Annotated in this window: 45 protein-coding genes, 1 tRNA gene and 1 pseudogene (1 of these 47 running past the window's edge); 23 read left to right on the top strand and 24 right to left on the bottom strand. The window is 50.1% G+C overall.

What is annotated here, in order from left to right:
* Positions 1 to 685: the 5' portion of an aminotransferase class I/II-fold pyridoxal phosphate-dependent enzyme gene (locus NTV65_05060; GenBank protein MCX6114572.1), read on the bottom strand. It extends 545 nt beyond the left edge of the window; the window shows 685 of its 1,230 coding nt (coding positions 1-685); it begins with the start codon at positions 683 to 685; its stop codon lies beyond the left edge, outside the window.
* A 229-nt stretch (positions 686 to 914) separates the two neighbouring features.
* On the opposite strand from NTV65_05060, the gene NTV65_05055 reads away from it, so the two are divergent.
* Together NTV65_05055 and NTV65_05050 are read left to right on the top strand one after the other, a co-directional pair.
* Positions 915 to 2,084 carry a hypothetical protein gene (locus NTV65_05055; GenBank protein ID MCX6114571.1) on the top strand — a complete coding sequence of 390 codons (1,170 nt, stop codon included), beginning with the start codon at positions 915 to 917 and terminating at the stop codon, positions 2,082 to 2,084.
* 133 nt (positions 2,085 to 2,217) lie between these two features.
* Entirely contained in the window at positions 2,218 to 2,595 is a 378-nt protein-coding gene (locus NTV65_05050; protein ID MCX6114570.1) for a type II secretion system protein, read from the top strand.
* A gap of 4 nt (positions 2,596 to 2,599) precedes the next feature.
* Here NTV65_05050 and NTV65_05045 read toward each other — a convergent pair whose 3' ends face one another.
* From NTV65_05045 to NTV65_05030, 4 genes are all read right to left on the bottom strand, one after another.
* Entirely contained in the window at positions 2,600 to 3,607 is a 1,008-nt protein-coding gene (locus tag NTV65_05045; protein ID MCX6114569.1) for an NAD-dependent epimerase/dehydratase family protein, read from the bottom strand.
* Between the two features lie 7 nt (positions 3,608 to 3,614).
* Positions 3,615 to 6,224 carry a fatty acid CoA ligase family protein gene (locus tag NTV65_05040; protein MCX6114568.1) on the bottom strand — a complete coding sequence of 870 codons (2,610 nt, stop codon included), beginning with the start codon at positions 6,222 to 6,224 and terminating at the stop codon, positions 3,615 to 3,617.
* A 17-nt stretch (positions 6,225 to 6,241) separates the two neighbouring features.
* Positions 6,242 to 7,303: a 3-oxoacyl-ACP synthase III gene (locus NTV65_05035; GenBank protein MCX6114567.1), complete on the bottom strand. Its 1,062-nt coding sequence runs from the start codon at positions 7,301 to 7,303 to the stop codon at positions 6,242 to 6,244.
* 213 nt (positions 7,304 to 7,516) lie between these two features.
* A complete protein-coding gene (locus NTV65_05030) occupies positions 7,517 to 7,966 on the bottom strand; it encodes a hypothetical protein (protein ID MCX6114566.1) in 450 nt (149 codons plus the stop codon).
* Between the two features lie 347 nt (positions 7,967 to 8,313).
* Between NTV65_05030 and NTV65_05025 the strand changes: the two genes are divergently transcribed.
* From NTV65_05025 to NTV65_05015, 3 genes are all read left to right on the top strand, one after another.
* The gene (locus tag NTV65_05025) at positions 8,314 to 13,059 is read left to right on the top strand and encodes an NAD-glutamate dehydrogenase (GenBank protein ID MCX6114565.1); all 4,746 of its coding nucleotides are present in this window, start codon (positions 8,314 to 8,316) and stop codon (positions 13,057 to 13,059) included.
* A gap of 396 nt (positions 13,060 to 13,455) precedes the next feature.
* Complete coding sequence (locus NTV65_05020) at positions 13,456 to 15,078, top strand: deoxyribodipyrimidine photo-lyase (GenBank protein MCX6114564.1); 1,623 nt, start codon at positions 13,456 to 13,458, stop codon at positions 15,076 to 15,078.
* Positions 15,075 to 15,224: a DUF2256 domain-containing protein gene (locus tag NTV65_05015; protein MCX6114563.1), complete on the top strand. Its 150-nt coding sequence runs from the start codon at positions 15,075 to 15,077 to the stop codon at positions 15,222 to 15,224. Before NTV65_05020 ends, NTV65_05015 begins: the two co-directional genes overlap by 4 nt.
* Before the next feature lie 244 nt (positions 15,225 to 15,468).
* Here the strand turns inward: NTV65_05015 and NTV65_05010 are convergent, their stop codons facing one another.
* The 5 genes and pseudogenes from NTV65_05010 to NTV65_04990 all read right to left on the bottom strand — a co-directional run bounded on the left by NTV65_05010 (position 15,469) and on the right by NTV65_04990 (position 24,249).
* Positions 15,469 to 16,239, bottom strand: coding sequence for a tetratricopeptide repeat protein (locus NTV65_05010; GenBank protein MCX6114562.1), 771 nt, complete (start codon positions 16,237 to 16,239; stop codon positions 15,469 to 15,471).
* A gap of 141 nt (positions 16,240 to 16,380) precedes the next feature.
* Positions 16,381 to 19,164: pseudogene (locus NTV65_05005) on the bottom strand (glycosyltransferase).
* A gap of 746 nt (positions 19,165 to 19,910) precedes the next feature.
* Positions 19,911 to 20,519, bottom strand: a complete 609-nt coding sequence (locus tag NTV65_05000) for a hypothetical protein (protein ID MCX6114561.1) — start codon at positions 20,517 to 20,519, stop codon at positions 19,911 to 19,913.
* 38 nt (positions 20,520 to 20,557) lie between these two features.
* Positions 20,558 to 22,201 carry a glycosyltransferase family 9 protein gene (locus tag NTV65_04995; protein ID MCX6114560.1) on the bottom strand — a complete coding sequence of 548 codons (1,644 nt, stop codon included), beginning with the start codon at positions 22,199 to 22,201 and terminating at the stop codon, positions 20,558 to 20,560.
* Positions 22,201 to 24,249 (bottom strand): glycosyltransferase, encoded by a 2,049-nt coding sequence (locus NTV65_04990; GenBank protein MCX6114559.1) that lies wholly within the window; start codon positions 24,247 to 24,249, stop codon positions 22,201 to 22,203. The genes NTV65_04995 and NTV65_04990 overlap by 1 nt, the downstream gene beginning before the upstream one ends.
* A 183-nt stretch (positions 24,250 to 24,432) precedes the next feature.
* Here NTV65_04990 and NTV65_04985 point away from each other — a divergent pair, with 183 nt between their 5' ends.
* Positions 24,433 to 25,158 carry an SGNH/GDSL hydrolase family protein gene (locus NTV65_04985; GenBank protein MCX6114558.1) on the top strand — a complete coding sequence of 242 codons (726 nt, stop codon included), beginning with the start codon at positions 24,433 to 24,435 and terminating at the stop codon, positions 25,156 to 25,158.
* Positions 25,159 to 25,179: 21 nt separating this feature from the next.
* On the opposite strand, the gene fliS is transcribed toward NTV65_04985, so the two are convergent.
* The 3 genes from fliS to NTV65_04970 all read right to left on the bottom strand — a co-directional run bounded on the left by fliS (position 25,180) and on the right by NTV65_04970 (position 27,235).
* Positions 25,180 to 25,632 carry a flagellar export chaperone FliS gene (fliS, locus tag NTV65_04980; GenBank protein ID MCX6114557.1) on the bottom strand — a complete coding sequence of 151 codons (453 nt, stop codon included), beginning with the start codon at positions 25,630 to 25,632 and terminating at the stop codon, positions 25,180 to 25,182.
* A gap of 503 nt (positions 25,633 to 26,135) precedes the next feature.
* The gene (proC, locus tag NTV65_04975; protein ID MCX6114556.1) at positions 26,136 to 26,954 is read right to left on the bottom strand and encodes a pyrroline-5-carboxylate reductase; all 819 of its coding nucleotides are present in this window, start codon (positions 26,952 to 26,954) and stop codon (positions 26,136 to 26,138) included.
* A complete protein-coding gene (locus NTV65_04970; GenBank protein MCX6114555.1) occupies positions 26,951 to 27,235 on the bottom strand; it encodes an oxidative damage protection protein in 285 nt (94 codons plus the stop codon). Before NTV65_04970 ends, proC begins: the two co-directional genes overlap by 4 nt.
* Positions 27,236 to 27,315: 80 nt before the next feature.
* On the opposite strand from NTV65_04970, the gene NTV65_04965 reads away from it, so the two are divergent.
* From NTV65_04965 to NTV65_04955, 3 genes are all read left to right on the top strand, one after another.
* On the top strand, positions 27,316 to 28,044 hold the full coding sequence (locus tag NTV65_04965) for a rhomboid family intramembrane serine protease (GenBank protein MCX6114554.1): 729 nt from the start codon (positions 27,316 to 27,318) through the stop codon (positions 28,042 to 28,044).
* A 192-nt stretch (positions 28,045 to 28,236) separates the two neighbouring features.
* A complete protein-coding gene (locus NTV65_04960) occupies positions 28,237 to 28,857 on the top strand; it encodes a sigma-70 family RNA polymerase sigma factor (protein ID MCX6114553.1) in 621 nt (206 codons plus the stop codon).
* Between the two features lie 71 nt (positions 28,858 to 28,928).
* Entirely contained in the window at positions 28,929 to 29,507 is a 579-nt protein-coding gene (locus tag NTV65_04955; GenBank protein MCX6114552.1) for a YaeQ family protein, read from the top strand.
* A 75-nt stretch (positions 29,508 to 29,582) separates the two neighbouring features.
* Here the strand turns inward: NTV65_04955 and NTV65_04950 are convergent, their stop codons facing one another.
* Positions 29,583 to 31,709, bottom strand: a complete 2,127-nt coding sequence (locus tag NTV65_04950; protein ID MCX6114551.1) for a phenylalanine--tRNA ligase subunit beta — start codon at positions 31,707 to 31,709, stop codon at positions 29,583 to 29,585.
* Positions 31,706 to 32,803, bottom strand: coding sequence for a phenylalanine--tRNA ligase subunit alpha (pheS, locus tag NTV65_04945; GenBank protein MCX6114550.1), 1,098 nt, complete (start codon positions 32,801 to 32,803; stop codon positions 31,706 to 31,708). The genes NTV65_04950 and pheS overlap by 4 nt, the downstream gene beginning before the upstream one ends.
* A 184-nt stretch (positions 32,804 to 32,987) precedes the next feature.
* Here pheS and NTV65_04940 point away from each other — a divergent pair, with 184 nt between their 5' ends.
* Positions 32,988 to 34,178, top strand: a complete 1,191-nt coding sequence (locus NTV65_04940; GenBank protein ID MCX6114549.1) for an MFS transporter — start codon at positions 32,988 to 32,990, stop codon at positions 34,176 to 34,178.
* 347 nt (positions 34,179 to 34,525) lie between these two features.
* Here the strand turns inward: NTV65_04940 and NTV65_04935 are convergent, their stop codons facing one another.
* Positions 34,526 to 36,124, bottom strand: coding sequence for a DEAD/DEAH box helicase (locus tag NTV65_04935; GenBank protein ID MCX6114548.1), 1,599 nt, complete (start codon positions 36,122 to 36,124; stop codon positions 34,526 to 34,528).
* Positions 36,125 to 36,493: 369 nt separating this feature from the next.
* On the opposite strand from NTV65_04935, the gene NTV65_04930 reads away from it, so the two are divergent.
* The 6 genes from NTV65_04930 to NTV65_04905 all read left to right on the top strand — a co-directional run bounded on the left by NTV65_04930 (position 36,494) and on the right by NTV65_04905 (position 42,579).
* Complete coding sequence (locus NTV65_04930) at positions 36,494 to 37,714, top strand: WD40 repeat domain-containing protein (protein ID MCX6114547.1); 1,221 nt, start codon at positions 36,494 to 36,496, stop codon at positions 37,712 to 37,714.
* Between the two features lie 16 nt (positions 37,715 to 37,730).
* Complete coding sequence (locus NTV65_04925) at positions 37,731 to 39,596, top strand: hypothetical protein (protein MCX6114546.1); 1,866 nt, start codon at positions 37,731 to 37,733, stop codon at positions 39,594 to 39,596.
* Between the two features lie 52 nt (positions 39,597 to 39,648).
* Positions 39,649 to 40,182 carry a signal peptidase II gene (lspA, locus tag NTV65_04920; protein ID MCX6114545.1) on the top strand — a complete coding sequence of 178 codons (534 nt, stop codon included), beginning with the start codon at positions 39,649 to 39,651 and terminating at the stop codon, positions 40,180 to 40,182.
* A gap of 162 nt (positions 40,183 to 40,344) precedes the next feature.
* Positions 40,345 to 40,764: a glycine zipper domain-containing protein gene (locus NTV65_04915; protein MCX6114544.1), complete on the top strand. Its 420-nt coding sequence runs from the start codon at positions 40,345 to 40,347 to the stop codon at positions 40,762 to 40,764.
* Between the two features lie 50 nt (positions 40,765 to 40,814).
* Positions 40,815 to 41,861, top strand: coding sequence for a glycine zipper domain-containing protein (locus tag NTV65_04910; protein ID MCX6114543.1), 1,047 nt, complete (start codon positions 40,815 to 40,817; stop codon positions 41,859 to 41,861).
* Between the two features lie 31 nt (positions 41,862 to 41,892).
* On the top strand, positions 41,893 to 42,579 hold the full coding sequence (locus NTV65_04905) for an OmpA family protein (GenBank protein ID MCX6114542.1): 687 nt from the start codon (positions 41,893 to 41,895) through the stop codon (positions 42,577 to 42,579).
* A 30-nt stretch (positions 42,580 to 42,609) separates the two neighbouring features.
* Here NTV65_04905 and clpX (NTV65_04900) read toward each other — a convergent pair whose 3' ends face one another.
* Positions 42,610 to 43,863, bottom strand: coding sequence for an ATP-dependent Clp protease ATP-binding subunit ClpX (gene clpX / locus NTV65_04900; protein ID MCX6114541.1), 1,254 nt, complete (start codon positions 43,861 to 43,863; stop codon positions 42,610 to 42,612).
* A 391-nt stretch (positions 43,864 to 44,254) separates the two neighbouring features.
* Here clpX (NTV65_04900) and NTV65_04895 point away from each other — a divergent pair, with 391 nt between their 5' ends.
* A complete protein-coding gene (locus NTV65_04895; protein MCX6114540.1) occupies positions 44,255 to 44,524 on the top strand; it encodes a hypothetical protein in 270 nt (89 codons plus the stop codon).
* Positions 44,525 to 44,739: 215 nt separating this feature from the next.
* Here the strand turns inward: NTV65_04895 and plsY are convergent, their stop codons facing one another.
* Both plsY and rpe read right to left on the bottom strand, forming a co-directional pair.
* Complete coding sequence (plsY, locus tag NTV65_04890) at positions 44,740 to 45,339, bottom strand: glycerol-3-phosphate 1-O-acyltransferase PlsY (protein MCX6114539.1); 600 nt, start codon at positions 45,337 to 45,339, stop codon at positions 44,740 to 44,742.
* Positions 45,336 to 45,998, bottom strand: coding sequence for a ribulose-phosphate 3-epimerase (rpe, locus tag NTV65_04885; GenBank protein ID MCX6114538.1), 663 nt, complete (start codon positions 45,996 to 45,998; stop codon positions 45,336 to 45,338). The genes plsY and rpe overlap by 4 nt, the downstream gene beginning before the upstream one ends.
* Before the next feature lie 184 nt (positions 45,999 to 46,182).
* Between rpe and NTV65_04880 the strand changes: the two genes are divergently transcribed.
* The 6 genes from NTV65_04880 (at position 46,183) to NTV65_04855 (ending at position 51,501) form a co-directional block, all read left to right on the top strand.
* The gene (locus NTV65_04880; GenBank protein ID MCX6114537.1) at positions 46,183 to 47,142 is read left to right on the top strand and encodes a hypothetical protein; all 960 of its coding nucleotides are present in this window, start codon (positions 46,183 to 46,185) and stop codon (positions 47,140 to 47,142) included.
* Between the two features lie 102 nt (positions 47,143 to 47,244).
* A complete protein-coding gene (locus tag NTV65_04875) occupies positions 47,245 to 48,105 on the top strand; it encodes a MotA/TolQ/ExbB proton channel family protein (GenBank protein ID MCX6114536.1) in 861 nt (286 codons plus the stop codon).
* Between the two features lie 21 nt (positions 48,106 to 48,126).
* Positions 48,127 to 49,377 (top strand): OmpA family protein, encoded by a 1,251-nt coding sequence (locus tag NTV65_04870; GenBank protein ID MCX6114535.1) that lies wholly within the window; start codon positions 48,127 to 48,129, stop codon positions 49,375 to 49,377.
* A 91-nt stretch (positions 49,378 to 49,468) separates the two neighbouring features.
* Positions 49,469 to 49,852 (top strand): DUF423 domain-containing protein, encoded by a 384-nt coding sequence (locus tag NTV65_04865; GenBank protein MCX6114534.1) that lies wholly within the window; start codon positions 49,469 to 49,471, stop codon positions 49,850 to 49,852.
* An 82-nt stretch (positions 49,853 to 49,934) separates the two neighbouring features.
* Entirely contained in the window at positions 49,935 to 50,540 is a 606-nt protein-coding gene (locus NTV65_04860) for a hypothetical protein (protein ID MCX6114533.1), read from the top strand.
* A gap of 85 nt (positions 50,541 to 50,625) precedes the next feature.
* Complete coding sequence (locus NTV65_04855) at positions 50,626 to 51,501, top strand: DNA adenine methylase (GenBank protein MCX6114532.1); 876 nt, start codon at positions 50,626 to 50,628, stop codon at positions 51,499 to 51,501.
* 38 nt (positions 51,502 to 51,539) lie between these two features.
* Here the strand turns inward: NTV65_04855 and NTV65_04850 are convergent.
* The 5 genes from NTV65_04850 to tig form a co-directional block, all read right to left on the bottom strand.
* Positions 51,540 to 51,615: transfer RNA gene (locus NTV65_04850), tRNA-Val, on the bottom strand.
* A 229-nt stretch (positions 51,616 to 51,844) separates the two neighbouring features.
* On the bottom strand, positions 51,845 to 54,307 hold the full coding sequence (gene lon, locus NTV65_04845) for an endopeptidase La (protein ID MCX6114531.1): 2,463 nt from the start codon (positions 54,305 to 54,307) through the stop codon (positions 51,845 to 51,847).
* A gap of 334 nt (positions 54,308 to 54,641) precedes the next feature.
* Positions 54,642 to 55,910, bottom strand: coding sequence for an ATP-dependent Clp protease ATP-binding subunit ClpX (gene clpX / locus NTV65_04840; protein ID MCX6114530.1), 1,269 nt, complete (start codon positions 55,908 to 55,910; stop codon positions 54,642 to 54,644).
* Between the two features lie 17 nt (positions 55,911 to 55,927).
* Entirely contained in the window at positions 55,928 to 56,530 is a 603-nt protein-coding gene (gene clpP / locus NTV65_04835; GenBank protein ID MCX6114529.1) for an ATP-dependent Clp endopeptidase proteolytic subunit ClpP, read from the bottom strand.
* 154 nt (positions 56,531 to 56,684) lie between these two features.
* The coding region (tig, locus tag NTV65_04830) for a trigger factor (GenBank protein ID MCX6114528.1) at positions 56,685 to 57,671 on the bottom strand (987 nt) is incomplete at its 5' end.

The raw sequence follows: 57,671 nt of genomic DNA, 5'->3' as shown, positions 1-57,671 counted from the left end.
CGAACTCTGCGTTAAAAACATAGTCGGCGTAGGCCGCATCCTGAACGATCAGAAATGAGTATTCGTGCGCTAGATTAACTACCCGCTTGAAAAACTCCTTGGTCGCCACAGCGCCGGTCGGATTGTTTGGATAGTTGAGCAACACTAGCTTTGGGCGCTCCCGTTTAATGGTCTCTTCAAACTGTTTAAGCTCCGGCAAGAAGTTGTTCCTAGCCTCTAATGGTACGGGGAGTAGCCTAGCGCCCAACCACTCACTCACCTTCGGTAACACCGGATACCCAGGCACGGTTGTAATAACGGCATCCCCTGGATTTATAAACGCAAGTGGAATCTGTGCAAGCGCAGTTTTCGTGCCGACGCAGTGCATCACCTCACTCTTAGGATCAACGGAGATTTGGAATTCACGTTGCAGATAGCGCGCGGCGGCCTCGGCAAACTCTAGTATTCCGTTACATGGATAGATGCGATTACCTTTAACCTGTGCGGCTGTAAATAACTGCTCGATTATCGATTGAGTCGGCAGCTCCTCGGGCTCCCCAACACCCATGTCGATAACCTTAGTGTCTGGATTCCTCGCCATGAACTCGAGCTTGGCGTTGTTGATCAGGGTAAACTTAAATGTTTGCTGCACCTGGCCGAACTGTGCTCCACCTATTCGTTCAGCAAATAACTTCTGTACATCCATTTTAAAAATCACCTCTTAAGTTGGCGGCCATCCATAACTGCTTTACGTGGGCACACTCTAGCAGTATCCTAGGCTTGGCTACCAGTTTGCGGCCATTTACATTACTGGGGTGAATAGTTAATTATATATAACTATATAGAGGAGTTAGACAAAACATGCGGGGCCACGCTGTTTTTTCACCATAACAAGGTTGCTCTCCACTATACGGTCACTTGATAGAGGTTTGCTCATGTTTCCTCCCCGCTGTGTTACGAGACACGCTAAGATATCAATTACTGCGATAGCGCTCTATGCTCTTATAATTTTAGCTCCCCTGCCGGTCGCTATTGGCCAGGACCCCAGCACCCCTGCAACCCCCTCTATCCCACGCAGAAATCCATCCGCACATACTCAACAGGGCCCCGATATGAGCGCAACGCTTGGCGTGCTAGAACTCAAGATTCAGATGGCGGAGGGCAGTTTAAAACTCAATCCATCGGAACGGAACCTTACCTCCCTGATATCTTCGCTTGAGGAGTCTCTGAATACCTCCTGTCTTAAGAGTTTGCCCGTTACATTAAAGTATGAGGGCCCTCCTACCAACCCCAATTGCATCGCTCGTATGGAGAGGTTACTTGAAATTAATCCCGATAACCCAGCAGCCATCTGCCTTCGGGATGGCATTGCAGCTCCAACCTGTCTCGCAGCTTACAGGGATCAGAAGCTGGTAGAATTTTACGATAGCAGCTCCCTACTTGAAGATCTGCCAGACCCTTCACTCAAGGTCGGACTATCTGCGGTTGAGACGCAGCGCCTCACGGTACTGAGTGAGATGTTGGAGAATATCAATAGACAGTTTCAAAACGCGGAGAGTAGTGAAGATAAAAATAAAAGCATGGATGATGCCGTGGGTGTCTACGATCAACTCCTATCTCTCTCTTGTCGGATCGTAGCTCTCAGATTACGCCCACTTACTGAAAATGATACGGCTATCTACGAGCCATCCCGTATAGTTGAAGCTAGGAAACAACTGCTTCAGATCCCTAAAAACATGCGCGGCGATTATCAAACACAGATGCTACGTAAAGTAGAGGAGGAGCTCTCTCTCTACACAGGAAACGCTAAGGGTAAGCAGGAGCTGCTTGATTTAATGGCTGTAATTAATCAACCTGATAACTCCAAACCACTTACAGCTATACGCCTTGAGCGCTCGCGCATTGTCCTATCGAGCTGCTACAGATTTATCGAACAGGCTACTAAGTTCATACCGCTCTTTCCAGCGCCTAAGTGCCACGCTGAGGGGTGGTACTCTCCTCAATGCATCAATGCGCTGAAGCAGTGGAGGAACGCCAAGAGACAGCGGCTTGAGAGTGAGCGCCCTGCCAAGGCACCAGTAAAGGGGATTATCTCTAAGTTCTAACTCCTATTGGAGGAGGCCTGAGTCCTGGGAGAGCCCGTATACAACTGGCCATGAAAAAGATAGCAATACATCAACAACTTTTCATTGCTCGCTCCGAACATACAGCTCCTACGTCAATACTATCGGGGCAGCCATGGGACAAAAAAACCGCAATCACTACTCGGGCTTTACTCTAATTGAGTTACTTGTGGTGATGAGTATAGTTAGCGCCCTTGTTGCGGTAGCGCTGCCGCGCTATGCCGCCTATCGAGCAAGCGCCTTTGATGCCCGCGCAGAGATCGATCTGCGCTCCGTTGCCATGGCAGAAGAGGCGTATTTTCTTCAGCAGGAAAAATACCTCAGCTGCTCTGGAATGACCTGCGTACAACTTCCAGGTATCCAGCGTCTTTCGACAGGAGTTGAGCTTGCTATCGTGGCTTCAGCCAACGATTTTAAGGGTAGCGCAAGCCACCCGCGCGGATCTGGCAGAGTCTTTGCCTGGGATTCTAGTGCTGGGGGTCTGGTTGAGTAGTAATCTATACAGACTGAGTAAAGGTGCGCTTAAAGGCCTGCTCCATGGTAAAGGCCGGAGTAAAGCCGAGATCTATCCGCGCCCGTTCAATTGAAAAATAGTGATTCGTCGACATCTCAGATACTAAGAAGCGCGTCAGGAGCGGTTTGGTCTCTATACCTAACAATCCCAAGGCGCCCGCATAGCCCTCCATCAGATAGGCCAAAACCGTAGCAGCCCTCTTTGAGAGCGACTTTAGAACTGGGGCAAGTCCATGCGCCTTAAGGATCTGATCAATCCAGCTCCATAGCTTAGTTGGCTCGCCCTGACTAATAAAGTAGGCCTTTCCACCAGCCAGATCTGGTTTTGTCTCAAGGGTTCGCATAGCGCACAGGTGCGCCGTTACACAGTCATCTATAAAGGTAAGGTCAACCAGGTTGCTTCCATCTCCGATCCGAGTAAGTCGGCCGAGCTTGGCGCGCTCTAGGATGGTTGGAATAAGATTAGTGTCGTTCGGTCCCCAGATTAGGTGCGGACGAAGTGCAACGGTGCGTAATCCATTCTTACAATCCGATGCCAGAACCTCCTGCTCCGCCTGTGCCTTAGTTTGTGGATAGAACGCTGGAAAGTGCTTAGGATAGGGATAGCTCTCATCAACTCCGTTAAGTTGCGCGCCGTCATGAATAACGCTTGGAGAGCTGGTAAAAACCAGACTAGTCACGCTAGCTCTACGGCAAGCCTCTATAACGTTCCTTGTTCCGATCACGTTTGTCTTAAAGAATCCCTCATAGCTGCCCCACATATCTACCTTGGCCGCTGTATGAAAAACTCCATCAACGCCGGTAAATAGCTCGCACCATGTCGAGGGATCTGAGCTGATATCGATCTGCGCTGATGTTATTCCTAACTCCTGCAGTTCAGGATAGCTAGCTCGTGAGATACTAAGGACCTGATGACCGGCGGCCCGCAAAGCCTTCGCGAGCGCCTTTCCTACGAAGCCTCCCCCACCTGTTACGATGTAGCGACGTGTCATAAGGAGCCTATGCCGCCCTCTGAGTAGAGAGCATCTTATCTGCCCAATCACTCAACTGATCGCGAAAGATCTTAGCGTTATGCCGTGCATCAACAGGAAATGAACGATTGAAAAAGAAGCGCCGAATACCGCTGGTAAGCTCATTCTGCTGTGCAAGTTCATTAAGCTCAGATATAAACGCCTGCTGCTGTTCAGTGCTCTCTGGCCAATATTGTGGAAAGGGCTCAATAACGATAGCTGGCTCCTGTCCGCCGCGCAGCCCTACCAAGGCCGAGCGGCGCACCTTAGGAAGGGTGTTAAAGATCTCCTCTAACGGCACGCTGTGAAAGGCCCTGCCTTCAACGTAGACCGAATGACCCTTACGCCCGCAGTAATATAGATAGCCACCCTCATCTATGTATCCTAAATCACCCAAGCGGTGCCAGAAGCTAGCTCCATCGATAATCTTTCCTATCTTATTTGCATCGGGCCTATGAAGATATTCGGGACTGACCGTAGGTCCACGTACTATTACCTCTCCGATCTCTTTAATGGCTAGCGGCTCGCACTCAGCCATCGTTCTCAGGATCTCATTACTGCTCCTGATAATCTTTATCTCCTGCCCCGGCACCCCCCTTCCCACCGGAGTGCCCTGCTCGCCAGATAAGGCGCGTTGCCATAAGCAGCTCTGTAATTCCGTTCCTGTCACGTAGGTAACTGGAAGAGCTTCGGTCGCGCCGTACGGAGTTGCGATCTCTCCGTTTGGAATTATGCCCTTTACAAGCTTGATAGTAGCAACAGGCACCGCTGCACCCGCCATAAATATGCGCTTAATAGTAGGCAGCGTTGCGCCGGTTCTGAGGGTGTACTCAGCTATCTTATGCCAGAGGGTCGGAGAACCGAAGGATGACTCTATCGCAAGGTCACCTACGAGCTTTACAACCTGCGCGGCATCGAGCGCCAGCGGCTTACCAACAGGCATCGAAGGAAATACGCTAGTGATTCCAAGTGCTACGTTATAGAGAGAAAATATCGGCAGTAATGTTAAATCGCGTGTGCCAGGAACCTGCCCTAATACATCTCGTATAACTCTAATCTGCTCGGCCATCATGGCGTTGGTAATAATAACCCCCTTGGGAGTTCCGGTTGCCCCAGATGTAAAGGCTATCAGCGCCGCATCCTGTGCCATTAACGAGCCATCATTTCTTAACACCGGCAGAGCTATCGGCGCGATCGGCGCATTGGCAAAGCGCTTAAAAAATCCGAGCGAATAGCCGCGCGAGAATGCCCACTCCGATGCAGTCACATGAAACTTTATGCGGTGAAACAATGAGCGCTTTAGGAACCTGAGCAGGTGCGCACGTGGTGAGCCTATAAATGCGGCTGGGTCAGCATCCTGAATACACTTTGCAAGTCGATCTAGCCCGATACCGGGATCAACGAAGACCGGCGTACCCCCCCTACCCGCTACAGCGAGACTTAACGCGAGAAAATCCGCGCCTGGCGATACAAGCATCAGAACACGATCGCCCGGTGCCAGTCCTAGCTCTGCGAACCCGCGCTGATATTGGTTAATTAGCTTTGCAAGCTCCCCGTACGTTGTATGTGAATAGTGCAGCGCGCTACCGTTTATCGGATCGCGCACCCATCGGGGCGTAATAACAGCCGAGGTTGTGGGCGATCCATCAGCGATGCGCATGACCTGATCATATAAGACGTGAATGTGCCCATCTTCTCGGCCAAGCACCTGACTAGCACTGGCCGGTGCTGAATTAATAGCCCCAAGAGGTCGAGTAAAGAACTCACGAATCGCCGGTATCGCAATCTGTGGAGCGTCATCAAGCACGAGATGTGACGCATCTGGAATTTCAAGGATCTCAGCCTTTGGAAAATGGGCCGCTACCTTGCTAAGCATCTCACGATGAAAACAGGGATCCCTTAGTCCCCATATAATCTTAACCGGCTTTTGTGCAATTTTAGGCAATCCGGTCGCAATCTCAAGCATCTGCGTATAGGTCGGATGATCGGAATCAAATGGAATGTCCGCCACAAAATCCCAGATCGCATCGCGTCGCTGCCGGGTCATATAGGGCATCCTGTATCCCGCCACAACATCAGGGGTCAGCTTTTTATGTGCGCCCATGGTGGTTGTGAGTCGAACAAAGGTTGCCGTATGCCTGGTCAGAATCTTTCCGATAACTGGGGTCGCCGCTAATTTAATAATAGGGGGAAGGCTCTCCGTCTCTGTTAGGGTCGTATTGAGATAGATAATCCGATCAACACATTCGAGCTTACGCAGTAGGAATCCGGTACCGAGCGGACCACCCCAATCGTGCATAACGATAGAGAACTTATTGAGCCCCAGAGCATCAGCGAACTCCTCAAGCTGATTGATGCGATCGATGGCGCGAAACCTGGTGCCGGGAGTTCGATCTGAGAGGCCACACCCAAGAAAATCTGGCGCTATAAGACGAAAGCTATCCTTTAATTCCCGGATAACGTTACGATAAAAAAATGACCAGGTCGGATTCCCGTGCAATAAAAGGATAACCGGCCCACTCCCCTCATCGAAGTAGTGCATCTTGTGTCCAGCAACGGACACAAAGCGGGATTGAAATGGAAGTATCGGATCAGACACCGCGCACCCCTATGACTTTACCACTCAATTCCAAGGAAGAGTGAGTTAAGGCCGGAACCAAATCCGGTCAACATTATCTTCTCGCCCTTCTTGATCCCCTTCTTTTCAACTCCAACTGCTAACGCGGTTGGTAGCGCCGCCGATACCAGGTTCCCGCGGGTCTGATAGATCGTAAAATCCTTAGCATAGTCGAGACCCATTGTGTTGTAGAACCCCTCATTAACCTGTCTCCCAACCTGGTGGCAGAATACATGGTCAATATCATCCTTGCTCCAACCGATCGCCTCTGAAGCGTCCCCCCAGGTGCGAGCGCCGAGCAGAGCCGCTGCCGCAATTAACTTGGAGGACTCCGTTTCCATAACCGGACCAAGGGGTGGGCTATCAACAAGGTGGTAGTCAACATTACCGACACAGAGATCGCAGTGCTGCGTCGCGGAGCGCGTTGCTCCACCTAGCACCCGATGCTTGGTCTTTGACAAACTCTCGTGACATAGGACATAGGCCACAGCACCGGAGCCGATCGTAAAGGTCGGAAGCAGGCGCAAAAGTTTATCACGGGAGAGATCCCTGCCATCAATAATACTTGTAAAGGTGTTGTCGATCATACAGCGGGTATGCTCGGCAGAGACAACAACCCCCGCCTTGACCATACCGGACTCTATGAGATTTGAAAGAAATAGGATCCCGTCCATAAAACCAAGGCAGGCATTGCTAACATCGAGCGCAATAGCATCCTCAGGTAGCTCAAGGTTTCTGTGAATCAAACACCCCGTTGCTGGCTCAAAATAGTCCCGCGTTACTGAGCAACTAAGCACCGCCCTGATATCGCTTGGCGCAATACCGGATCGTTCAATCGCCTCACGCGCAACGGTCGTCCCAAGCAGACTTGGCCGTTCAGAGATATCCCATAGATTACGAGAGCCGATCCCGGTCAGGCGCTCTAGGGTCCCCATTGGGATTCCAAGCTTCTGATAGACATCAAGAAGACGATCCTCAATCTCTGCTGAGGTCAGGGTCTGCGGTGGAATTGTGATTGCGTAGGACTCTAAGCAGACGTTCTTATATCGAAATGCGACCATAGCTCTTTTCCAATCGCCTTAATTCTGGCCCTGTAGGGAGTGTGTGATTAGCTGCGGCTACGCAACCATCTAAGTTCAAGATGATCAGATACCATATCGCGCGGATCTGTACAAATGCTCGCTAGATACTTTGTTTGTACGTATCAACCCACAACAAACTAGGTAAGTTGCTGTAAGTTATGCACTATGTTTGGCAGCTAAAAACCGCCTGGGTTAATCCAGCAGCCTCTGAATTGCGTGAGTTCCGAGTCGCGCAGCATGTGCCTCCTTGGCCCGTATACGGTCCCGCACGATCTGCTCGTGCAGCTCCTCTGCCAGTTTAACAGCCGCATCGACCTCCTGAACTGAGAGCGCAGATGCTCCTATATTTGAAGAGTGCACATCTCCAGCGCCTTCCCAGATGCGAGTCATTGTGTCGGATGATTCATTAGTATTAATCACAGCCGCCTCCAGACCTGAAAGTACTAGCGACTGCTGAATCAGGTCGAGATGCGACTCTAACTGTGTTGGAATCTCGCGAAATATACCGACCCTACTATCGGTCCAGGATATTCGGGGAGCAGCGGCTATCTCTGCACCTGCGCTTATCCGTCCAGCGATAAGTCGCCTGTATGCAGACCTTTTAGGTCCTTTTTGTGAAGAATTAAAGGAGAATTCCCTCATGGTTTAAACCTCATTATTGAGTCCGGCCACTGCTGTATTGGCCCCTAAATAGTTTAGACAGCTTAATTCATCCATCCCACTAGTAAGAGTATCGGTGCTTCAAATGAGCGCTGAACGCTTGAGCGCTAAATCATTCACATAAAATTACGGCTGCTCGATTCAAGCTACTAAAAGCTCTTAAGTGCTCGCGATATTAATACTTAACATATTGATTAAACACTATATTTTAGTATTTTACATAGCTACATTACAACCTTCTTTATCTCGGTGCCGCCAGCTTATTAAAGAGCTATACTTAATATCTCAGGGGTCGACCTCTCTTCCCCCTCTAGCAGGAACACTTGCGCATGACCGATCTAACAGAACAGGCATTTTCGAGCGCTTTTGTAGCAGATGTTCTCAAGCTACTTAGCAACGACTCCCTAGCCGTCCTTAATGGGCTGCCTGCAGCTGGAGCAACAACACAACATGCTATCCTGACGCATTTTCTCAACCACCTCTTCGCACGAGCGACAATTGAGGCGCTACGCAATCAAAGTGCGGCGCGCGTTGCGCACATAACCAACTCCTGCTTTCAAACGATTGTAGCCATGCCCTCGGCTGATGATCGTATCTCAACCGCGCTTGAATATAAGGATGATGTAGCCTCCCTCTTTATCGCGCTAGATGACAGGCCATTCATTATTAGCTCAGTCGCAGAGAGGCTCTCTGAGGCTGGCGTACGTGTCATATCGTTTCTACATCCGATCCTTAGCTACAGGGACGTAGCGATTGCGCTCTCATACGTTGAGTTCTCAGATACGACAGAGGTAGATACGACGCGACTGCTAGCGAAGGTTAGAGAAACCCTGCGCACACTTAAACAGGTTGTGCATGACTTTCCGGCGATGATTACGAGCGTTATGAACTCAATTGCGCCCCTCTCCAGCGATTCGCTGCGCGTTGATTTCGGTGAGATCAGTTGCGCTGAGGTGCGCGCCTTTATCTCATGGCTTACCAACGAAAGCTTCTTTTTTATCGGGACGGCGCTGTGGAACCAAGAATCACAACTTGTGCCCTACGAGAGTTGGGGGGCCTGGCGAGTTAAGGATGAGTTTACCGACCAGCTCCGTAGCGAGTCAGCCGAGGATCTACGGGCGCTTAAAGAGAGGGGGCTAGATCTCTCCATCAGAAAATTGGAGCTAACCTCCTCCGTACATCGACCAGCGCCCCTACTAAATATCACACTGCGACTACCGGACAATGCAGGAGAGTCTCTTTCTCTAGTTGGTTATCTGACCTCAAAAGCCTGGACCAACGAGGCTCTTGATATACCGATCCTTCGTCATAAGGTCGCGCGCTTTCTAGCTCTAGAGGGCGCTCTTCCGAATTCCCACGATTACAAATATATGGTTGAGGTCGTTGATAACATGCCTACCGACGAGGCGTTAGCAAGCTCCGTCGAGCAACTGCGCACGATCGCCCGTCTGGCACTTGGGGTTTTTAGCCATGAAGCTACCCGGACGATTACCTTTATCGATGAACTGCGCCGCAGAGCTCTCACCGTGATAGCACTTCCTCCAGAGCGCTTGAGTGCCGGGGTGCAACAAGATATTCAGGATAGTATTGAGGTCGCCCTGCAGGCCGCTACAGGTTCAACCGAAATTCACCTGGACTCCAGCAAACGTCGGCAGTATCGCCTCTATTTAAGTACCCCCCTGCCCTTAAACCACTCCGGCGTAATACCTCAGGAGCTACTCTCAAAGGAGATCCATAACAGCACCCTTACCTGGGAGGAGCATCTCAGTGAAAGACTTGCTATGAGGGAGGGACCGGAGGAACTAGAGTGGCGGGACGACATATTTCCAGCCGCCTACCAGGCCGGCACAGACGTTCATGAAGCAGCGTTCGATGTGCGCACCATAACTAGCCTATCGCACGAAAAACCTAGCGCGGTAGTGCTCTACGTGGACGACAAGCAGCATGCTCTGCCAGTTGTATCGATCTTCTCGCGTGGAGCAGAGACCTCCATCAGTAACGCCATCGCTGTTCTTGAAAATATCGGCATTGAGGTGCTGCGCGCCCATTCATATGGCTGCAATCCTCCGAGTGGTCACGTAAATATCCTAAAATTAATCGCACGGACCTACGATAATGAGCCTCTTGATCCTGAACACTTTAACAGGGCGATCAGTCCAGAGCTTGCTGAGATCTTACGTGGGAGCGCTATTAATGACCCGCTCAACCTGCTGCTACGAAAGATCCCAATCGATATTCCAAAGATCTCCTTATTGCGTGGCTACTGCGCCCTGCTGTGGCAGGTTAACAAGCTCTCCACCAAGCGTACGATGTGGAAAGCCCTCGCCCAGGCTCCTAGTGTTGCGTTGCAACTATGTCGAATATTTGAGTTGAAGTTTGATCCGGTGCTTGGACTTTCACTCGACGAGCGTAACCTTCGTATTGCCCAGGAGGAGTTGATCCTTTCAGAGGCGCTTAGGTTTGTGCCAGATATTACCCATGATCGAATATTACGTGCGCTCCTTTCACTGCTACACAACACCGTAAGAACAAATTTCTATTCTGGTTACAAAACACTAGCTCTTAAGCTGACCCCTCGTCATATTGAGATCATGCCACATCCCCGTCCGCTCTTTGAGGTCTTCGTATTTTCATCGAGGATTGAGGGCACGCATCTACGCAGCGCTAAGGTCTCTCGGGGTGGTATTCGTTGGAGTGAGCGGCTCGAAGATTTTCGTTCAGAGATCCTTGGCCTAATGAAAACGCAGCGGATAAAGAACGTCATCATCGTTCCAAGTGGGGCCAAGGGTGGCTTTATCCTTAAGCACCCACTGAAGCATAACGAGAACCTACCGCAGGCGATTGAAGCGGGCTATCGGGAGTATATCGCCACCCTCCTTTCAATAGCCGATAGCAAGCGAAACGGCGTAGTAGTACACCCTGAGAATACCCTCGTTTACGACGAACCGGATCCATACTTTGTAGTTGCGGCTGATAAAGGAACCGCTACCTTTAGCGACATAGCGAACTCAATCGCCCAGAAAGACTTTGACTACTGGCTCGGTGATGCCTTCGCCTCAGGGGGCTCAGCAGGCTATGACCATAAAAAGCATGGAATTACCGCCAAAGGTGCCTGGGAGTGCGTGCAACGACACTTCCATGATCTTGGGATAAATTGCACAAGCCAATCCTTCACGGTCGTCGGTATCGGTGATATGTCGGGTGATGTTTTTGGAAATGCTCTTATACTGAGTCGCTTTATGCGACTTATAGCCGCATTTAATCACAAACATATCTTTCTTGACCCCTCGCCCGATCTTGATAAGGGACTAGCAGAGCGGCTCCGTTTATTTAACACCCCACGTTCCCAGTGGTCCGACTATGCGTCGGGCGCTATTTCGCAGGGGGGCGGGATCTTCAACCGCTTTGATAAGGAGATTACCCTTAGCCCAGAGGCCAGACAGGCGCTTTCAATCGCGGATGATGTTCCAGACGTTGTCGATGGCGAGAAACTTATCTCCCTAATTCTACGCGCACAGGTAGAGCTACTCTGGAACGGCGGGATCGGAACTTACGTTAAAGGCCAGACAGAGTCCCAAGCCGATGTTAACGATGGCACCAACGATGGGGTTCGTATTAATGCCAACGAATTGAGAGCGCGCATCGTTGGGGAGGGGGGCAACCTCGGGCTAACTCAGAAGGCGCGCATTGAGTTCTCCCTGCAGGGTGGTCGGGTAAATACAGATGCCATCGACAACTCAGGGGGAGTTGACCTATCAGATCACGAGGTAAACCTTAAGCTTCTATTTGCGCCGCTCTTGGGATCTCATGACCTATCAATTACGGAACGTAATAAGATCCTGCAGGAGATCGCTCCCGATGTAGTCGAATCGGTGCTAAAGCAGAACCGCAACCAAGCCCTGATGCTCTCCATATCTGCGTTGCAATCAAAAACATCAATAGAGCAGTATCGATACCTGATCAGGGATATGAACAAACTTGGATACCTTGACCGGGCCCGGGACGTTCTTCCTGATGAACAGGAGATCGACGAGCGTACCCGTGAGAGAATAGGCATGACGAGGCCGGAACTCGTTATCTGTAGCGCTGCCACGAAGATGTGGGTCAAAGAGGAGATCCGATCCTCCCGTCTCTGCTCAGATCATAATTTGGAGCATTTCCTTCTATCATACTTTCCAAAACGGATTGGGGATGATTTTACTACTGCGGTGCTGGAGCACTCGTTACGCGCCGATATTATCGCGAGCTGCGTGGTCAATGAGATCTTGCCGGCCGTTGGAATCCCCTTTGTGCACAATATGGTGTCGCTGAATAACACCACCGTTCCTAACGCGATGAAATGTATCTTAGCAGCTGACGAGATCTTGGGATTTAATCCCTTACGTGGCCGGCTACATACACTAGATACCCCCACATCGTGCCAAGCATTTACTGAGCTCTGGCTTGATATGGGCTCTGCCCTACGTGAATCAAGTGTCTGGTTGCTAAATACTCATGGCTTAGAGCTGCCCCTTGGTGAAATCGTTAAACTCTATGCCTCTGCCTTTGAGACCCTCTCAAAGCATGCAAGCCTGGTGTTTATAGGCCAGGAGCTGGTTAGATTTGAGCGTCGTATTGAGCATTATAGGAGCCTGGGAGCGAGCCAGAACGACGCCATCCTATTTAGCCTCTGTCGCCGCATCCTGCCGGTGCTTGAGGTGCTCTGGTCAGCCCGCGAGTTTAAGCATGATGTGAAGGTTGTAGCCTCCGTCTACTCATTAATTCTTGAGGAGCTGGCGATCAATACGCTCTTTAAGTACGAGCAGCTAGTTGAGTCGAGCAATAAATGGGAGCAGGAACTTGTTTCCGGATCGTACCAGGAGATTCGAAGGAGCATCTCGCTACTTACAGGCCAGCTACTAAAGAGGTCCCTCATCACTCCACTGGAGGTATCGAAGGCCCTGCACGCGGCGCTAGGCTACGAGGCGATCCGAACAACGATGGCTGACGTCGAGGAAGCAACCAAGCAAAAACGTCCCTTTCAGGTTGCCGTGCTTCCGGTTATTTCGAGACAGTTACGGCTATTGGCGGTATAGACGCTTTTAGGTAACGAAGCTAGAAACTCTATCTGTTGCGAGTGTTAATTCACCCCATATTGCTTTTTTTCACTCTGTATCGTTATAGACTCCATCCTGAAACTTCGCCTTGGGATGGGTAAGTCTAATCCTCACTCACGGTGCCGCTCGGGTATATTGCGACAGCTACAAGCACTCACTCCTCGTTGTGTTCTCCTCTTTTACACACTCTTTCCCTTACCTAACATGCACTAAAATCACGCTAGAAGTGCAGCGGTCTCGACCAAGCCCTACAAAATCCTCGCGGAAACCTCCTCTGCACCTCGAAGCAAATACTTGCCAAAAGTGAATCGATCTTCCTATCCTTGAGTTTCGTATTTAAAAATGCACGTAAACAGCCAAGGATCTCTTCATCGAATGGTATCGGAAACAGGGGAAACGTTATCGGTGTTGCCCTCACAAAAACCGATTGTGCAGTTGGTTTGGTTGAAGCGAGATTTGCGCACTCAGGATCATGCGCCTTTGGCGGAAGCAGAGGCGAGTGGGTTGCCTTACCGAGTGATTTTTATTTTCGAGCCGATTTTGATGGATCATCCTGATTGTTCGGATCGACATTTGCGATTTCAGTGGCAGTCATTGAAAGATATTAATCAAACGTGGCTTGGATTGTCGAATGACTTAATATCAAGGCAAGTGGATGTTTTTTGGGGTGAAGCAGAAGATGTTTTTGCTGCATTCATGGATCGATTTGATGTGAGTAGAGTGCTGTCATATCAAGAATCGGGAATCGAGAAAACATTTAACCGCGACCTGAGATTGCAATCATTTTTTCGAAGTCGCAATGTTGAGTGGAAGGAATTTCAACGAAATGGCGTGATTCGGGGAATCAAGGATCGGGTGGATTGGGACAGGCGTTGGTTCGGAGTGATGTCGGAGCCCTTGTTGTTGATTGAATATCGCAAATCATTATTTCAAGAAGAACGGGAACCTTTGGACAAAGATGTGAGGGGTATGTTTGCTATGCCTTTGGATCGAGTAACTACCTGGGAGCAGTCGGTAGCTGGGATGCAGGAGGGAGGAGAGGGAATGGCTTGGCGGTATTTGAATAGCTTTTTGCGGAATCGACATAAAACGTATCACTTCCATATTTCAAAGCCGGTGCAGAGTCGAAAATCATGCAGTCGCCTTTCGGTTTATATCGCTTGGGGAAATTTGTCGATCAAACAGGTGGTTCACAGCACTAAATCATCTCCTAAGGAATTAAAAAATGGCCGGGCGATCACTGCATTTTTGTCGAGAATCAAATGGCACGATCATTTTGTGCAGAAGTTTGAGCAAGAATGCACTTATGAATATAGGGCGGTAAATCGGGCTTTTGAGGATTTGGGTGCGGAGAATGATGCCCTCTTGCTTACGGCTTGGAAGGAAGGCAAAACGGGATATCCAATGATTGATGCAAACATGCGTGCTTTGGCGGCCACGGGATGGATTAATTTTCGTATGAGGGCGATGTTGGTGAGTTTTTTAACGCATCATTTAGACATTGATTGGCGCTTGGGTGTTTATCATTTGGCGCAATATTTTCTGGACTATGAGCCCGGTATTCACTACACCCAATTTCAGATGCAGGCGGGGACAACGGGTGCAAATACCGTTCGCGTTTATAATCCTGTAAAAAACGGTTTAGAGCATGATTCCGACGGTGAATTCGTGAGAACTTGGGTCCCGGAGTTAAAATCTTTGCCTACGCATTTGATTCATCAACCATGGACGATAACGGAGATGGAAAGTGTGATGTACGGGGTGATATTGGGTAGAGATTATCCTTTCCCAGTGGTTACAATGCAGGGTAGAAAAAATGCAATGGTTGCTAGAATTTATGAAATGCGTAAGACGGAATTTGCGGGGGCGGAAAAAGCCAGGGTTTTAAAAAAGCACAGCAGGCCAGCTAAAGTTGGCTCGCGCAGCAAATCAGGCAAAAAAACAGGAGTTTCGATGGAGTTGCTTAATGGCTCGAAGAAGGGAACGAAAAAACTATGAAAGGGGTAAAAAAGTCGAATTTGCCGAGCAAAGTTTGTCTGACATGCGGTCGGCCCTTCGTTTGGCGCAAAAAATGGGAAAGAGATTGGGATTTGGTGAAATATTGCAGCAATCGATGTAAGGGTTTGAGCAAGGCATCAAGTTGAATTTTGTCTTCAAATTGTTGATGTTGCCAATGGAAACTTTTCATATTGGTTCGTAATCTAGTTAGCGTATACTAGTCAGAGTGAATATATATAATAACTAGGAAATGTAGGGTACAGATGCGAATCGTAGCTTTTATCCTTTCGCGAACGCACACTATATCGGAGCAGCCTCGCTAAACCCGTCTTTTTTGCTACTGTAGTTGATATGGCGGGCAGGTCTTCGTTCCATATCGCAACGAAGACCCTACATAATAACAGAATTATCTGTACCTACCCTATTAAGCATCTCACGCAGTTCCAACGCCGACTCATGCTTGGGCTCAACGATCAAGATCTTCTCGACCTCTGAACGGGCCTCGGCTACCTTGCCCTGTGCATAGAGCACCCCGGCAAAGGAGTAAATCATATCGAGACTAGCTGGATGAATATCAAGGTAAGAGGTGAGCAGCTCCTCCATCTCCTGATACCGTTTAAGGGGATAACCTAATTGCAGAACCCCAAGGATCGCCCGGTTATTCTCTGGATTTGTCTTAGCGGCACGTTTGAAGAGGTTAAAGGCCTCCTCGCTCTGATTCGCCACCATCTTACACAACGCTAACCCTGCCAGCGCTACATCATAGCCCGGCATATAATCGAGCGCCGTTTCAAAGAAGGCCTGCGCAGTTTCCCACTCGCCCCCCTCGGCTGCAATGGCACCCTTGCCACACAGAGCGCGCGCTAGATGCGGATTCTTCTCAAGTAGTTGGTCGTATATAGCACTCGCCTGCAGTAGCTCCCCGGAAAAAACCTGAAATTCAGCATCAAGACACCGTAGACACTCACGCTGTTGTTGCGTCAGATTTGTTGAGACATAAACTAACTTTAGAGCCTCCTTGGCCTGCTCTAACTTACCACTACGCTTAAGCGCCTCAACTTCACATATCTCAGTTTCTATCCGAGTATGCTCTGGGTCCTCTTCGATCACGGCGCTACTGGTTACCGCAACCTTTTGAGCGCCATTAACCTTCCATCCCATAATCATACTGGAGAGGGACTCAAGGGTCTCGGTTGAGACAGCACTAACTGAGGGCTCGCTAGGTGGCTGCATAGAGTTACCCTGCTGATCCGCCCGTATGCGTAGCTCTAGTTCACGCGCGCCCTCATGTTGCGGTTTGACCTTAATTACATCTGCAATCTGCCTAAGAGCCGCATTAAGCTCGCCACTCTTATAGAGACATCCCGCTAAACAAAATCGCATCTCAGCGTCATTCGGTTGTATAGCCAGATAACGTTCAAGCGCTATCTGAGCCCGATCAAACTGCTGCAGACTATATGCACACTCAAGTAACTGATGAAGTGCCACCATGCTATCTGGAGCTACATTTAAAGCCCTCTCAAAGAAGGGCGCAGCTTGCTTAGGTCGACCAAGCATCATCTCACACATCCCACGGCCAGTGATGATCTTTGGATCGGCCGGCGCGTATTGCAACGCTCGCTCAAAGAGCACAAGCGCTTCAGACTCCCTCGATTGGGCCAATAAGAGAACTCCAAGCCCCTTAAGAACCCGTGCTGAGGTAGGGTCGAGCGTTTCAGCTTTTCTAAACATCTCATCAGCTAACTCGAAGTTCATGGCCTTAGCAGCAACCTCGCCCTGCTCAATGGCGTCCTCAAGCTCCATCGCATTTAGGCTCATATCGTAGAAGCCGTGCGAGCTCACAACAGCGCTGTGCTGCGCCGTTTGTGGAGCGCTAACGCTCACTCGCTTTTCTGTAAGCCCTAGCACCTGCTCGTACGCTTCGATGGTACGTTGAACGGCACCCTCCCAGGTAAAGCTCTGCGCCATCGCAACTAATCCATCTTTAATCGGAGCATAATAGGCCGCCATCACCGCAGCCTGAATGGAGTCCTCCTCCCACGGTAGGCAATAAAAAGCCGTATCACCCAAGTAATCCTCAGAGGTGCCGGTACGGGTTGCGACGATGTTTTTTCCGTGCGCTGCGGCCTCTAGAGATACTAATCCTGGCAACTCGTACCAACTCGGTAGTACATGTATCTTACATGCGGCATAGGCCGAGGCGAGCATCTGCGAGGAAACCCTATCAAGCACGATTGTTCTGCCGCGCCGCTTAAATGAACGCACTGCCTGCTCATACTCCGGCTGATACGAGAATCCACCCCCTGCTAATACTACAGTCAGATCGGAGCTCTCTAGCGCTTTGAGAAGCATTAGTTGATTTTTTCGACTCTCCAGTCGTCCGACACAGAGAACAAAATCTCTTACTCCGTAGGCCTCTTCAAATAGCTCTGGACCACATGTTACCCCTACTTCATGCCCTAGTGGGAGCTCGAGGATAGACTTTGCCTGTGGATAATCACGCTTAAGAGCCCTGGCCTCGCCCGCTCCATTTGCAAAGAGTGCTGCTGCATTTTGCACTATCCAATCAGCCGGGAACCTCTGTGAACGGGCGATAGTGCTCAGATCGATCCGGTGCGCGCGCCAGTAGTTCCGGTCCTGCCCACCCTTTACATAATCTAGCAAGGTTGCAGCGATAGCGTGCGACTGATTATGAAATTCCGGTAGATCCTCATAGAGAGAGGTTACTACGAACGGAACTCCTGCTGCCTGCGCCCTCTGCGCCAAGCTCTGTGTTAATTGAGTCGTTGCTAAATTAAAGAGATGCACAACCTCATAGTCCTTTGGGTTCCTCTCTCCAGCGACATCCACCGTTACCTCATAGCCCCGTACCGCTAGCCCCTCACTAAGCCGCTCAAGCACGACTGTATCTCCACCCCGTTGTGTAAAGGTATTTGGCCTACTTTGCAGAAGCACCCTAATATTGGAAGTTGTTGTAGGTATGGTTGCGTGTGTCACGGGGCTCTCCTCATTTTGAGGGCTCTCTTCGACGCTCTTTACAACCGTCGAAGCAGTGCCCATGGAACAATACATGGAACTATATATCTCTCTTATCTGTGCAGCGATGCGGGGCCAGCTATGCTCCTCCGCGTATCGTGCTGCGCAAGCCTGAATCTCGCCTCGCAACTTTGGATCTCTTAGTATTAGCTCCGCCGAGAGTCCAACCGGATAGCCGCTCGTAAGGTGCCAAACCGCATCGCCAAACGCCATCATTGCAGGTGCCAGTGATGTAAGAACAACTGCACCAGCACCGATTGCGACGGAACATGCTCCCGATGCTTCGAAGTGCTGCGAGCGGTAGTTCATAATCACGAGATCCGAGGCAGCCAGGTACTCACCAACCTGCTCTTCCGGAACGAAGGTTGTAATAAAGGTTACGTGCTCTGAAACGCCACTTGTATTTACAAGGTTACGCAACGCTCGTAGGTATGTCGCACTATTCGGATCATCCTCTCTAGTTTCTCCGATAATAATACCGCGTGCTGGAACTCCACGTTGACGAAGATGCACCACTGCCTCTACTAACGCCTCAAGCCCCTTGTGTGCCTGTATAAAACCGAAGGTTGTAAGTAGTGGTTGCTCATCTGCTATGCCAAGCTTGCTACGTAATAAACTGCGTGTTTCCTTAGTCAACTTGGCTCTAAGCAATACCCCGTGTGGAACAACGCAGACGTTCTCAGGTTGCGCCCCGTTAGCGATCGCCTCAAGTCTGTTCTCTGGGCTGTGTACGAAAACCCTATCGGCCGCCCTAAGAATAGAGGAGAGCTCCTCAGCTACCGTAAAGAGGTTATGAAGCTGCACTACGATCTGAATGCCCTTGTGACGCAATGCGGCTAGCATCTCTGTGAACGGCACGGGATTAAAGAATCTAGCCTGGCAGTTTATATGCAGGATTGAGACCCGTGCGCGTTCAATATCCGCTTGAAGCGCCCTGTAATCCTGTGCTTTATCTCGCCCCTCAACTCTATTCCAACAACGCCTAACAAAAGGCTCATCTGGTGCAGTAGTTGTCGAAACATTCTCTGCAAAAACAACGAACTCGCTCTCCTTAAACTCAGAGACAAGAAACTTTGCATACGTTGCAAGACCGCATAGCTGATTCCACGGCGTAAGAAATCCAACACGGCCATTAAATCCGTTAGCATCCCTCTGAAGTTCTCTATCCTGTTGCGATTTCGTAACGCTCTCTCCAGTTTGTAGGGCTCAACACAGCGAACACTTTCGCACCGTTAGCTTCTGTGAGCTTTAGCCCATTGATTAGAAATTAGGATGCGGGGGAAAGAGCTCTCGTTACAAAAAGATTAGGCGCTAATTTCAGTACCAAATAGTATGCATAACATTCTTAATTAACTGCGTATTATAGCAGATTTAGGGCGTTATTTGCCTTGTATCTGTAAAAAACACTAGGCGTTCCCAGCGCTAACGCCTCACACAACAGCATGGGCATTAACGCATACAACTATAAAAAGTAGTGAATAGTTACGAATCTTTTTCGCTGTAAAACGTATCTTAAAATAAGGTGTTTTTTACACCATTTCTGTTGACGCGATCGGAGAAGGATCGCCTGAGCAGAATAAGTTATATGGTTATTAAGGTTGATCTCTTTTTTATGACTCACCTACTTCGTTAGTCATAGGTTTTTCTGGTTGCTTTTTATATATTTTCCTCCCTGGTTTTCTTCGTTTTATACTTATTCTGCTCTCCTTTCTTCCCACAAAACTCAGAAAACAAAAAAACACCCACCGCATAACCTTATGCAGTGAGTGTTATCTGTATTCTACTGAGCTATGCGCTTACGCGCCGACGTTCCCCTGTGCCTCACGAGCTACCTTGCGGCAGGCGTCCTCAAGCTTATCGAGCTTCGGCTCAAGGTCCTTTTCTAGACTTTCACCGAGTGCCCACCAGGACTGATAGAGCTGCTGCTGACAGATCTTCTTACAGATCTCTGAGATCTCCTGAACCTCATTAGAGATATCAAGCTTTGCTCTCTTAGTATCAGGAACGAGCTGCATCAGGGTTCCATACCACTCAAAGAATGCGCGCAGGGTATCTACAGCCACTTTAAGCCGCTTGTTCCCCATCATGGCATCGCCATCCTGAAACCCTTTACGAGCATCTCGGAATTCAAAGAAGCATGAACGAACAACCCCAGAGGCATCCTGCAGACGCTCTGCAACGTAGATCTCAGGGCGTCCAGTTTGAAAATCAAGTAGCTCACCTGGAAGTTGTTGAGGACTAAGCATCCACTCCTCATCAGAGATGTCCCGACCATCTAGGTGAATAAGGGTGACCATATGCTCAGGATCAATTGATGACTTAACGAGCTCAATCAGATCTGCAAATGTTTGCAATCTCTCTATGGGCATCGTAGCTGCCTCTCCATTAATTCTTATCTGAATCATATCTGTCCCTCTTCTTTTCTAAAAATCGGATTAGCGATCTATCCCGCTAAATAGTAGGATCCAAACTTAGAGCACCTCCGTTCCAGATCCTGGTACGCGCTATTCATTTGAGATGCTAACCCCATCGGATCAGATCCTTTTAAGTTCTCCTTGGCGAATACAAACATCCGTGTCAGGGACTCGAGGGGGCCAAATTGAAACCCTAAGCGTTCGATCTTGCTATCTAATTCGGAAATATGCTGGCTTACCTCTCCTAGCCTGGCAGCCGGTGCTGAAACGTCCTCGATAAACCCCTCCAAGCGTTTAATAAGCTCCTGACCATGTTGTGCACAGGTTCTGATCTCCCGAAGCCCATCTAGCCCATCATCGAGTACCCGCAAACTATTTGAGCGCTTCTCCTCTGTTACAGGAAACCCACCTAGATCATCAAGCCATAACTTGCGATACGCCGCACGGTAACGACTAAAGATGTCTTCCTCTACTGTATTAAGAGGAACTAAATTGTAGAACCCCTGCTCGTCGAAGCTTGAACGATACACCGTAACTAACCTTGGATCGGCGACCTCCTCAGAAACCTCTAATACATCCCCAGCTAAACGCGCCATCGTTAGATACGCCACTAATTGTGGTGAGATCATCTCGTGACAATCGGGGCGCCCACAGCTCTTATTCGGATTGCATGGCCCGCACCCTATTACGGGCTGCAGAACCAGATTGCCCTCGCTATATGGACCGGTCTCAAAACCGTACGCTGACGCAAGAAACATCGAAATAACCGGAGTCTCGACAGCAACGGCTATATGCATCGGCCCCGTATCGCCAGTAACTAGAATATCTGCGAGCTTAAGCATAGCTGCAAGTTGTGGAACAGAGGTCTTACCAACCAATGAAAGTACGTTGGGCGATCGACACCCCTCTATGATCGGATCTACGATCAGCGCCTCCTTCGGAGAGCCCGTTAAAATAATACGAGCGTTATGTTTATTTACCAACTCTGAAATCAGTTCGATAAATTTACTTGGATGCCATTGACGTTTAGTCTGACTTGCACCGGCCTGAACAGCGATCAGGGGCCCTGTATTTGTAAATGAGGCTGCCCGTAACAACTCTTCACAGTACTCAGTTGAAATCGAATCTATATTTATCAGTAACCTTTGTGGATGCTCATCTATATCAGCCGAACAGCGAAATACATCCACAAGATTAAGTGAGTTATAGCGTCGATTCTGATGAAATACCGATGTGGCGAACAACTGCGCCCAGGCCGATTCAATCACCCTGTAGCCCTGCTCATCTGAGGTCCATCCACCATTACGCTCAATTCCAACCAGATTTAATAGGAGTGCGGTATAGGCAGACGATGACATATTCAAACAGTAATCAAATTTCTCCGCTCGTAATCTTTCTACAATCTCACTAAGATACTCATAGGCATCGATAATGCCATCCTGCTCGCGGTCGAGGCTGCGGCAGGTAAAGCCCAGGTCTAGTCCGATCACCTGATCGATGTGCGGAATGATATGACAGACATCTTCAAACTGCTTCTCTACAAGCACTGTGATGTGACAGTCTGGGTTCTCCGCCTTCATACCGGCAATTGTAGGGGTCGCCTGCAACATATCCCCAAGCCGCGTGATATTAACGAGGAGGATCTTCTTCTTATGTGGGTAGCGCTTCTTCATTATTTCTGCTCCCTCTTCTCATGCGCTGCTTTGAGAATATGTTTCTTTACGTGAAATAAAAACATCAGCTTCTGTTCCGTTTCAGAGAGCTTGCCGTTACCACCAACTATATCTGACACTAATCCATCAAGGATTGGCTGCTCGCCGCGGTCGCGTGCTTCCTCACACCGTCCTTTAAGTTCAGGATTAATAGCGCTGCGTCTGATCATTTCGGTCCATGGGCTGGCCTGCTCGCGAGCTCTCAGGTACTCAAACTTACTAGCATAGATAAAGCTTAGCATCTGCTCGATACGCTTATCATAGGTATGATCTCGCAGCACTCGCGCCCTAGCACGTTGAGCTATCTCCACACGCTCCTGCGGATGCTCAAGGTAATACTGAATTTTTTCGGTCAGATCTGAAAAACTGTTGAAGGTAATAATCTCTCTGCCGATTTCAAACGCCTCTGGCAGTAATGTACGCTCATCAACCAACTGGAACGCCCCACATCCAGCCAATTCAAAGGTACGGGGGTTAATAAAGTCACCATTTGGCTCAACGCCATCTCGCTCGGTGCTGGAGTGCAGATTTAGGTTAATCTCTGTAGCGTTGAATATCTTAACATACTCCTCGGCTGAGATGCGCCGAGCTCCCTGCTGTACCATCTGATCGAAGGGCTTGCAGGTCGGCCATTCACTGCCCCAGATCTTAAAGGGATGATGCGCTAGGGAAGCGAACATCTGTTGTCTATTATGGTATCCAGCACCTACAAATGAGAGGGGAGAGCCCCACTGTGTGCGCTCAGTATCTGAGAGCTTAAGTGGCGCATGTACGAACGGATCAAATGCTGTCGGAAGGTAGTGTACCTCTCCAGCACCGGCTCTGCGGATCTGCTCGATACAGTCACCTTTCTGGATAGTAAAGACGAAGTCAAAATACTTCGCCATATCGCGCCAATATGTAAAGCGCAGATAATCCTCAACGAACCATAGCACCGTAATGACCCCTTTCTTGCGAAGTTCCGTCAGAAACTTTGCCGATACAGGGGCCTGCGCCATACAGATCAGGACATCTATAGGCTTCTCTGTAAAGCTCTCTGTAAGGGTGGCTGATAACATTTCTACGTATGAGGAGTGCATGAATTTGCGCCGAGCTGGATCTCGCACCAAATCATCCATCAGCTCAAAGCCATTATTAAAGCCGCTCATATCAAGGCCACGCGAGCGTTGACCAAGACGGGTAAGAGCACTCTGCGTGTAGTATCCGGTCGGTATAGTGCCGCCCTGTAGCGGCCCTAGTACCGCGATGCGCGGATGAAGTAACGCGAGCCCTCTACGAGCGTATAGTGTTGCTTTGATTGTGCCAACGAACTGAAGATCAAGCACTGCATTCTGCGGACGTACGAGTAGCTCAGCGGCTCCCTGTACATGCGTCATGTCGTTCTCATTCAAGCTCAGCTGCGCTAGACCATTAAGACATTGCGTCAAGTCGCGAGCTGCTAACGCCGCCTTAAGTGCCGCTAGATTAGGCTCGTAACAAGATAGGTTACGCTCGCCGGACTGAATCAGGCTCTCGATATGATATCCACAACCGAATCCAACTACTACGATATTTGAGCTCTGCTTAAAGCGCTGCTCCTGTAATGCTCTACTAATCCAGGCTGCTCCACCCTGCACCGGTTTCTCGGCGTGATCTAAACATGTTTCGCCCCTCCAAAGTGCTGGCCCCTGCGGGGTTAAGGTGACCCGTATCTCCTCCTCTTCGCCATTTTTGTCAGCAACCGCGCAGAGCACTTTATATAGCTCTGGGAAACGGCTTTGAACTATGCGCATATTTGCTAGAAAAATTGTGCTTGATTCCGGGGTTAGTTCGACTGTTTCTTGATCGGATCGCGCAGCAGCTACTCCCTTTGTAAGCACACGATCGAGCAGATCTATCGTATCGATCGTGGCAGTTCGGCAATAGGTCTCTACGTATTGCAGAGAATGTTGTGTGCGCTCTATCTCGCCTTGGTCTGCAAGTACAGAGGCATCTCTAATCTGCCCAGTAAGCTTAGTTATATTAGTCATCTTACCTGTCTATGCTGGCGCATCGCGCGCTATACCTCTTCCCTCCTTAAACAGCGATGAGATAGAGGGATTCATGGCTTAGGATGCGTCTAATAGTGGCTAGGCTGCGAAAAATTTCACTCTGGCCTTCTCCTAATCCTCTACGCTAGCGTACCCTATGCTTATGCTAACCCAGTCATTCCAATGAATATTATAAGAATCGGGCTACTTATCATCGTAGCGGTTATGGTGGCTGAGGTAGCCTGGATCCTATTTTCCGGATCGCCCGTGCCGGTACCCAATACTCCCCGAGCGGTACAAACGATAGGAGCCGGTAAACAGCTTACCTACATTGTAATGGGCGATAGTACCGCGGTATCCCAGGGAAGCGCTTATAGCGATGGATACGCAGTGGGTACGGCGACCTATTTAGCCCAAAAACATGCCGTAACCTGGGCTAATCTGGCCGTATCCGGCGCGCAGGCCCAAGACGTATTAACGCAACAGCTACCGCAAGCCTTACCATATCGTCCGGATGTGGTGCTGATCGGCGTGTGTGCAAACGATGTAACCCACATGACCGGTATTAAGGATATACGAGACGCGCTTATGGGCATTATTAGGGAGTTGCAGAGCGCCAATGCCGATGTCCGTATTATTTTGACCGGGGCGCCGGATATGGGCAGCCTCCCCCGCATACCACAACCGCTGCGCTTGATCGCTGGTCGTCGTAGTGAATCAATTAACGCTATGGTGCTTGATTTAGTCGATAACCAAAGGGTCTTTTTTGCACCAGTTGCCACTAAAACTGGTCCTGTGTTCCGCGCGCACCCTGAGCTATTCGCCGCCGACAGATTTCATCCCACCGCCGCCGGATACTCGTTATGGACGCCGGTGCTTATCGAGGCTCTGCAAAGGGCTGGGCTGTAGCTTTAGATAAATTGGACTGGTTTAGAGCGAGATCTGAACCTTACGCAGAGCTTCCCCGATCTTCTCAGCCTCGGCCGTACTTGATAGCGACTTCTCGCCATGGCTACCCTCGATAATCTCGCGGTAGGCCGAGTAGATCGTGTCGATCAGTGAAATAACCTTCCGGATTCTGTTTGCGTCCCGATAGAGATTAGCCTCACTCAGGTAGAAGAGCATAAAGTCATAAAGCCTATCGAGATCACGCGCAATCGCGCCCCCTTTTTCGAAATCAAGGGTATTCATTAACTCTGCGATAATAGCCTGGCCCTTGCTTAGGTAACGACAGAACTTTGCGATGTCGTTCTCCTCAAGCCCCGCCAATGAGTATTTAAGAAATTTAATCCCACCCTCATACATCATGAGCAGAAGGCGACCACGATCAGTTGTTGTAACCTGAACAGCTTGATAGGCGTCGTACGGTGTCTTGCCATACATAGGGGGATAATCCTTGTTTTTAGTCTGCTCGGTCTCTCCGCTGATCGTTAAAGATCTCTGCGGTGTACAGCTACAGGCTACGGCTACTACGTGGGGTACAACTGCGAGTACTGAATATCTCGCCCATGTAAGTACTATCGGAGAGTTTGAAATACTCCTTAAGGACAAAGAATTGCAGGAATAATAAGTGTGTTTTCAGTGTGTTATGGAGGTACTACAAGATCAATCTGGCTATTTAGGTAGCTATTCCGTGTGCGTTAGCCCCTATCAAGGGGCGAGTTTGCGGAGCAACCTGGGGTGTAAACAAACCCCTCAGGGGTCGATTTGCGGAGCGCAGCAATGCGGTGGGGGTGAAAACATTAACTGGTCACAAAATCTGCCGTCCCCGATCAGGGGACGACCAATCGAATTACCTATGAAACTTCGCCGTAATCTGAGTAGCTTGAATCGCAACATTAAACTACGGTGACCAGTTACCTAAAAGTTTATACTGGAGTGAATAGTTAGCTATTTAGTTCGCGTGCACGACTAAGAGCCGCTCTAACGGCGTCTCGTATATGCCCTGCTGCAGCACGCTCCTCCAGCACAGAGAGCGCTGCAGCGGTCGTACCGTTTGGAGAGGTAACGCGCCGGCGTAGCTCTGAGAAGGTCTCGGCTGTTCCCTCTAAATAACTTACTGCGCCCTTAAACGTTTGCAGTACCAGTGCATGCGCATCTCCTGCAGGAATACCTGATTCAATAGCTACTATCTCAAGCTGCTCGGCTAACCAGCACATATATGCTGGCCCACTACCGGCCACCGCTGTGGCAACATCAATAAGATCCTCATGCGCTACGTGCCAAACCTTACCGCACGCGTTGATGATAGCAGAGACGTGCCGAAACTCCTCGGCAGTTAATGTATCGGGGATAAATACGGCTGAAGCACTTTCACGAAACGCAGCACCTAAATTCGGCATGGCGCGCACAATTTTCTCATTATCTAGCAGCCTAGAAAGGCTGGCACAGGAAACACCGGCCATACAGGAGATCACTACCGCTTGCTGTGAAATTGCACTTTTTACCTGAATACAGGCCGTTTCTGCATCCTGCGGCTTGACGGTTAGTATGAGAACGTCGCCGGCTCCAAGCACCATCCCATCTGGAAAATGCCCCTCAACTCGGCAGCCGTGCTGTCGAGATAGCTCTGCTCTCTTGTCGTTATCACGCTCAATAAGCAGAACAGATTCCAGGGAAACAGATTTTATAGAGTATGAGCTTGCGAGCAGACTTCTAATCAGCGCAGAACCGAGATTGCCGATACCAACCAACGCGACGGTCATTGACGGCGACCTCGCTCAGAATTTTCAACCTCCGCAACCTCACCCTCTTCAAGTCCCAGAAACCTGAGCATCTGATCGACTAGCACCTTATAGTCACGGGGATCACCCATGTTAAGGCGATACTCATTAAGGACCTTGATCTGAGCATCCTTGTTCCATTGGTCCCAGGCCTCCTGTGATACGGAATCATAGATCTTTTTGCCCATATCACCCGCGAAGGGCGCTTTCTCTAGGCCAGGCAACTCCCGTTTAAACTTTGAACACACAACCGTTCTTGCCATATAAACACCCCTTAAATTCTGATAACCATATCATGTTCTCATGCTTTTGTTTATCTGTCATGTTAGCTTGATTATAAGCTATGTTTATACCTATAGGCGATGATAATTCCCGCAGGCGCACCTTCCCCTTTGTGGTCTGGGGGCTAGTTCTACTGAACGCCTACGTCTGGTATCTTGAGCTTAAGTACGGTCAGCCCTTTATGGCGACCTATGCGGCTATTCCCTTTGAGATCTCGCATGGCCAGGACCTTATATCTCCCCAATTTATCGCCCTGCATAACGAACGGATCCTGATTCCACAGGGAGCTGGGCCAGATCCGATCTATCTAACCATCTTTACCTCGATGTTTATGCACGGTTCATGGATGCATATCATTGGAAACATGGTGTACCTCTTAATCTTTGCTGACCAGATTGAGGACGAGATGGGCCATCTGCCCTTTCTTCTCTTCTATCTTCTGGCAGGTGTGGGTGCATGCCTCGCTCAAACATACGCTGACCCAAATTCAATTATACCGTGTGTTGGCGCCTCTGGTGCGATCGCTGGAGCTCTCGGAGCATATCTAATCCTCCACCCAACAAATCGAGTGCGCGTGCTTTTTTTTCGCTCACTAATCGTATTACCGGCCTGGATAGTTCTTGGTTTCTGGATCGTGCTACAGGGCATGGGGCATGTGGGGGGCACTGCTGCGGGAGCACGCGGCGGGGTGGCCTATATGGCGCATATCGGTGGATTTATCGTCGGATTTATCGTGAGTATCGCAATGCGCCTCAGATCAAAACGCAGCCGTCATAGAAACAGCTTTTAGAGCTAACCCCCGCTATCCCGTATAACCCCCTGTAGCCTTTGAAAATATCCGCCAAACCCCTGCTTCTATGACACGCAAAGGGGGCTTAAATCGTTGGGGATCCCCCAAAGATTTTACAAATCCGTGACAACTTACCCCGAATCCTATGTGAATGTGATCAACATCATCAACCGGTTTTTTGGGAGGCAGATTATGATCACACGAAGAACTGATATCGAACTTGTGAAGGGTGTTGTTAATCGACAGGATGATTGCTTCGAGGAGCTGCTTGAACGCTACGGCTCGAAGGTCCTAAATTTAAGTGTGCGGATTACACGCAATCAGGAAGATGCTGAAGAAATTCTTCAGGATGTCTTCATCACGGTGTTCACAAAGATAAAGGGCTTCCAACATAAGGCTCAATTCTCAAGCTGGCTCTACCGGGTCACAATGAATGCGAGCTTTATGAAGATTAGGTCTCGCAATCGTCGACGCTCTGTTTCTATTGAAGATGTTGAACCATCGGTGCAGCAGAATTGGGTAGGAAATCGTACAGAGATGTACGATATAGATTTCATGTCATCACGACACGAGATCCGGGCCGCAATTGAAGCAGCTGTTGCCCAACTACCTGAGGATTACAGAGCTATCTTTATTCTAAGAGATATAGATGGGCTCTCAAATGAAGCTGTTGGTCGAATCCTACAGCTCACCGTACCGGCCGTTAAAAGCCGTCTACACCGCTCAAGGTTGCTTATGCGAGAGCAGTTGCATACGCACTACGCAGGCTACCGCAACGAAGTTGATACCCTTGATCCGCTACATGTAGTCTAACGGTAAAAAGGGGGGCTTTATGCCCCCCTTTTTTGACTCAGGGTTAGAAGGGGGCTAGCCTCATTAACCAGATGTCATTCGTAGCGTCCTTTTATAACTTTACTCTCGACCTGCACCACGCAGACCGTGGGATCTTTACCCGCAAGCGGGTTAAGACCGCTCTACTTTTACATGAGCCCCTAGCGCACCTCTACGCACGCATGATCGCCTTCGCCCACTGCTACCGAGAGGGGCAATCATTCTCTCATGGTCTCTCTGAACCTAAGGAGCCTACAATCTGGCATAAGGATGTTCTCGAAGAGACCCTACTGTGGGTTGAGCTAGGCTCTCCCAGTAAACAAAAGATAGAGCGCAGCTTACATGCATCTCCACAGGCAGAGCACCGTATCTATTTTTATGAAACTGATCAGATCACAAAGTTCTGCCATATGCTTCGTGGCAGTAAGACTAACTGGGTCAGGGATATAGAATTCTTTATGATCGATCCCGCTTTGCTTGCGCAATTAATCCCCCTAGAACGAACAAGTCCGGCCTGGGATCTGACCTTTATCGACAATAGACTCTACCTTACCTGTGATGGCACACAGCTTGAAGCTGATATAGCGGTGCTTGATATCTGGACTAACTATCAAGATTCTCTTGCTACCTAAAGGATCTGAATATCTTTATTACCGTGCTCCGCATGGGACCTCCTCAGTCGAATTCTCTGAGTTTGCCCTTACGCATTAACCAGCCATCTGCACCCCGTGTTTTGAGCCAAGAAGCTCAAACAGCACGCCCATCGCAGCATCTACCTCTTCATGCTTAAGAGTTCTATCTGTGCGCTGAAAGGTTACTCGATAGGTAACCCGTCTAAAATCCTCCTCTGCCTTTTTAAAGTCATCAATAATTGATGTACCGATCAGGGACTCTAATGCCGCCTCCTGAATAAAGCGAACTACACGCCCAGACTGCTCCCTCAGATCTACTTTGAGGGTCATATCACGACAGATCGGAGGTAGATCGCTAACCACCGGCGCTGAAACTCCGGTCATAAACTTAACAAGCAACTGCACATCAAGTTCGCAGTAAATAGCCTCATCTTTTAGCTCATATGCCTGGCGAATAGTTGGATGAATAACTCCAAACATGCCGACAACGTTTCGCCCACACTTTACCGAAGCCTGAATGCCTGGATGTAGGAATGGAGAGTCACTCTTGCCAACCGTAAAAGCACAACCGAGCGCACTAATTAGACCATTCAGAGCTCCCTTAAAGAGCCTTGCATGCTCTTCAATGCTCTCAGGCTTACGCCATTCACCTTCGAACCAACGGCCCGCCGATGCAAAACACAAAACATCACGCTCGTAGTTATAATCGAACTCATCACGCTGCCGTGGCTCATCCGATGGTAGCTCAATTGGGCGCTGAAAGACCCTGCCTACCTCAAATATCTTAGCGGAGTGCACAGATCTTTTGCGATTAGAAGCTAGCACCTTTGCCATATGCACAACGTTGGTGAACTTCATGTGCGAGTTCTTAGCTTCCAGTGAATTCTGGAGCGCTATGTGTTGCTGGGCGCTCCCTGGCGAGAGCTGTTCGAGTAGAGCCACATCAGCCGCGGAGTAAAACCCCTCTGTAATTATCTCCACAAAGCCAGATCCAAGTAACACTGGTCGCAAAACCGCTGAGAGCCGCTCAATTCCGTTCCGTTCTGCCGGGCTGTAATCAAGTGCAGGCAGCTCTAGCTTGACCCGATTGAGGCTGACAGAGCGCGCGATATCCTCAATCAGATCGTCTACGTTATACACGTCCCATAAACGCCAAGAGGGCGCTGTCAGTAAAAGCTCCCTGTCCTTGCCAAGCGCTTTGGACTCGACACCGTAGCCCAGGTTTTTAAAACGCGTAACAACCTCAAGCTCCTCAAGACGGGCCAGATTAAGGTGCTTGCGTATAAAGCTCAATAGTATAGTTATCTTGCGCTTCTCTGCTGATCCGGACTCCAAATACGTGACCCCGATTATGTGTGCTGCCTCGGTATCCTTGGCCGTACCGGCGGAGCCCCCTGCAAGATATGCCAGACGCTTAAGAGCGTGCATAATCCCCTCTGAATCACAGCCCCGCTCAAAGGCATACGATGCATCTGTTGAGAGACCCATTGCACGCGCAGTCTTTCGAACGCTGATCGGATCAAATACTGCAGCCTCAATAAACACCTTACGTGTTTGGTCCCCCACCATACTATTTGCGCAGCCTATTACGCCGGCAACGGCTAGGATCTTCTTTCTATCTTTAATTAGGATCGAACCCTCTGGAGCTGTGTAGCTCTTGCCATCGAGCGCTTCGATCTGCTCGGGCTTAGTTGAGAGCTCAATTACGATCTCCCCTTCGACCTTCTCACTGTCGAAGGCGTGCATCGGTTGTCCACACTCAAGTTGAACGTAGTTCAGAAGATCAACGATTGCAGGGCGCTTGCCCGGCTCCTCTGTAAAACTTGCGACATCGTTACGCAGTAGCATCGGAGTGGGAAGGCTCATCTCAAGGATGGCATAGCGCGAGCACTTATCCGTCACGCGCCTTACCTGCACCGAGGCCTTGCGATCACTTAACTGACTAGCGATCGTTGGCATAGTTATCTGCGCCAATGTGCGCGCTGAGATCTCGCGTGCTATCCCCACAACGTGTAAATGATCACCCCGATTGGCAAGGGTTTCTAGCGTATAGATTACACCCCGTTCAGGCGTGGCTTCAACTCCCTTAACCTCAAGCCCCAGGTCATCGAGCATCTGCCGCAACTGTGATTGATGTGCGCTCTCTACTGAGCATTCAGGAAGCTCGATTAACTTCTCAAGCATACGAACGTGTAATTTCATATTATCTCCTTGAGCACCCGTAGATCGTTCTCATAGACCGAGCTCATATGTGGAAAATTATAGAGCTGCCCCGCTAGACGCGAAGTTCCGAGACCAAACGCAAAGCCAGAGACCTTATCAGGATCTAACTTAAACTCGGTCAGAACGTTGCGATGAATCATGCCGGCTCCCGCCACTGTTACCCAACCAGCCCAACCGCATACACCGCACCCGGCACTTCGACATACAGAGCAATCGATCTGTGGGCCGATACTTGGCTCAGTATATGGATAAAACCGGGGGGTAAAGCGAACCTTACGGCGCTTACCATAGAGCTCCTTTAAGATATGCGAGATTAATCCCATCAGATGCGCCGTGGTAAGCCCCGGCTCTATCCAGACTAACTCATACTGATGAAACATGGCTTTATGAGACGCGTCCTCCTTCTCATTGCGGTAAGCACGTCCAAAAGATGCAACCTTAATAGGTAGGCGCCCATTTTCAAATAAAGCTCTGTGCTCTAGAATACGTGCCTGTACCGACGTCGTATGGGTCCGCAGAACATGTCCCGTCTCTGTGTAAAATGTATCCTGCATATCGCGCGCAGGATGATGCTTCGGAATGTTAAGCGAATCAAAACAATAGTAATTGCTCTCGATCTCGGGCCCCATTATATTTTGAAACCCGAACGGCCGTAAGATCTCGGTAATCCGATCTTCAACTGAAGTGATCGGATGAATAGAACCAAGCCCGGTTGCAGCCTCCGGCAACGATAGGTCGATGTACTCCTGTGCGAGTTGGTTTTTAAGCGCCTCTTGCCGAAAGCTAGCCTCTTTTAACTCCAAGCCCTGCTCCACCCTGCTCCGTAATTCATTGAGTAGCGCAGCAACTGTGGGCTTCTCGTCGGCTGGAACATCTCGTAAGCCTTTAAAGAGCTCCTTAACAAGCCCATCCTTAGAGGCCCAGTCGCGCTTGAGAAGCTCTAGGTCATCCTTGCGGCAGGCCTGCGCTAACTGCTGTTCGAAACGCGCCGTCAGCTCCGCGATACTGTCTGGCGAAAGACCGCTCTGTGAAAGGCTCTGCAGTGAAAGATTCGTACCCATGCTCTTCGTCATCCCTTTTTAATGCACGCACACAGGCTGCAACGCTCCGTGATAGTTAGAATAATCTAGGCCAAAGTATGGCATGGGTAAAGGCTCCCAATCCTATCTAATCGACCAAAAACATAGCTCCGCCCTCCCTCCACTTGTTGCACACAGGGGATTAGCACGGTAGAAGCCTTATGCAGGGTATCTATTTATGTATGACCGCTTAAAATCAACGCGCTTTACGGTCTTTCTGATCGTACTTCTAGATATCATGGGTCTTGGGCTTATTATCCCGTCTCAGCCCTTTCTAGCAAAAAGCTTCGGTGCACACCCGGGCACCATTACCCTGCTCGGTACGGTATACTCCCTAATGCAGTTTGGATTGAGTCCGGTCTGGGGCTCCCTTTCGGACCGTTTTGGCAGGCGCCCAATACTGCTCTGTACGATCCTACTAACGTTCATTGGGCACTGCGCCTTTGCCCTTTCTAGCACCCTTTTGATGCTCTTTGTGGCGCGCGCAGCGGCTGGCATCGGCGCGGCTAATATCTCAACCGCACAGGCGGTGCTCTCTGATACTCACCCAGCAGCGGAGCGTAGTCGCGCCATGGCCATGATTGGAGCAGCTTTTGGCTTAGGCTTCGTGTTTGGTCCTGCTCTCGGGGGGCTGCTTTTTCAGCTAGACCACCGGGCCCCCGCCGGGTTCGCAGCCCTACTCTCGGCGCTCAATATGGTTCTGGTCTACTTCACACTGGCAGAGACCCGCCCTGCCCTGATCGAGCATAAGAGCGGTCATCTTAGCTTTCTTAAGTTTTTGCAATCAGATGGCAGCCTGCGGCAATTACTGCTAACAACCCTCCTTACGATGACCGCATTTGCCCTGATGGAGCATAGCGTCGGTCTCTTTATTGAGAGCGTCTGGGTACCAGCCAATAATCCTGATTCAATGACAAAGGCAACAACCCTGACCAGTATATTTATGGTCGTTGTAGGTATAAGTGCGGTCTTCGTTCAGGGCTTTCTTGTGCGTAGGTGGCTTAAGACAACGAGCGAGACGAAACTATTTCGCTTTGGATTAATAACTATCGCCTTTGGTCTGATATTGATTCCATCTCTGGGTTGGGTTGGCAGCTACCCCCTCTTTCTTATCTCAGGAGCCTTCCTGGCACTTGGAAGTGGCATGTTCAACCCCTCCATGGCCGGGCTTGTTTCTCTAGCCTGTCCAGCCAATAGGCAGGGTCTAGGTCTAGCCATGAATCAGTCAGCAAGCGCGCTTGGACGCATCATCGGGCCAACCTTTGCGGGTATACTTTTCTTAAGTGGAGTTCAGATGCCGTTTATAGTGGGAGGATTGCTGACCTGCCTAGCGTTAGGGCTCTCTACCCGTATTAAGGTCAGTCGCTAAGGGCGATACAAGAAATAAGAAAGAGGATACAAAAAAAGGGTTCCTCACCGATAAGTGTGGGTACATTAGATGGAAAACCCCTGCGCGGGAACGTGAACCGCTTCCCGTTACCTGTTCCCGCTCCGATACCAGCTCCCAAGAGGCTTCGCATCGGAAGCGGAGCCGGAATCAGGAGCGGTTCACGTTCCGGCGCACGATTAACTTCGCAGCTTCTCTAGGGTTAACACTACCCCGGCTTTATTGAGCTGAGTAGTTACGAAAGAGGATACAAAAAAAGGGATACAAAAAAAGGGAAATAGCTAGGTTGCCCTAGCTACTCCCCTTTTCGTCAACGGCGCTAAGCTTACTTAGCCCTCGTCTACAGCGAGTAACGTTGGACCATCATGATCATGCGACTCATGTGAGTCGTCTGAGCCACGCGGATCTTGATTATCAGACTCATTTGAGTCGTTATCAGATCCGTGTCCATCATCATGAGCTGCAGAACCTTCATCGGATGGCGCGCCTTCTCGTGGAATCGATAGGGTAACTGCCTTCTTTACGAAGTAGTTCTTGCCGGTTCCCTCTACTTCGCTAGCACCAAGCTTCTCAATAACCTGGTCAGCTATGGCCTCTGGAACATCTACAAACGCATAGCTTCCACGAACGGCTACACGGTGTATCTCAGATGCGTTGATACCACATGTATCAACTACCTTCTGCGTAAGCCCTTCACTCGAAACACCGTGCTTTGAGCCGACACCTACGTAAAGACGAGCCTCTTTGTCGACCATTATCATTGGGCGTGGCTGACGTGGTTGACGTGGCGGACGGGAATCTCCGTTACGCTCGTAATCACCTCCTCGCTCTCTACCACGCTCTCCGCGATCGCCGCCGCGATCCCCGCGGTCTCGACCCCTGTCGCCGCCTCTATCGTCAGCACCCCTACGGCCACCACGTTGAGACTCTCCAGCCCTATCTCCGCCCCCTAGGAACTTTGTCTGGCTCTCATCCTCCTCGAATGAATCATCCTGTTGAGGGCGATCATATCCGCTACGATCATCACGATTCCCCCGGTTCTCATTGAAATCATTGCGAACACCACCACGACCACCGCGATCATCACGAGCGCCGCCGCGACCGCCTCCACGTCCGCCGCGATCATCTCGACCGCCGCGATCATCACGACGCTCACGACCACCTTGATCCCGATGTCCGAAATTTCGGCGATCGTTATCGCCATCATTCATATCATCTGAGTCCTCGCCCTCATCGCGGTCCTCGCGCGCAGGCTGTATAGCTGCATTAAGGGCTGGTATAACTGTCAGCGTATTATGGAGCAACAATGCAACGATCTCGCGTACGTTAGCATCAGAGGTGATCTTATTAACCAACTCGTTTAGTCCAGGATCGCTCGCAATCTGCGCTTTTTCCATGGCCTGCTCACGCAGCTTAACGAACTTATTAACGAAGATCTTCTCTGGAGTTGGCAACTCCTCTTTGATGAACTCAACTTTCCCAAGCTTATTAAGAAAGTGAAAGTTCGAAAGATCCGCAGCAGCCACAAGACTCAAGACTTTCTTAGTCTTGCAAACCGTTTCAGGGGTAACTTCAGATGCATAGCGGTGGAAGTATATCTCCGGATCGGTTGGCACTGAATAATTTAGCACAACATCAAACTCACCGAGGGAAACACCACGAGCTGCTACATCGGTAAGTACCAGCGCTGTAATCTCTCCCTTCTGAACCTGCTGAATCGCCTTGCTAAGCTTTATCTGCGGTACGTACCCGATCAACTTTACCGAGGCAACTCCACGTTTCCTAAGGATAACATCTGCGAAATCCGCATCTGAGGGCGAGTTACAGAAAACAAGAACTGAATGCCCCGCTTCTAGCTCAATCAGATCACTTAACGCTTGCGGCTTCGCCAGAAGCGATGTTCCTACTTCAAAATAAATATGTTCCATATTCTGCACCACGACTCCAAGTTATAATCGAACAGATCAGTAGCCCTATTGCTACGGATAATACCGTTACGGGTAAAAACAGCTGCAAAATGAAAGGATCTTCATTAAGCGCCCTACACCAGACGGAATTTATTGACTCCGCTTGAGCGCACTCGCATCGAGATTATTTATAAGGGGACCTTCGCTCCCTATATTGTAATAGGGCTATCGGTCTATCTACCGGCGATTTTCATGAATTATCACAAAAATGTCCAGCGTGACATTTCTCATTTATAGTTGGCTAGTCTATACCATATACAGCGCTGAGCGGAAGTTTGATTGCAACCTTTTTAGAGCTAAGTCACCATAACCATGCCGTTATACGCCAAAATGTTACTACCACTCGTGCTGTTAGCGTTAGCTACAGGGTGCCAAGTATATCAACAAGCAAGCACTGCCTTAGATCAGGTAATAGAGCCTAAGCACCTAGAAACAATAGATATTTCAGCCTGGCCGCCTCTTAATCTGGCGTTATTTCCTAGCGCCAAAGGCCACACAGGGGAGGTTCTAGCTATAGAGCAGATATCGGAATCCCCGCTACAGCTAGTTTCGGTCGGAAGTGATGGCAGGGTAATCGGCTGGGATCTGAATAGTGGCTCCGGGCACCTTCTGAAAACGCTTGAAGCCCCCCTTCAATTCGCTACGGTTGGAGAGCGCGCACCCCTTATAGCGTACGCTACCAAGGGGCGCCTTGTGGTTACCTGCCTAATAGAGTGCCAGGGAGAGTGGTCGCTGAGCCGCCTTAAGACCCGCCCGGCGAGCTTAGAGTTTCACGACCTGGACAACTCGGTGCTGATAGGTGGTGGTGATGGGCGAGTATACCGCTGGAACTTCGCCCTGGAAGGCTCTGCAACTACGGTGACGGAGCGAGAGAAAATCCTTGAGCGTTACATAGCTCATCAGAGCCCAATCAGCGCGCTGGCCTCTCATTCTGTGGGGCGTGCCTTCTTTTCAGCGGACTGGAGCGGTGCGCTTTACTCCTGGCTGCCCTATACAGCCGACGATCATGGTGGAGAGTACGATAAGAACCTCTTCGGCGGTCGTTTTTACGGCGAGATCGGCACCTTCTTAAAAGCGCCTAGGGGTCAGGATAGAGGCATTACGGCGCTCGGTCTCTCCGCTAATGGCGAGCGACTCGGGCTGGGCTCAGAGGATGGCTACGTTGAGGTCTGGGAGGTGCGCGGCTTTCTGATGGGTGCTCGCCAAGCGGCGCACAACGGTCGAGTTACCTCAGTAGCAGTTTCACATGATGGTCAACGGGTCGCCTCACTTGGTCGTGATTCAATGTTGTTCGTGCACGCCGTCGCACCAGATCCGATGCACCGCATCGCTCCAGAAGCCTTACCGTTAACTCTTGAGCCGATACTATCTCAGCCTATGGCCGGTGCGCGTCACCTGCGCTTTATCTCAAACGGTAACATTATCTTTACAACCGCTGATGGGCGGCTAGGCGAGATCTCTCTGAAAGATCTTAAGGATACTACTTCAGCTCTTCGTAAGACTACCCATACCCCTACCCGCGCCCCTACTGCTATAGATTCCGATTACTGAGGAGATATAGCGCTCTGTGAACAATCCAAATCAAAAAATACGAAAAGTGCTTTGGATATTTGCGCGCGCAGTGCTCTGCGTAGTTCTAATCAATATCTCGCAGCTCGCCGCTTACTGCCGACACGGGGGAACCTCCGTTAGCTCGTTGCAGGACGTGGTGGATGAGTCGCTGTACCTGAGAAGCGCTATCGACCAGGGCAACTACATGCCACAGGAGGCGATCTATTTCGAGCATGCCAAGCAGCTCAATCTAGGGGCACTATTGACCCACTGGCGGCCCGATCAAACTTACTCACATTTCATGGTCGGACGCGTTGCAAATCTGCTTGGATTAAGACTCTACGAGCTTAATCTAGTCCTAGATCTAGTATGTGGAGTCCTCGGGTATCTCCTGCTCTTTATATTTTTTCGCATACTCCTTGGCTCTAAGCATGCGCGACTCGCTGAGCTCTCTGCATTAATATTTCTCTGCTTTCCGTGGCTCTCCTCGATAGAGAACTGGGTAACGATGCACACCATATGGCCCTCATACACGGCCATTATGGGTGGTCTAGTAGCACACTCAGTATTGCCGATTCAGGAGGGGCTAGAGGCGCAGCTCTCGACCCTTTGGTTCGGGATAACGCTTGTCGCCTTTGCGCTCATGCGGCGGCGGTCCTTCCAGCCTGCCTGGCTGACCTTAGCTCTCGGGGCGATCGCCGGACTCGGCATATATACCTATGTACTAGAATGGCTAGCCATCTCGGCGCTTCTTCCGCTTCTGATCGCTACGACTCTAGTTCAGAATCGAGAGCAAGAGAGTGTTCGTAGAGGAGTCGGCATTGCCACTCTCTTTTTTGCGGGGAACCTGCTTGTAGCACTGCCCGCGATACTTCAGATTATGGCTGTTAGGAGCAGCAAACACATCTTCATAGATGATGCAGAGCTATACCGTCAGGCCTTCTACCTACCAGTTGAATGGCTCTTTCTGCTTGGCCTTGGAGCTCTGCTCCTATATCTCTCTCGAAGCAGACTCACGCCAACACAACACTTTCTTACTGGGGCTATATTAGCCACGATCTTTGCAGAGCTACTGCTCCTTAACATCCAAGCAATCGCTGGTTTTGCAACGGTTGGTATCTTTATTGTCATCTCGTTTACCAGGCCTCTACTCTCTGCATTAATCATTGCGCTCCCCCTCTCATACTTCTCAGATCGGAAATTTTTTCGATGGATCTTCACACCACTCATCTGCTTTTTTATTGTGCTGGCCGGCATTGATAATTATCGCATAGCGCAGCATGAGACTAATGATAAGGAGGGCCTAACGCCGCTGATCAGCTATCTTCAACATAATGTCCCGAAAGGTTCGGTTCTCGCTATGCTGACCTATAACGATCCCTTTAAGACGCAAACTCACGAGTGGGACTGGCGCTGGCAGCCGAATGCCGTGGCCGCGCTAACAGAAAACTTCCTGCTTAAGGAGGCCATTGGCCTAGAGTGGGGAGCTCTATCACCACAGGAAACTATCTCGCGGGAACTGGCACTTGGGACAGTTTTTACCGCAAAGCCTACGCTTATTCGCGGATGTAGCGAGACCCTTATAACGGAACCGAAGCGGCTATTCTTTCAGCAGTGGGTAGCCATACAACTCACTAGGCGCTACAACTGCGCGCAGGCCGCTTCAATCATTTTAGAGACGACCCCCTGTGACTCTATAAGAAGCTACAAATTAGACTATATTATCTGGGAGAGAGGCTTCAATCTTATTAAGCCAGCCTACCTGGCCCACGCTGGGCGTTCCATGTGGACGAGCCCTGATGGGGCGTTTGAGGTGATTCAGCTCGACCAGCAGCGGGCTATCGCAGCTCTCTGCTCTCCTCAACAAGGCACCAAACAGTAATCAATGGCTCTGCTGCACTACATGATTAATTCTGCTAAGGTCCTGTAACTATATGACTGATAGCTCTGCGCCTCTACCAACACCCCCCACCCACTACAACACTCCACGTTATGGCCTGGTAGCGCTAGTAGCGCTTACCACTGTGCTGCTCGACCAGCTTTCAAAGGGCTGGATCCTCAGCACCTTTACCCCCGGAGATATTAAGCCGGTCATCTCAGGGCTCTTTAACCTGACCCTGACCTTCAATCCAGGTGCTGCCTTTGGGCTATGGACCGGACTATCTGACGGCTGGCGACAGCTCCTTCTTAGCCTTACGGTTCTGATCGCCCTGGCCGTTGTGCTCTTTTTTCTGCGGCAACCGACCCACCGCGGGCGGTTATCACAGATAGCGCTCGCCGCCATCCTGGGAGGCGCAATCGGTAATATAGTAGATCGGCTACGCCTCGGCGCAGTGGTTGATTTTATCGATATCTATCTGGGTAGCTCGCATTGGCCCGCCTTTAATATCGCCGATAGCGCTATCTGCGTTGGTGTGTCGATCCTAATACTACTTCCCCAATCTAAAACAACCCCAAAAAACGCTTAGTGCTAATATCTATTTTGGATTGCGGCATATGGGCTCCTCCCTCTACAATCCGATGTATATTATTCTCCGCTCCTTGGTTAACAGATACCGGTTTGAATAGCATAACCTGTATAAGGCTTTGAATTAAGCCCCCCATAGAGACACTATTTGCGAGGTACTACGATGTATTCATTTTTAACGACACTGCGTTGCTTGATACTACGCCCCGCCTCTCTTGTATCGATTACACTCGTTATTGGAAGCTGTGTTATTGGAGGCTGTGGCCCTTCGTATGAACATGCTGCAACCGATGCAGCAATCGGGGGCGCTGTTGGCGCTGGGGCTGGGGCCGCTATCGGCTCAGCTTCCGGAAACATAGCAAATGGCGCCGCAATCGGTGGAGCGACGGGCGCTATCACTGGTGGCATCATTGGAAACTCACGCGACATAGCCGAAGCTAATACCAAAGAGCAGGATGAGTTTATTATTAGACAACACAAAGCGATGGAGAAGCAGCAAGACGAGCTAGATGATCTGCGCCGGCAAAAGTACCAGGATGAGTACTACCGCGAACGCTACCAGGTTAAAGACAACGGACAGTAATTTACCTTTTAAATTTACCTTTGATAAATTTACCTTTAAGAGATTGTACCATGACAACGCTTAATTTCATCTCGCGCTCCTCGTTTGCAACACTTGCTCTAACCGCAGTGCTTGTATGCGGCTGCACCAAACCGAAGCAGACCACAGCGATAGGATCGGCAACTGGCGGAGCTATCGGTGCCGGACTTGGCGCTATCGTCGGAAATCAAACTGGAAGCACTGGCACTGGCATGGTGCTCGGTGCGGTTACTGGAGCCGCCGCCGGTTCCCTAATCGGGAACGCCTTACAGGCTCAACAGGAGTCGCTCCGTTCCCAAGACGAGTCAATCGAACGCCAGGAGCGCCTGCTGCGCGCCCAACGTTCCGAGATGGACGAGTTAAGGAACCTAAACTCAGATACTCCCTCTGCCGCGCGAACTAATAGCTCATACCGCAGCTCACCTATGCGTCCGGCGCTCTCTGCCGAAGCAAGCCGTAAATTAGCAGAGCTTGAAAAACGGGGGCCAAATCCACGTGGAACTAACAACCTCCATGCTTATGTTCCCCCCGCTCGCCCAGCCCCCCTGAGGGTTAATAGCGAGCCACTCGCCCGATTCGACGTGCAGAGCTCTATAACTCCTGCAAGAAAGATGGAGCCGAGTCTTACCGCACCAAAGCGTGTTGAAAAGCCCCTTGCTTCGAGCACAACAGGGGTAAAAAGCGATACAATAGTGGCAGAAACGAGAACCATTGAAACTAGGGTAACAGATTCTACGCTAGAGGAGAGCGATATCCCCGTAGAGCTATCAGCTATCGAGACAGCTAGATTGGCTAACGAGCCTGCAACCTCAACAGCGTGTCAGGAAGCTACGGGCGAGCAACAAGCAGCGCAATCTGCTGCTGAGAGCTCTCAGAAGCTCTATCACCTACGCCGAGCGCTACGCCTCTGCCCTAATAATGCTAGCTTTCATAGCGAGATTGGACAGGTTTACCTCTCAATGGAGCGATTCTCAGAGGCTTCATTTGAATTTAAGCAGGCATTAGCCGTAAATCCTAATTTTCAAGCTGCGAAGAACGGCTTGAAGGATATTGAATCTACTAGCACAGAGAAGTTTTAAATGAAATTTTAGAGCAGGATATTTAGATCATATGAAACGCGTAATTCTCACATCCCTACTCCTCCTCTCGGCCTGCCAGCAGGGTCAGTTCGGCGCTACCGAGACCGGCGCTCTGGGGGGTGCCGCGGCGGGTGCGGGATTAGGCGCTATCATCGGCAATCAAACCGGCCAGACTGGTGCTGGCATTGCGATCGGCTCGGCTGCCGGCGCTCTAGGAGGCGCATTAATTGGAGGTCAGATCGACCGACAGGATCGCGAGCTCAATCGGCGCGACAGGCAGATCGAAGAGCAAGATGATGTTATCCGTGAAAACAGGCGGCTACTGGAGGAGCTCAAGGAGCGTGGTATCGACGTGCGGGATTCTGAGCGTGGTATTGTGGTTAATCTGCCCGACGTGCTGTTTGAGTTCGGAAGATCGGCTCTTACATCATCTGCCGTATCGACCATTAGCGAGATCGCTGACGTCGTACAACGTGCCCCAAGTCGCAGTATCTCAATTGAGGGTCATACCGATTCGATCGGCACAATAGAGTACAACTTTCACCTCTCAGATGCGCGCGCGCGTCGTGTTGCAGATGAACTTGTGCACGATGGTATCCTACCCCGTCGTATTACGATTAAGGCCCTCGGCGAAACGGATCCGATCGCAACCAATAAGACTGAGCAGGGACGACGGCAAAATCGTAGAGTTGAGGTTGTGATACTCAATCCGCGCTAAACTAGTGTGCCCTAAAACGTGCGGCACAACTTAGCTAGCGACAGCCTCTTTGTGGTAAACTCGCATCGGTGGTTGCAGGCCATTGACGACATCTGGGGTGATAATAACCTCCTTGATGCTGCTGTTGCTTGGAATATCGTACATAACCTCAAGCATAGTATTCTCAATAATTGAGCGCAGCCCGCGTGCCCCGGTTTTCTTTGCAAGTGCACGTTGTGCGATCGCCTCAAGCGCCTCGCTTGTAAAGGTAAGCTCAACTCCATCCATCGCAAGCAATGTCTGATACTGCTTGATCAGCGCATTTTTTGGCTTAGTAAGGATCTCTATCAGAGACTTTTGATCGAGCATATCAAGGCTTGAAATAACCGGTAAGCGCCCAATAAACTCAGGGATCATGCCGAACTTAAGCAGATCCTCGGTCTCAAGCGCCGCTAGCTGATTATCTTTTTTCTCGCTGATCGTAACGATATTATTTCCAAATCCAAGATTCTTCTTGCCGGTTCGTTGTCCGATAATGCGCTCGATGCCATCGAACGCTCCGCCAACGATAAAGAGGATATTGGAGGTATCAACCTGAATGAAGTCCTGCTGCGGATGTTTACGGCCACCCTTTGGCGGAACATTTGCTTTGGTGCCCTCAATTATCTTAAGTAGCGCCTGCTGCACCCCCTCTCCAGAAACATCGCGCGTAACGGATGGCGTATCGCTCTTACGAGCAATTTTATCGATCTCATCGATATACACGATGCCGCGCTGGGTCTTCTCAATATCGTAATCAGCAGCCTGCAGCAGATTAACGATGATGTTTTCAACATCCTCGCCAACGTACCCTGCCTCAGTCAGGCTGGTTGCATCTGCAATTGTGAACGGCACATCTAGAACACGCGCAAGCGTTTGCGCCAAAAGGGTCTTGCCTGAGCCGGTTGGTCCAATCAGAAGAATATTTGACTTCTGAAGCTCAACTGCGCCCTTGATCGTTTGATTGTTCTGAATACGCTTGTAGTGATTGTGTACCGCAACAGAGAGGACCTTCTTTGCATGGTCCTGCCCGATAATGTAGTCATCAAGGGATGCCTTGATATCTTTGGGCGTTGGAACCGCCTGACGATTCGTCTGGTGGGGTACCCCATCAAACTCCTCCGTTAGTATATCGTTGCAGAGCTCAACACACTCATCGCAGATATATACTGATGGCCCAGCTACAAGCTTGCGAACCTCTTCCTGCGTCTTGCCGCAGAACGAACAGATTAAGTTACCACCGCTCTTTCCGTTATCCTTACTCATGGCCTTGTCCCCTAGAAAAACCCTTTGGAAAAACCCTCATTCCTATTCAGATGCTTAAACAGGTGGGGAGGATTGCCCAATCAGGGGAAACCGCATTTGGATCCATCAGATCCTGTATAATTTAGTATCGGTACGGTGTTTAAAAACCTTTAGGGCGAAATCGACCTATTATGGGTCGGCAAGTAAAGTAAATAACTTGACATTTTATGTGTGGGGCGCGTTAAGGGGCTTTTAGCACCATAAACGGATGAGTTAGACTCTTAAGGGTTATGCGCCGTGGTTTGGCCTCTACTTTAATTTAGGGCTTTAGGACCGATCGCAAGATCGAATCCTTTTAACCATCGACAAATTTATAATGGGATGAGTAGTTACCAGCATTTAAGGAATTATTATGGAAAAATTCAAGGTTAACGATCGTGTTCGCCGCTTACCATTTACGATTACCCTTCCTAGAGAGGGCGCTACGAGCGTAAGCGCCCTTGATGATGAGGCTGAGACTACGACCATCTCAATCCGTGGTTGTCTGGGAGTCATCAAGGCGCTATGCCAGGAGACCACCATCACATCTAAGGAGAACAAGGCGCGCGCCATGATGATCCAGGTGCTGTGGGATAACGGAACTCTATCGTATCACGGACCAGAGGCGATTGAGGTCTCGTAACTATTCACCCCAGTATAAACTTATCGGTAATTAAAAGGATTCGATCTTGCGATCTGTCCTAAAGACCCCCTTTCTTGACGTCCCCTGATCGGGGACGCTTATTTTAGGGTGAATAGTTATTGTTTCCACCCAAGTTTGCTTCGCAAACTCGCCCCTTGATAGGGGCTAACGTATTCACCGCATCAGACCAGTGTGCGTTGGCCCCTAACAAGTGCCTATTTACTCTTGAATTGGAAGGGCTGCTCTGCGCCCTCGATCAGGCGCTGAATGTTCTGCCGATGACGTGCGATAACTACGACCGAAACGATCACAAATGAGAGGCAGATCGCCTCAGAGAGGTTCATCAGAAAGGCCGCTAGCGGAAGCACTAGCGCAGCCAGCATTGAGGAGAGCGACACTATTCGCGATAGCGCAAACGCTATCCCGAATACTGCCAGCGTGATTAGCGCAGAGACCCCACTTAACGCTGCTATCATACCAAGCGCTGTCGCAACACCCTTTCCTCCCCGCAGAAATTGCGGAATAGAGAAGCAGTGACCACAAACAAGAGCCGCGCCCGCCGCTGCAGGGAATGCAACGGAGCTGCTTACAAAGGCTGCTATCATTACGCCGATATACCCCTTAAGAATATCTCCAGCCAGTGTCAGCAGCCCCGCCCGCTTGCCGAGAATACGCGCCACATTAGTAGCGCCCACGTTACCACTCCCCTGCGCTGTAATATCGATCCCGTGCAACTTTGAGATGAGACGTCCGGTAGGAAACGCCCCTAAGAGATAAAATGGAAGAAGCCCCAGTATAGTTAAGGCCGTGCTCATGCTCGCAACCGTCTAATCGCCTCGGCCCTGTCAGCAGCCCCAAAGATATACGAGCCCGCTACCAAGGCAGAGGCCCCCGCCTTTCTGCACAACGCTCCGGTCTCTGCGGTAATGCCCCCATCGACCTCAATCACTACCCCTGGGTTGTGCGACTGAATTCTGTCGTAAAGTTGTTGGATCTTAGCTATTGAGCCGGGGATAAAAGGCTGCCCACCCCAGCCCGGATTGACCGTCATAACCAACACTAGATCACATACATCAAGCACGTCGTAGATAGATTCGACCGGGGTTCCAGGACTAATCGCCACGCCGTTTTTAAGCCCTAAGGCACGGATCTCAGAAAGCGTACTGTGCAGATGCGGACAGACCTCCTGGTGCACTATAATGCGGTCGGCTCCAGCCTCCTTAAACGCTTGAAGGTGTTTCTCCGGCTTAACGATCATCAGATGCACATCGAGAAAGAGCGCGCTCTTGGCGCGTAACGATCTGACTACGTTCGCTCCAAATGTAATCGGAGGCACAAAGGAGCCATCCATAACATCTACATGAATCCAGTCAGCACCGGACTCGGTGAGGCTACGAACCTCTTCATCGAGGCGGCCGATATCAGCCGCTAGAATAGAGGGCGCGATAATGTTGTGATCTAAATTTTGTTTCATTGGTCCGTTATAAAAGGCCGCTAGCTGGACATTACTTTAGCCTGCTTGGCCTAAAGCAGGCCAGAGCGGAATTCTGCTAAAGGGTGTTTATCGGGTAAATTTGGCTTGGTACGGTTTCTGCAATAAATGCCTTTGAAGATCCTCAATGGATGAGGAGCTTGTGGTCTGTTTATAAGGTACCGCAATGGAAGCGATTCGTAGTAGCTCTGCAACTATCTCTAATCAAAGCACAACCTCCCCGAATCAGGGCAGCGCGCCGACAACAGCCTCGGCCGAATTCGACAAGACCCTCAGGTCTCTGCTGGTAGCCAATAAGGAAAATAAGGTCAGTGAAGAGGAGGTTTTTTCCGCTCTTGTTCAAGAGCGGATCAAGCAGGAGCAGGGAGAGGAGTCCCTTGGCAAATTTAAGGAGCTTCTAACAAAGAGTAAAGATGCCCTTCGGAAACCAGATGGGTTTGTGCCGGTTGAAGATGCTACCAAGAACGCCCTCAAAGCCTTTAGGGAGAGCGGCGCAATCTCTACGGAGCAGGCCGACAAGATCTACTCCCAAGCCTTCGCTGCAGCGCAACTAGATGGCAACACCGCCGCACTATTTGACGATCGTGGGGGCCCTGGAGATAGCTCCGTCGCCACTTCCACCCTTGAGCAAGCCCTGCTTGCAAGCCGCACTAAATTTGAGAATTTTGCTGCCGGTAGCGAGGTAGCGCCAACTCGCAGCATTATGGAGGAGAGTGTGGGCAAGGTCGGTGCTGGAAGCTCCTCGGAGCTAGCTTCTGCGGGCTTCTTGTTTAAACCGATCTCAGATAGCGATGGTAAACTAGCTATTCTACTCCCCCCTAAACTAGCCGGAATGGTCGCCGGAGTGCGTCTAATCGGCCCCTCTGGCGAGGTGCTAGAGTCCGGACGATTTAGCGGCAACGGTAACGGCGGTCGTGACCACTATCGATTCTCTAGGCCCGGTGCAAGCTATCTAGATGGCCTGACGGTTGAGCTAACCCTTAAAACTAACGAACGGATCCGGTACGTGATCGATGAGACCTCGGAGCGCAGTGGGGGCGGCTCACCTGATACTAGAAATGGTTCCAATCGGGGCGGTAGTGGCTCAGGTGGGGGTGGCGGATCACAGGATGATACCTCCCTGTAGGGCTTACCACGCAGAACAGAACGGCGTTTCCTATAATTGGATTAAGGTACCCAAGATGCTAGCCGACCATTCTACTGGTAGGTAGCAAAGAAAGGATTAGCAATGGGCGTCATCGTCGGAACATTAGGGGTGCTATTGAGCGTGCTGATCGGGTTTATGGGACCCGGCGGCCCGATCGAGGTTCTTTTCCAGCCCTATGAATATCTGGTTATCATGGGTGGTATCGGGTTTACATCCTTGATCTCCTCACCTGGTTCCATCTTAAAAGCTCTGCCAGGCGCCATGTTCGGCGCGGTTAAGGGTAGTGGCGTAAATGCCGCTGTGTTCAGGGACCTGCTCGGTTTGATGGCCATCATCTTTGACACGATGCGCCGTGAAGGTGTGCTTGGAATCGAGGGAGACATCTCTAATCCGCATCAAAGCGCGCGCTTTAATAAGTATCCGAAGGCTTCGCACAACCACCACCTGATGGAGACCTTGACGAGTGCGCTGCGCCTCTATGTGGACGGTGTAGTAAATGCCTTTGATCTAGATAAGCTACTCGACTCCGAGATCGAAACACACCACGAAGAGGCGCTACTCCTTCCAGGTACCGTAAAAGGTCTGGCCGATGCCTTTCCCGCTATGGGAATCGTAGCCGCCGTACTTGGAATTATTATCACCATGCAATTTCTCGATGGTCCTCCTACCGAGATCGGGCACCACGTTGCCGCGGCTCTAGTAGGAACCATGCTTGGGATCTTCCTCTCCTACGGATTCGTGGGGCCACTCGGATCAAAGATGGAGCACAACGTACGAGAGAATACGAGCCTGCTAAAATGCGTACGTGCAGGGCTAGTCTCATTCGCTGGAGGAGCTCCGCCAGCTGTAGCCCTTGAATTTGCGCGGAAAACTATCCCAAGTGTGTTCCGTCCAACGGCAGAGCAACTTGAGGAGATCCTTAAGGAAGCTAAGAAGAAGTGAGGTCTGTGACAACAGAGATAAATGGCAAAAGACGACAAGCCGGTCATTATAATCAAGAAGGGGGGGCACGGAGGCCATCACGGCGGCGCCTGGAAGATCGCCTACGCGGACTTCGTAACGGCGATGATGTGTTTCTTTCTCTGTATGTGGTTGATCAGTACTGCCTCAATTACAACGCGCCAGTCCATTGCCTCGTACTTTAGAAAGCCTGCGGTCTTTACCGAGGGTTCCGGCATGCCGCTACTGCTTGGTGGGCAGGGCATCCTTGAGGATGCTTTTACTCCGCCACGACCAGAGGACAAAAGAAAGCTAAAGAACCCCTCTGACGACCCATCTCGTAGGCTTTTCGGTGAAACGGATGTAGATCAGGACAAGCACTACGAACGGGATGGCCGCTTACCTCCCAAAAAGAATCGAGGTCCGGATCAGATAACGGGACTTAACTCTGACAAAAAAAATGCTGAGGAGAGTCGTCGTGAGATACGGCTACGCCTGATTGCAGAGTCTACCAAGATTGAGCTCAATAAAATAATAAAGTCGAACTCTCAGCTAGCAAATATCTTGGGCAAGATTGAAGCCAGCGTTGAAGCGGACGGACTAAAGATCGAGATCATGGATACAGACAGGTATTCCATGTTTGACAGCGGCAGTGCGCGCATCAAGCGTGATGCGGAAGCTGCCTTCCAGCAGGTCACCGATGTGATTAAAAAATACCCCAATACCGTTGAGATCTTCGGCCATACGGACGCCACACCCTTCCCCTCCCGAGCTGGTGGTTATACCAACTGGGAGCTCTCAGCCGACCGCGCCAACGCTGCACGCCGCTTGATACAGTCACAGGGCCTACCAACACAGCAGATCACAAGCGTTATTGGTAAAGCTTCCAGCGAGCTTAAGGTGCCGGACTCTCCACTAGCACCCGCCAATCGACGTATTACCCTCAAGCTAAAGTTTAATTGGCAGGGGGACATCGAGCCCAATGATGCTCAGACCTCTCCAGAGGGGCTGCGTAAATTGTTTGCTCCAGAACTATCAGAGCAGGAGCCTAAGGAGCCAATTGCGGCGGCCAACTTAGTTACTCCACCTGCGCTAGCAGTAGAGCCGCGCAAAACTCCAATCCCAATCCCAATCCCAACAACATCTGATAGTCGTACCGGTAGAATTAAACTGCCAGATGGTCCAATTATCGAGGAGAATCCGGAATACATGCCACAGGATAAGATCTTCGGAAACAATCCGGTACTTGGGGCTAGGGAGCTTTCTATACACTAGGGGCTCTTAGCCTGACTGTAATCTCTCCTCCTTGCGCTTAACCAACTCCACACTACAATAGCTGCTGACTAGCATATAATGAGGAGGAAGCATGCGAGCTATTCAGATAACAGCAACTCTGTGCATGGCGGCCGGGATCGCGTGCGGGGCCTTTGGCGCACATGCTCTGCGAGATATAGTTCCGCAAAGGGAGTTACTAATCTGGGAGAAGGGGGTGTTCTATCAGTTGATCCACGCTCTGGCAGCGCTACTGATAACATCGGCAACTGGGCTACAGATCTCTGATAGGGCACGGCGCGCCATCGGATGGTTATTTTTGGGCTCCCTCGCCATATTTTCCGGCACCCTGTACGCACTGGTGTTAAGCGGCATGCATTGGCTGGGCGCAATCACCCCAGTCGGTGGTGCTGGATTTATACTTGGCTGGTTGCTACTTGCATATCAGCTAGTTAAGCAGCGTTGCAGAAGCCATTAACTCTATTCAGATCAATAGTTGCGAATCTACTGCCCATGCAGCCCCATCCTATCAATTAATGATCCAAGATCGAATCTCCAATATGCTGCGTATCGCTATTCTGGTTGCTGCCACCACAGCCTTATCCGCTGCTATCGCATCGTGTGGCGGCGGCGGCGGTGGTGGTGGTGGTAGTGACGATGGTGGCGGAACAGCTAACTACCCTGGTAGCCTCACTTTATCTGTAGAGCGGGACAGGATCGACTCTGGAGACATGGACCGCGTGCGGATTGAGATCAACGACTTAAATCCGGATGGCGCAATCCTTAAATTCCACTATCCCAATTCCCTGAGGTATGTAGAAAACAGCGCTATTCTCTTTCCAGACAGAGAGGAGCAGTCCGATATCTCTCCGTACGACGAGGTTAGCATCGATGGGGAGCGCTATCTCGTCTTTTTCCTCTACTCCAGCAGCGCTCTGAACGATGCATTTATCTCGCTTGAATTTGATCTGAAGGCCACCAAGAGCAATTCCGAAGCGTATGTAGAGGTAGACCTAGATAACAACGATCTGAATATTCTGGACAGTCTTGAGTTTAAAGCCTCCTCGCCAAGGTTCTCAGCCCTTGAAAGATGGGACATAGTGATCGAGGCTGAATCAACCGATCCGACACCAACCCCAGGGCCTACTAAGACCCCTCGTAAATAGCGCTTGGCCACCCCCCTTTATTATAGACTCCTGTCTCAAAACGGGCCATGCTCCCCTGGTCTTTTGAAAAATACCACTACTCTGCATGAGCACCAACAACGCTGAAGCCCCTACTATTCCAGCTACTGCGACCGATGCGCCAATGCGTCCGATCTGTCGTCCCTTTCTTAAGTGGGCCGGTGGCAAGACTCAACTCCTACCCCACCTTATACACCGCATTCCCAACTCATTTAACCGCTATATAGAACCATTTTTAGGAGGTGGCGCGCTCTATTTTGCGCTGCAACCTAAGGTTGCGTTCCTAGCTGATTGCAACAATGAGTTGATTAACTGCTACCAAATCGTTCGTTCGCAGCTTGAGGAGCTAATAGAGGAGCTCAAGGGCTACCGTTACGATAAAGAGATGTATTATGCAGCCCGCGAATTAGATCGACGCCCAGACTTCGCCTCTCTCTCACGAGTTAAGCGCGCGGCGCGCCTAATCTACCTTAATAAGAGCTGTTTTAATGGACTCTACCGCGTTAATTCTAGGGGTGAGTTTAACGTCCCATTTGGTGCCTATACCAACCCAACTATCCTCGATCAGCAGAACCTAAGAGGTTGCCAAGCATTGCTGCAAAAAGCTGTAATACAAAGCGGAAATTTCGAGCAGGTCTTAGAGGTTGCGGATAAGGGTGATTTCGTATACTTCGATCCTCCTTACGCCCCAACCTCAGAGACCTCAGACTTTACGCACTACTCAAAGGATGGCTTTGATGACGTTGCACAGGAGATGCTGCTACTTGTCTGCTTACAACTTAACCAACGTGGTGTAAAATGGATGGTATCCAACTCCAACACTGCGCTGATTCAAGAACTCTACCGAGGATTTAAGATTGAGCCGGTATGCGCCTTACGCGCTATTAACTCTAAGGCAGAGAAGCGCGGCTCCGTGATAGAGCTAATTATCAGGAACTTTTAGCTGTATTGGTGCTAGTAGAATAGATTAGCAGAATATAATGGTGGGCGCTGCAGGGATCGAACCTACGACTTTCAGCTTGTAAGGCTGACGCTCTACCAACTGAGCTAAGCGCCCTCAGATGGAGCACAAAGAGTAATGGCAGCAGCAATAAAAGTCAAATAGCCCGTAACCAGGCACTGCCACTTGATAGTGGCAAGAGTCACAGCCACTTGATAGTGGCAAGGGCCACGGCCACTTGATAGTGGCAAGGTTAACAGCCACTTGATAGTGGCCGTGGGTATGCCCATGTACGCGATCTTTTAAATGGCCGGTCTAGAGACCGGCGCACCAAGTAGAGTTATACCTAATGCGCAACTATCGCAGCAACGGGCGCTTTTTCATCGCTAGGAGCATCTTCACCCCGGTCCCCTTTCTTCTTATCATCGGCATAGAGCAGCTCATCTCGCATAGCCTTATGCTGCAACATACTGGCGAAGTCCTCCGGTTTGCGGCAACGCAGCGCTTCGAAGAGCACCTCATCAACGTGCGACACTGGAACTAATTCAAGCTCGTTACGTACAGTAGTTGGAATCTCCTCGATATCGTTCTCGTTCTCCTTTGGAAGAAGAACTCGGCGAATACCTCCACGATGTGCAGCAAGAGCCTTCTCTTTGAGGCCACCAATCGGCAACACGTTACCACGCAACGTTATCTCTCCGGTCATCGCAACATTTTTATCTATAGGAATTCCCGTAAGAGCAGAGATCATCGATGTTGCCATAGTGATACCAGCAGATGGGCCATCCTTCGGAATACCACCCTCTGGAACATGCACGTGAATATCTATCTTATCGTAGAAATAGCGCGGTAACCCTAAAATTGCGGCACGCGAGCGTACGTAACTCAGAGCCGCCTTAGCAGACTCCTGCATGACGTCTCCGAGCTTTCCGGTAATCTGCAAGCGCCCACGCCCTGGCAATATAGTGGTCTCGATAACTAACAGCTCCCCACCCTTCTCAGTCCACGCTAGTCCGGTAGCCAAGCCAACCTGATCAAGCTCCTCTGACTTTCCGAATCTAAACTTAGGTTGACCTAAGAACTGCGGCAAATTAGCAGTATCGATAGTTACCAGAGTATCTGGGCCCTTTTCTACCACCTCAATAGCCACCTTACGACAAAGGGTTGCGATACTACGCTCCAAACTTCGGACTCCTGCTTCGCGAGTATATCGATTTATAATCTCCGAATAAACTCCATCACTTATCCTCATGTTTTCAGCAGTCAATCCATTCTCCTGGACCTGCTTTGCAAAGAGGTATTTCTTACATATCGCAACTTTTTCAAGCTCTGTGTATCCAGATAGCCTAATAATCTCCATACGATCCATCAACGGTTGTGGAATAGTATGTAGTGAATTAGCCGTCGTAATAAACATCACCTTCGAAAGATCGTAATCACAATCTAGGTAGTGATCGTTAAACGAATCGTTCTGCTCTGGGTCAAGCACCTCGAGCAACGCCGAGGAAGGATCCCCTCGGAAGTCGGTCGACATTTTATCAACCTCATCAAGCAGGAACACAGGATTACTGGTACCAGCCTTCTTTAACGACTGGATAACCTTACCAGGCAACGCGCCTATGTAGGTTCGGCGGTGACCACGGATCTCCGCCTCATCACGCACGCCACCAAGAGCTACACGCACGAACTTGCGGCCAGTTGATTTAGCGATCGACTTGCCGAGCGAAGTTTTTCCTACTCCCGGAGGTCCTACCAAGCACAGGATCGGCCCGCGCATCTTGCCAACAAGCTTCTGTACGGCGAGATACTCAAGGATTCGCTCCTTAACCTTCTCTAATCCGTAGTGGTCCTCATCAAGAACCGCGCGAGCCTGCTCCATATCGATCTCTTCTTTAGAGATCTCGTTCCACGGAAGGGCCAACATCCAATCCACATAGTTACGCACAACGGTGGCCTCCGCCGACATCGGCGACATCATCTTGAGCTTGCGGATCTCCTTCTCTGTCTTCTCTCTAATATCAGCAGGCATCTCCTTTGATTTGAACTTGTCATCAAGCTCCTGAAGTTCATTACGGAAATCGTCTTTTTCTCCGAGCTCCTTCTGGATCGCCCGCATTTGCTCGTTCAGATAGTACTCCTTCTGAGTCTTCTCCATCTGCTTCTTGACACGACTACGAATTCGCTTCTCTACCTGCAAGATCTCAATCTCGGACTTCATATGACCGAGGATCTTCTCAAGCCGCTCTTGTGGCGGAATGGTCTCAAGGATCTCCTGCTTGTCTTCGAGCTTAATATTGAGCTGGACTACGATAGCATCAGCAAGACGCGAAGGATCTTCGATCGCGTTAACCTGCATTATCATCTCAGGATTAACCTTCTTGCCGAGCTTCACATAGTTATCAAAGGTGGTATTGACCGAGCGCATCAATGCCTTAAGATCAGTTGTGACCTCCTCATCCCAGACGATCTCCTCAACATCAACCAACATGAACTCATCTTCGCGCACGAACTTCTTAACACGAGCGCGCACCTTGCCCTCTACAAGCACCTTAATCGGGCCATCAGCGAGGCGAATTAACTGAACTACCTCGCCCAAAGTTCCAATAGTGTAGATATCTTTAGGCCCTGGATTGCTTGTGCGGGCGTCTTTCTGCGCGGCGAGAAATATGTATTTTCCTTCGCGCTGCGACTCCTCTATGGCTTTGACGCTCTTTTCCCGTCCTACAAAGAGCGGGACAACCTGCTGGGGGAATACTACGAGTTCTCTTAGTGGCAGAAGTGGGATCGGATTGTTGAGTGATGCTTTCATTGTTCTCTTAGAAGTCAAAACAGCCGTTAGTAACCTATCCTTCCAGTATCGCTGATAACATACAGCCTAGATCAGCAATGCATGAGGAGAGAATAAACCCAACCATCTATTTTTACTATAGCAGATGGTCGCAAGATGGCGGATAGCCGACCACCTCTACCTGTATGATGCTAGTCGAGCATCAGAGAAATCACAATAATATAGCTTTGTAAAAAGATCTGGCACACGAAGAGTCAATCACTGTTATCAGCAGATACAAATTTGATACAACCGGCCGATCCTGTGCTGCTATTTACGCCTTGTCTTACCGTTCTATAGAGCAGCGTTCTGAGACCTAAGCAGATTCTGCGTGCTGATATACAACCAGGGGTTTTTCGCCCTTATTAACTGTATCCTCAGAGACAATGACCTCTTTTATATCAGGCTCGGATGGAACCTCATACATAACATCAAGCATGATTGCCTCGAGAATTGCACGCAACCCACGTGCCCCAGCCTTTCTCTCAACAGCCTGCTTGGCAACCGCGGCAAGTGCGCCCTCAGTAAAACGGAGCTGCACACCCTCCATATCAAACAGCTTCTTGTATTGCTTCGTTAGAGCGTTCTTTGGCTCAACCAGTATCTTAATTAGCGCCCCATCATCGAGATCATCGAGAACCGCGATCATAGGAAGACGTCCAATAAACTCAGGGATCAATCCAAACTTAAGGAGGTCTTCAGGCTGGACCCTGCTAAGCAGCGAGCGTTTCTCCTCTTTCTTGGAGCGCTCCTTGTCTTTGGCCCCCTTTTGCTGTGCCCCGAAGCCTAGCTTCTTCTCGCCAACCCGGCGGCGAATGATGTCCTCTAGTCCTACGAACGCCCCTCCGCAGATGAATAGGATATTACTCGTATCAACCTGCAGGAACTCCTGCTGCGGATGCTTACGCCCACCCTTTGGTGGAACGCTTGCAACGGTACCTTCAAGCATCTTAAGCAACGCTTGTTGCACCCCCTCACCCGAAACATCGCGAGTAATCGAAGGGTTCTCCGCCTTGCGAGAGATCTTGTCTATCTCATCTATGTACACTATTCCGCGCTGCGCCTTATCTACGTCATAATCGGCGTTCTGCAGAAGATTTAGGATAATATTCTCAACATCCTCTCCAACATAACCAGCCTCGGTCAGAGTAGTTGCGTCGGTGATGGTAAATGGGACCTGCAAGATCCGCGCTAACGTTTGTGCAAGCAGGGTCTTTCCGGTGCCGGTTGGTCCGATTAAAAGGATATTGGACTTGGCGATCTCAACCTCTCCGGTTCCGCCCTTAGCTTCGATGCGTTTGTAGTGGTTGTGTACTGCTACAGAGAGCGCCTTCTTTGCGAAGTCCTGCCCTACAACAAACTGATCGAGAAATGACTTGATATCTTTGGGCTTAGGAAGCTTGGACTGCGTAGGAGTGACGCTATCGCCCTCAACCTCCTCTGCAATAATATCGTTACATAGCTCGATACACTCATCGCAGATGTAGACAGAGGGACCAGCGATAAGTTTCCGCACCTCCTCCTGCGAACGATTGCAGAAGGAACACACCAACGTAGTTCTACCTTTATCACCAGGCTTGCTCACAGAGGCTCCTTAATACCCTATTCCTTTTTCCCATCAACAACACGTCGCTCGAAAACATCGTCGATTATTCCGTATTCCTTGGCCTGCACAGCAGTCATGAAGAAATCCCGGTCACTGTCCTCTTCAACCTGCTTAAGTGCTTGTCCACTATGGCTGGCAAGAAGCCCTGTCAACTCTTGCTTGATACGGATCATCTCGCGCGCATGGATCTCAACATCGGAGGCCTGTCCACTAAAACCACCGAGTGGTTGATGGATCATAATGCGTGAATGCGGCAAGGCTGCGCGCTTGCCCTTCTTTCCGCCAGCCAGGAGCACCGCTCCCATACTGGCCGCCTGACCGACACACACGGTAGAAACATCCGGTCGGATGTACTGCATGGTATCGTATATCGCCATACCTGCGGTCACACTACCACCGGGGCTATTGATGTAAAGAAATATGTCCTTCTCTGGGTCATCGCTCTCGAGGAAGAGAAACTGCGCTATAATGAGGTTAGCAATCATGTCATTGACCTCGGTACCGAGGAAGATTATGCGCTCCTTAAGAAGTCGGGAGTATATATCATAGGAACGCTCTCCGCGCCCTGTTTGCTCGATAACGAAAGGAATATAAGCCATGAAGATCCCCCTGAAAAAATGTCGAAAAGGTCGCTGCCGATCGCCCGTTAGCGTACCTGCATGCCCTGTTTATAATAACTAAGAGACCGTACCAAAAACTGATCCATTCAAGCAACTGAAGTATTTAGTGTTACTCGAAATATTAGCAGTATGGCTAAGCCTTCACTGCTGCATCGGGTTTTGGGGCACCGAATTCTGGGACACCAGGTTCTGGAGCATCTGTGTATTCAACCGTAGTCTTAGACATTAAGTGCTCAAGTATCTTGGTGCGCCTAACCTCCAGCAAAAAGGACATAATACGCGATTTTTCCAATAGGATCTTGCGCGTTGCCTCGACCGTAGAGCCGTTCTGCTCAGCTGCACGCTGAATCATACGCTCACGGTCAGCCTCATCAACCTTGATATCCTCGGCCGAACCGACGCGATCTATGATAATTGCACCCCGAATTCTATTTAGCGCGAACTCAGAGAACTGCTCACGAAATAGGTTTACATCGATAGATTCCGGCTTTGCCTCCCTGCCAGCAAATCCGTAACGCGCTACGATCCCTCGGATTTCATCGTCAACCATCGCAGAAGGGACCTTAAATGGGTGCTCCTTTACAAGCATATCCAAGAGAGCGCCCTGGGTCTCGGACTTAACCTCCTCCTCTGCTTGCTTACTAAGCTGCTCACGCACCTTTTCACGCAAAGCCGCTACGGTCTCAACCTCAAGGCCGATAGTCTTTACAAAATCATCATCAAGGGTTGGCAAATTCTTGGTAAAGATACCGTGCAACATGCCTCGATAGGTGACCTGCTTGCCCCGCATCCCTGGATTCTGATGATCCTCGGCACCGGTAATAACCACGTCCTTACTGTCGTTAACGCTCAGTCCAACGAACTGCTCCTCAACCTCATGAGAGAGCTTGCCAGAGCCGAGCTGATCAACGAACGGCTCACCACGAGAGAATTCCCCGTCCCCGATCTGAATAGATATGGAGAGAGCCACCACATCACCCTTTGCAGCCTCCTTGCGATCCTCTATCGGCTTAAGGTCGGCCTTGGACTCGCGCAAACGCTCCAGAGACTTATCAACATCATCGTCCACGACAACTTTCTTCACAACCTGAACGGTCCTATTGAGGTAATTTGAAATGAT

This window comes from Pseudomonadota bacterium (assembly GCA_026390555.1).
Lineage (GTDB): Bacteria > Bdellovibrionota_C > UBA2361 > UBA2361 > OMII01 > OMII01.
Note: the sequence above shows the minus strand (reverse complement) of the source record. Positions and strands in the feature narration are given on the sequence as shown.

Bases quoted from the DNA above. Each gene is read 5' to 3' on its own strand.
- NTV65_05055 (MCX6114571.1), top strand. From the start codon at position 915: ATGTTTCCTCCCCGCTGTGTTACGAGACACGCTAAGATATCAATTACT.
- NTV65_05050 (MCX6114570.1), top strand. From the start codon at position 2,218: ATGGGACAAAAAAACCGCAATCACTACTCGGGCTTTACTCTAATTGAG.
- NTV65_05045 (MCX6114569.1), bottom strand. From the start codon at position 3,607: ATGACACGTCGCTACATCGTAACAGGTGGGGGAGGCTTCGTAGGAAAG.
- NTV65_05035 (MCX6114567.1), bottom strand. From the start codon at position 7,303: ATGGTCGCATTTCGATATAAGAACGTCTGCTTAGAGTCCTACGCAATC.
- NTV65_05030 (MCX6114566.1), bottom strand. From the start codon at position 7,966: ATGAGGGAATTCTCCTTTAATTCTTCACAAAAAGGACCTAAAAGGTCT.
- NTV65_05025 (MCX6114565.1), top strand. From the start codon at position 8,314: ATGACCGATCTAACAGAACAGGCATTTTCGAGCGCTTTTGTAGCAGAT.
- NTV65_05020 (MCX6114564.1), top strand. From the start codon at position 13,456: ATGGTATCGGAAACAGGGGAAACGTTATCGGTGTTGCCCTCACAAAAA.
- NTV65_05015 (MCX6114563.1), top strand. From the start codon at position 15,075: ATGAAAGGGGTAAAAAAGTCGAATTTGCCGAGCAAAGTTTGTCTGACA.
- NTV65_05010 (MCX6114562.1), bottom strand. From the start codon at position 16,239: ATGGGATGGAAGGTTAATGGCGCTCAAAAGGTTGCGGTAACCAGTAGC.
- NTV65_05000 (MCX6114561.1), bottom strand. From the start codon at position 20,519: ATGATTCAGATAAGAATTAATGGAGAGGCAGCTACGATGCCCATAGAG.
- NTV65_04995 (MCX6114560.1), bottom strand. From the start codon at position 22,201: ATGAAGAAGCGCTACCCACATAAGAAGAAGATCCTCCTCGTTAATATC.
- NTV65_04990 (MCX6114559.1), bottom strand. From the start codon at position 24,249: ATGACTAATATAACTAAGCTTACTGGGCAGATTAGAGATGCCTCTGTA.
- NTV65_04985 (MCX6114558.1), top strand. From the start codon at position 24,433: ATGAATATTATAAGAATCGGGCTACTTATCATCGTAGCGGTTATGGTG.
- fliS (MCX6114557.1), bottom strand. From the start codon at position 25,632: ATGTATGGCAAGACACCGTACGACGCCTATCAAGCTGTTCAGGTTACA.
- proC (MCX6114556.1), bottom strand. From the start codon at position 26,954: ATGACCGTCGCGTTGGTTGGTATCGGCAATCTCGGTTCTGCGCTGATT.
- NTV65_04970 (MCX6114555.1), bottom strand. From the start codon at position 27,235: ATGGCAAGAACGGTTGTGTGTTCAAAGTTTAAACGGGAGTTGCCTGGC.
- NTV65_04965 (MCX6114554.1), top strand. From the start codon at position 27,316: ATGTTTATACCTATAGGCGATGATAATTCCCGCAGGCGCACCTTCCCC.
- NTV65_04960 (MCX6114553.1), top strand. From the start codon at position 28,237: ATGATCACACGAAGAACTGATATCGAACTTGTGAAGGGTGTTGTTAAT.
- NTV65_04955 (MCX6114552.1), top strand. From the start codon at position 28,929: ATGTCATTCGTAGCGTCCTTTTATAACTTTACTCTCGACCTGCACCAC.
- NTV65_04950 (MCX6114551.1), bottom strand. From the start codon at position 31,709: ATGAAATTACACGTTCGTATGCTTGAGAAGTTAATCGAGCTTCCTGAA.
- pheS (MCX6114550.1), bottom strand. From the start codon at position 32,803: ATGACGAAGAGCATGGGTACGAATCTTTCACTGCAGAGCCTTTCACAG.
- NTV65_04940 (MCX6114549.1), top strand. From the start codon at position 32,988: ATGTATGACCGCTTAAAATCAACGCGCTTTACGGTCTTTCTGATCGTA.
- NTV65_04935 (MCX6114548.1), bottom strand. From the start codon at position 36,124: ATGGAACATATTTATTTTGAAGTAGGAACATCGCTTCTGGCGAAGCCG.
- NTV65_04930 (MCX6114547.1), top strand. From the start codon at position 36,494: ATGTTACTACCACTCGTGCTGTTAGCGTTAGCTACAGGGTGCCAAGTA.
- lspA (MCX6114545.1), top strand. From the start codon at position 39,649: ATGACTGATAGCTCTGCGCCTCTACCAACACCCCCCACCCACTACAAC.
- NTV65_04915 (MCX6114544.1), top strand. From the start codon at position 40,345: ATGTATTCATTTTTAACGACACTGCGTTGCTTGATACTACGCCCCGCC.
- NTV65_04910 (MCX6114543.1), top strand. From the start codon at position 40,815: ATGACAACGCTTAATTTCATCTCGCGCTCCTCGTTTGCAACACTTGCT.
- NTV65_04905 (MCX6114542.1), top strand. From the start codon at position 41,893: ATGAAACGCGTAATTCTCACATCCCTACTCCTCCTCTCGGCCTGCCAG.
- clpX (MCX6114541.1), bottom strand. From the start codon at position 43,863: ATGAGTAAGGATAACGGAAAGAGCGGTGGTAACTTAATCTGTTCGTTC.
- NTV65_04895 (MCX6114540.1), top strand. From the start codon at position 44,255: ATGGAAAAATTCAAGGTTAACGATCGTGTTCGCCGCTTACCATTTACG.
- plsY (MCX6114539.1), bottom strand. From the start codon at position 45,339: ATGAGCACGGCCTTAACTATACTGGGGCTTCTTCCATTTTATCTCTTA.
- rpe (MCX6114538.1), bottom strand. From the start codon at position 45,998: ATGAAACAAAATTTAGATCACAACATTATCGCGCCCTCTATTCTAGCG.
- NTV65_04880 (MCX6114537.1), top strand. From the start codon at position 46,183: ATGGAAGCGATTCGTAGTAGCTCTGCAACTATCTCTAATCAAAGCACA.
- NTV65_04875 (MCX6114536.1), top strand. From the start codon at position 47,245: ATGGGCGTCATCGTCGGAACATTAGGGGTGCTATTGAGCGTGCTGATC.
- NTV65_04870 (MCX6114535.1), top strand. From the start codon at position 48,127: ATGGCAAAAGACGACAAGCCGGTCATTATAATCAAGAAGGGGGGGCAC.
- NTV65_04865 (MCX6114534.1), top strand. From the start codon at position 49,469: ATGCGAGCTATTCAGATAACAGCAACTCTGTGCATGGCGGCCGGGATC.
- NTV65_04860 (MCX6114533.1), top strand. From the start codon at position 49,935: ATGCTGCGTATCGCTATTCTGGTTGCTGCCACCACAGCCTTATCCGCT.
- NTV65_04855 (MCX6114532.1), top strand. From the start codon at position 50,626: ATGAGCACCAACAACGCTGAAGCCCCTACTATTCCAGCTACTGCGACC.
- lon (MCX6114531.1), bottom strand. From the start codon at position 54,307: ATGAAAGCATCACTCAACAATCCGATCCCACTTCTGCCACTAAGAGAA.
- clpP (MCX6114529.1), bottom strand. From the start codon at position 56,530: ATGGCTTATATTCCTTTCGTTATCGAGCAAACAGGGCGCGGAGAGCGT.